Genomic DNA, 57,671 nt, shown 5'->3' with positions numbered 1-57,671 from the left:
AGATTCTCGCTGTACCATAATCAAAGCAAACTGAAACTCTTTTTCATAGTCTAAACCCAGTTCATCAAGAAAATCAGGTCTTATCAATGCCCAAGAAACATAATAATAAGCCAAGAACTGATCCCTATCAAATGTCTTTTCAGGAATGTTATGAAGAGTTAAACCTTTCTCATCATCACCTACTCCTCTCTTTGCTACCATAGCAGTTTCAAATGCAATAGCTTCAAGTTTATTTTGATCCTTTTCTCGAAGATAAAGCAAGGCTCCCGTCATCGCTTCTATCCTATCGTGATTCATTTTATCCAAATCGAGATCATCAATAGATAATTGAGTTCTGGAATCTTCTTTGAGAATAGCTTCCTCTTGCAGTTTAAAATAAATATTAAGGCCAAGATCTTTCCCCCAGTTTTCAATCAACTCGTATTCTTCTCCTGGTTCCTTGTCATTTCTATACTCGTTAAACTCATCCCAAAACTTATCAATCAAATCCTTCTCCTGCCTTGAAAGAGGGTAGTCCTTTTCAGTTTGCATCCCAAAGAGTTCGTCGAATTGTCTTGCAGACAATGCGTTATACACCTTTATCTTACTAATAATTTCAGGTGGTGTGACAGCTAAGATAGAAGAGTCAGTTACAGCTTGTAAAGATAATTTACCCATTGTTGACAAAGACAGGAATTGGTAGGGTTTCAATTCAGGGAGAGAATTGAAAATATGATCCTCTATAAACAAATCTATTGGCGCATTATATATTCTACTGTTGGTGCCATGAAAAACCATCTCAATGAATTTTTCAACTTTATCCTTTGCAAGTCCTTGGTTCAACAACTTCTTTTGGACTGGTTCCATCAATGTCTTAAATCTCTTTTTTTCAAGAAGTCCACTTGTGAACTGCATATTAGAATTTTCTTTACGTGCTTCTTGAATGTATTTTAAGTGGGTCAGCTCGTGTGCTATAAGGTGATCTACAAATACTACATTTTCCTTGTAAAGAATCAAGTGATGATCTCGCTTGTAGTTCTCCGCTAATTCTAATTTGGCCTCTGACTCAATCGTATTTTTTATTTCAATATTGATCAGCTTTTTGGAAAGGTCTTGAACTTCCTTGAAATATCCAGCAAGTGCTTCATTCCCTTTTCTATCTTTCACGTATTCAGAGGCTAAATTAGTCAGGAACCCAATAAAAACTTTTTGGGAATCAGTGTTTTCAGCATTACTCAGAGCTTTGCATCCATAATCAAAAGCTTCAAGCATTCTTCCTTGCTTATGTAGCAATATCCCCATGCCGTGCAAGGCATTGGGGAAATCAGCTTTACTCTCCAACGCCTTATTAAAAAAACGCCCAGCAAGAGTCAATTTATCAGCCTTCAAAAACATTCCACCGATATTTGAGAGCACAAGATGATTCTTGGGATCAACGTCTATCACTTTATCAAAATAAGTTGAAGCCGTATCAAAGTCACTGTAATGTTTGATATAAATATTTCCCATCAGAAGTAATGCCCATTTGTTCTTAGGATCGAACCTCAATGATTCTATAAGCAGGTCAATAGCCTTTTCTGACTCACCTATCTCTTCATATGCTTGCGCATAATTCCTATAGTATTCAGAATCCATTATCATAGCCCCTCTTAAGCTTTCGAAGATCATGATAGCTTCTTTATATCCCCCCTGTCTACACAGCTCAGTGGCTTTAAAAAACTCCTTTTCATTCACCTTTGATAATTGCACCGGTACATCTATTAAAACCTTGTCTTCTCCAAAACTAATTTCGGGAACCAATGGAAAGTATGCATCTAAAATTGCTTTCTCAAGGCCGCTATCATCGTTGATATTAGCAGTCGAAAAAAGGTTAGCTAAAAATTGATCTCTCTTTAAAATTATCTTCATGACACTTGAAACAACTTATATTTAAATACTAAATTATAGAGAATAAATACCCGATCCAAAAAAGTCACATTATGTCTTAATCATTAAACCTTCAATTATTGGCAATTAATTGAAGAATTTTGGGATCAAGATAGGTTTTGATTATGCTGTTTGGCATGTGAAGTTTGAAGTTGATAGGTAAGTTATTTTGAGGTTTAAAATATGTTGTATTGAATTTGAAGTTTGTATTAGTGAGATTGATTAATGAAATGGGTGGTCGACTAAATCCTCCCTTAGGGTCGGATTTGTCTCGTTTTAACAAATACTATAAAAAAATTAGGTTTAAAACCACTAAGAACCAATACTTTGAATTAAGTTATCGATAAAAAAGTGTGCAGTTTTCATAAACTCAATATAATATTATATAGAGATTTCTAAATTTAGCACATTATACTTTTAAAAATCCAAATAAGCATTTGTTTACCAATTTGTTATCTCATTTTTATTTGATCCTTATACTATAATTCCATTTTAATATTCTAATAAAAAAATGTAACGGACTTGTTATATAACTACTAATATGCGAGGCTTGGCGGATCCGGCTGGCGTCGGGGCTTGAGGCCCCTCCTTGCCTGTTGTGCTAACATTAAAATTACTTGGCATACATAAGACGACCGACCCGCCTCAAGCGGGGGAGGGAAGTCGTGAAGCAAATAAGTAATGACTTTAATTCACTTATACCTTAGAACAAACAGTGCTTTCACAATATCAAAACTCACCAATCAAAACATCATAAATTTAAACTCCAAAAACAAAACCAAAAATATCCAAACTCCATAGAGAAAACATTCATAGCTCAAATGATATCTTAATCTTTAAAAAAATATTTTATATTTTAAACAGACTGAACCACATATGCAAAACGCCCCCCTCCTATTACCAAGGTAAAATTAAATTAATATTTGACCCGTGGTGCCCCCCAACCTTTATCATTTCAAAACCTATACCTACAATAACCAAAGAATTTTTCAAAACCACTTGATTCGATCACACTGGTTCTGCCTACACAAACTTATAATTATCATATTATACTCCTTTTATACTCGCCTGCTTTTTTCATTAAATAAATAGTCAAAGCAACTATAGGGTTTGGATGATTTTCAACCATATCAAGTATCCTTTCTCCTACTTAATTAATATCGGTTGTCCACTTCCTATACATAGTACATTTTAGGATATTATAATCAGGTACATCTCTAAAGTGATCGTATTTATATCACTAAACATTTCCTAAAAAAACATGGAAACAAATACATCAGCAAAAGAGAGAACCCACTATCCTAACAAATTAATTGGGCAGGAACCAACAAGATCTCAGAACCAAACAAAGGATATCTTTTCTAATAAACAGATAGGAGAAACAAGAAAGATAGTTATGAACTTGAGTTCTGCCTTGTGCATTGTCTCAGCAATTTTATCATCTATTCTATTCTTGACAATCTGTTTTTGTGATTCTGATTCAATCATCCTAAGGGTAATTGCTGTAATAGGCTTTCTGCTATCATTAAGACTCGCATATCTTAGCTACGTTGAGCTAACTACACCAAAAGGTAACCTTTAAAACAGTTCCATCGGATTTCAGAGGACAAAGTATCTCCCAAGATTCCAGTACAATAAATCAAAATTATATCACTAAGAATTGCCTGAAAAATTTTATGGCACTTTCATCATTTATCACTACCAAACCAGCCGGTATCAGGGGTGTAAGAGTAATTCCAATTACTACCGATCTCGAAGACCTTGCAATGTTTAGATTAATCCCAGGGGAAACTCTAAGCGTGTTTGAATACAAAGGCAGAAAGTATGTAGAATTAATTTCCAAGGTTCCTGCTAATCAATGGGAAGTTAAACTCAGACTTGATGCCATTTCATCTTACCTCAAAGCTCTTTATCAGTAAGGGCTTTTTTATTACATCAATTATCAAATTTCAATTAAACTTTAAAATCAAAACAAATGGAAAACAACGTAGAAAAGTACAAAGCTGAACAAGAAGAAAGAATTCAGAGAAGCAAAATTTATGGAGACGGAACAACTCCTATCCCCCACGGGATTCTTGAAATCCTATTCATAGATTCAGAAACTGGAAAAATCACAAAACACACAGGGAAAGAACAGACGTCTGGAAGGATATTGATTCTATTGCCATTCAGAACACCACGAAATCTGAGTAAATATGCAGCATACACTCAACCTTCTGAGTGGAAACTTAAATTTAATAGAGGGATGATGGTGAACACTGTGATTGAAGATGGGTATATTAAAAAGCTAATTCCTTCATATAAATTCATGCCCGCTTCACAAGTGATCGATCCAGCAAGTTTTGAGGTTCCGAATGAGTTACTTGAGAAAATCTCGGAGGTTTTCAATGAAATTGATCATTCTGTTCAAGAAGTTCCTGTAGGATTTGAAAACCTGGATAAAGTTCCTTTCTAAAATACCTTTGGCCGGACAATGAGTTCCGGCCATTTTTTTTTAAAATTAGTTCTTGAAAAAGTGTTTTCCCTTCTAACAAGATAGTTAACTACATCCTCATTATATTCAAACTTAAGTAATTTTCAATTTAACAGGTTTATAAAATCAATTCATTCAATTTCAACGGGATAGAAACTTTTATTATGTTCTAACTCATTTGGTTCATCAATTTGTACAAATTGCGGAAGCGGAAAATTTGTAAATACATGGACACTCGCATTTTCCTCTCTTAAAGCGCGAGCCCTTCCTATAGCTTGAATTAGCTCTCCTTCAATGAGGTCCAATTCAATATTCATTAGAGTTGGGTTATTCAAGGAATAAAATATAACAGACCTGCCATTTCTTTCAACCAATTTACTACTTGAATTGAGGTTCTCAACTGGAATTCCAAGGACATTAGCTATAAGCTTATATCTTATTGGACTCATTCGAGGAGTTCCTAAAACAACTATATCTTTTCCTTTTAAACCATTATAACCCGAACAGTTAAAAAAATAGAAGTTAATATCTTCTCTTTTTGAATTGAATTCCTCTTTGAAGGGCTTGAAAGTAATCACAAATCTTCCCTTAATCTTTTCTTTAACTAAATAATCCCAAGTTTCCTTTTGACTTTTTGAATATGAAAAATCACTGTTCTGATAGATTTTTCCTTTATGCTTTACATTTGATATATCCAGATAATTGAGCCCAATTTCTTTCCCTAACAAATTTTGATATAGCTCTCTTGACAAAGTTGCCGATAAAATTAGGCAGGTTGCATCTTCCGGAAAAGCTCTTTTCATGATAAAGTTAACTTTTTCAACTCCTTTGGTTTTAATTTTTAGATAACTATGTGAATATAAAAAATGTACAATAGCTTGTAATTTATCATCCTGATTAACTCGCTTTAAAATATTACTTTCCAGTCCCGAAAATATTTCCTGAGGAAATCTTCTAACTTCTTGATAATTAGTTTTATTTAACTCTTCAATTATAAAATTGAACGCATTACGCTCTGGAGAATTATCTTGGAATCGATTCGCAAAACGAATCAACTTCACTAAATCAAATGAATTTTGTTCAAGTAATAAATTATAAGGGTCTTCATCAAAGATTATCAATCTTTTCCCGAATGATGAAAAAAGGCCTTTATGATGGGTTGTAATAATTAAATACTCACCCGGTTCATTGACATGTTCTAAATCTTCTAAATATTTTTTTGCTAAATTTTGATCTTCCTTTGTTCCATTTTCAGTCGTTGGATCCTCAGTCAGATTACTTAAAAAAGTCCGGACAAAAGAGTTTCTGCCTGATTCGAACAAGGATTCTACTCTCATTTTCACTTCTTTTGAAAAATCAGGGATCTCTGGTGAAACTCTAATTTCTTTTTCTGGGAAAAGCTTTCTCAGTCTTTTGGCTGTTTCATCCTTTAAATTATGAGTCGGTACTGCTATAACACTATCTCTCATTTTTATGATAATTTCTGTCTTCCCAATCCCTGCTGCGGCCTTTAAAAAATGTATATCATTATCCCCAACAATTTTCTTATTATCGATGTCAATGAATTTTTTAAGATAATTTCTCATCTCATTCTCTGCTTCTTCCAACCCCATGAGATGAATAGTATCAGTTTGAAAGTACTCAAACTTGTTCATATCCTTTAACAAATCTGAAATGCAGTAAGACTTTTCCATTTTATGATCGTAAAAAAGAATTTCTGGATAAAAGTCATTCCTAAACACTTTCCTTACCGAAATCAATATCTCATCAATTTTCGATTGATCCTTTTTTAAAAACTTTTCAATTATATTATTCGAAATTTTATTTGAATTAATAAGCTTGCTTGTTACAGAAACTAAAGAAATCAAATCTCTGATATTTCCATTTCCACTCGCAAATATTTCATCGAGTCTTGGTATCATCTTTTTAAGATACGCTTCTTTATATTTTAATAGCGAAAAAAAATCTTCCCTTTGATCAAACTGATTAATTAACTTCGATTTTGCACTTTGTTTTGGCACAATCCCATGAATGTATGACCCTCTTCTTTTCTTTTCTCCAGACAGCAATGAAGCACCTGTTCTTCCAGAACATGAATAACCAACTTCTGCAAGCACATGAAATATTATGAATTCAGTATTGACATGATTATGAATTCTAAAATTAGTTCCCTTTTTAAAAACATGACTTTTGAATTGAATATTGGATGTTAATTCGCAATCAAGAAGCTTAGCAAAGCCTTTGGAAACATATTTTCTAACTTCCTTATCACAAATTTTATTATCAAAAAAATAAATTAAAACGGTGTATTTCTCTACTTCATCCAAATCATATGTCACGTTTGGCGGTATGCATAATGACTCCAGCTTTTTCTCAACATATGATTTATACTCTTTATTAAGAATTCGAAATACAAAGGCATCATCCTTAACATCATGAAGATTTTCAGTAAAGCTCCACTCTTTATATTTTTTTTTATTTGAAGTCAGAACCTTATTTAATTCCGTTATTTCAAGGGACTCATTTACGAATTTCCTTTCCTTCCCTTTACCTGAGTTGTAAACATTGAAAATGATATGTTTCTCTTTATTTGTAATGTCTGTCACTGTGTCAAATTATGCTGAAATGTGCGCAATAATCCATCTTTTTAGACGCTTAAACAAATTCAATAATGAAAATTAAACTCAAAATATAATTCAATTTGTATCTATAAGGATCCTATTGACCCTCTTTTTCAATCAGTTAATACTTGAATTCTTTATATCACTAAATTTTGATTGAAAAATTTATGGGAAATGTATCATTATTTGAAATTACAAGAGAGCATGTTGAAATCATGGCACTTATTGAGTCTAATGAAGGGCTAATTGATGAAGAAATATCTCAAGCACTCAAGATCAACAGAGATAGCCTTGAGTCTAAATCACTTAACTATGTAAAAATCATCAAGCATTGTGAAAGTGAAATCCAACGTGCTAAAGAAGCAGAAAAGCAAATACATGAATTTGTTAAAAGGAAGAATAACATCGCTACAAGACTAAAGGAAAACCTTGAGCAAGCCATTGGACGCTTTGGTTCAATTGAAACTGGATTCTATAAATTATCACTTAGAAAATCAGATCAAGTGATCATTGAAAATGAAAGTATAATACCGGAAGAGTATTTGTCGACAAAGACTATTTCGGTACCTGAAAAGCTCAAAATCAAATCTTCTCTGAAGGAGAACAAAGATGTTCCCGGAACTTACTTAATGACAAAATACAACCTTCAAATCAAATAGTTGTGGGCGTTCTAATTTTGAATACCGCTCAATTATATTTCGTTGTTATATTGTTCAAAAAGTATGAAAGTTCAATAGAAGTGAAAAATTATTCATTCTATTCTAAATCTTATTCATCAAATGTGAGAGATTGGCTTTGGTTAACACGGTTCAAAATAACCGGTTTTGTGCATTTATCTGAAAATATTTCTGCTTGCATTTCATTTGATCCAGAAGATTGGGAATCGTGGATTAAAGAAATGGAAAGTCAGTTACAAAATTAAGAACTGTAAGAAAACATCTTTCTTTAAAATGCCAATACGTTAATTGAATGATTAACGAAATATCATAATATTCCACATAAAGGGGGCTTAAAGCTCCCTTTTTCTTTTGAAAGAAACTATGAACAAACAATATATTACACACTGTGACAATAGAAATTCCATTGAATGCAATGAAAACATCAAGCAATATAAAAAGGGGCATATTGGTGGAGCAAAATGCGATAATTGTGATTCAATAGTCATTATTGAGAAAGATAATTCCAAACCCTCAAGAGATGAATATATTCCAAAATTAAGCGCTGAGGATTATGTGGACAAGTGCATGAAAGAGAATAAAACTCTGACAGAGATTTTAACTCAACTCAATGAATTATTCAGTTTGAATAATTCCCATGCAGCTGAACTTTATAAAAAAAGGCTATGGAAAAAGATTAATGAAGATGGAGAAAAGTCAAAAGAATATAGCGTTGTAAATATTGAGTACGAATATCATCCATTTGCTTACAAGTTTACATTGATGAATGATGATGCTATTCTGTTCCGCATTAAAGTTAAGGCTTCACCAGAGAAATTTATTCATTATGTGAATAACCCCAATATTCTAAAAGAGGTAAAATTAATCCTTTCTTTTTCAAAAACAGACTTAACCTCGATACCTATCGATCCAATAGTCAAGGGGATAAAAATGAAAGGTGATAAAAAGTCATAAAATGTGGTACAATAATATTATAATCTGAAATTATATTTATACCTTTGGATTATATTTAAAAAGATTATGAACAAGACAAATGAAATTTACAAGTACGAAGGAGTCAATCTCTTTATACCTGATTTAAGTATCAAATATTTTGATAGAACATTACATGCACATCCTCAGGCAAAATTTTCTTTTCGAAATTATTCACAGTACAAGAAACAATGTATTGACTTAACAATACCTGTTTTTCTTGAATTTAATAGTAGAAAAAAGCTTAATCCATTGCTTTTAACTACACTTGCCGTACTCGATCCTTTAGATATGATAACAAAACCAAATCTGAACGAGGAAGAGATAATTGAAATTAGCAAATTAAACTCAGGTCCAATCAAAAAAAGGATCCCAGATCATTCTCCTATTTACTTGGAATTCAAACAACTTAATAAAAGTTTAATTTGCTCCAACAGTATTATTCTTAAAGCCTATTCAGGTGATTCATGCATTCATAATAATCTTTTCAGTAAACCATTTCTGATAGATTTCGCCGAATCTGAAAACTACAATGAAAAAATTATATCATGAGAATTGAAAGTATTAGTAATCCTCTTAAAGAGAAAGAAGTTTATGTTGGATTAGCAGATATGAATATTGTGGCTTTAAATCCAAACATTGATGAATGCCTTAGACTTGGAATACCCTCAAAAAATGCAGTGGAATCATTTATAACTTTGATGGATAACGGTAGAAAAAAACTACAATTATCATTCTTTTTGGAGCAAACAAGGCCAGCTGGGAGAAAGATCAAAGCTATATTAAATCTATTTTTGATAAATAAGTATTTAGAACGAGAAGTAGATAAGGCAAATGCTTTAATTGATGCCTATGGGAAAATATTTTATGAGGATTTGCATAGCGTTAAAAATTTTCTTGTTGAACCTCCAAAATATTTCAAATTTGATAAATCAGAAAATACTTTCATAAGACAGGCAATTATCGGTGAGCCTGAATTAGTATCCTTAATCCGAGGCCTACTTGATCCCCAAAAAGAAAATATATCATATTTTGAACAGGAAGATTTAGTAAAATTCTTTGAAGGTGATATCACAGAATTGAAAAATTTTATTGAGAACTGTAAGCCTTCAAAAATCCGAGTTCTACTTGGTTCTCGTTTTGATTCTCATAAAAATCAAAAGCAAATTGTCTACAATAAATACTTTGCAAAACCAATTGGAGACTCAAAAAGCTATTTTCAAAAATCGCTTGAGGATAATAAAGAATGGATAATAAAACAGAATCAGTTTTATGGTAATAATCAAGACTTTGATCTTAACAAAATTGTTGCATGCAAAGTCAAGAATTAAAACTAAACACTAATGTAAATTTAAATTTTCCAGATCCCTGGCCCTATCGGTCAGGGATCTTTCATTTTAACCAAAATTCAAAATTTATGAACTTACTAACAATGATCGTTGGAAATCCTTCAACAGGCAAAACAACGTCTCTTAGAAATCTTGATGACAAAACCATCATACTTAACTATGAAAAAAAGGAATTACCATTCTTTTCTAAAGGAGTTGTGAATTTCCCAATGGGTCCCAAAGACGCCATACTACCAAAAGACGGTAAGAGAGGTGTACCTGCCATGTCAGTGAAAGAATATACATCAATGATCATAGACAAGCTACGAGGATCTGAAAAAATCAAGAATGTAATCATCGATTCCTTTAGCGCCTTCACAGATATGCTTCTTGCAGAGTGTAAAGCAAAATACAAAGGATTTGATGTTTTCAACCATTACAATTCTGGAGTATATGAATTCTTCCAACAACTCAAATCACTTGAAAATAAATTTGTTTTTGTGATCTCTCATGTTGAGTACCTGACTGATGCTGATGGGAACACTGTGGTAAGGACTAAAATAAAAGGGCGCGAATGGGAGGGTTTGGTAGAAAAAGAGGCTACATGTGTACTCTATTCGCGCTATGTCAAAAACGAGGCTGGACAAGGTGTGAAATACCAATTTGTGACAAACTCAGATGGCTACCTCCCTGGAAAAACTCCAATGGATATGTTCATACAGAACAAAGAACTCTACATCGAGAATGATCTACATGTAGTAATTGAACGCTACAAGGATTACTACAGACTTGATAGTGAGCTCAAAAAAGTAAATCAAGAAGTTACAGTATAATCAATTTATCAATCTAAACAAGCAAGAACTATGGGCATTATAATCAAGCCAATTTCGTCGGAACTTGACTGGGAAATCCAGACAGAAAGACTATTTAATAAAAACGGACATACATTAAAGAACTACAAAATGCTAACGAGATCTGACAACGGGGCACTTTTAAATGTATGTAAAAGAAGCTATACCCCAACTCCAAATATGAAGTTCAAGGATGTTGTGGAAAGCATGATAAAAATTACCGGAATGGAGTTTCATGGGTTCAGCGAATTTCAAGGAGGTAAGAAAATTATTGCATATCTGAAATCAGATCGAAGAAAGATTGCTGGCTTTGATTTTGACAACTATATGGTAATTGGCAATAGTCACGACTATTCAACAGGCTTCTTTATAGCAAGCAGTCACACTATGTTAAGATGTGAAAATCAATTCTCGAGAATGTATAAAGGTAGGGCATTCTCAATACCCCATACTGCAGCAATTGATGCCAGAATTGACGATTTAATCCTGAGCTTTGAAACATATATGGAGGAACAAAGAAGGCTCGAAAGAAAGCTAACTCTTTGGAAGGAAATTGATGTAGACCCTATTCTTGTTGAAATGATGATCGAACGAGTTCTGAATATAGAATTGGGAAATGAAGATAGTATTGGCACCAGAAAAAAGAATAAGATCGAAAGTTTATCCAATTCTTTGAAAAAAGAAACTGGAGATATTGGTAATAACCTTATGGGCTTATTTCAGGGAGTTACACACTTTACTACCCATGTTTACAGCCAAAAAGAAAAGGTATTTGGTAATATATTCGGAACAGTTGCAGAACTCAATAATAGGGCATTTGGATTTGCTGAAACCATAGAGTATGGTATGGTTGACAACATTGATTTAGGCCTCAATTAATGGATAAAAATAGTCAAAATAATTACCATGGTTCTGCCTTCCCTTATTCGGAAGGTGGAACACTTTATCTTGTTGTCTTTAGGTGTAAGGAAATCCCAGAACCGGCAACTGGGATAACTCTCATGAGTATCTGGATTATAGGGGTCAAAGATCAATCGGGAAATGACTGCTTACCGGAGCTAAATATTGAACAAATCGAAAGGGTATCTTGTGAAATAGCAATCAAAAACATTATTGAAAAAACTTGATCTTGATTAATATTCGCCCAAAACAGGCTTTCTTCCTCTTTTAATTGTTTGCACTTCTTCTTTTGATCTTGAAATATCAAGTTCGCCATTCAAAATCGCTTTGATATCTTTATGTGAGTAGTAAGCAAGACCTCTTCGGGTGATGTGTGGAATATCACATGACTTCCTCCATCTCTGAAGTGTTCTTGTACTCACATTTAACATCTTGGCAGCTTCACCAGCTTTCAAATACTTGACATTATTTTCTTGGAGAATCTCTTCTTCTTGTTTCATTTGCCCCGACTGCTTAATTTTTAAATCTTTAGAAAGTGATCTTTTAAAATCTTCAAACATATTTTTAAGTATACTTTCAATCCTGTTCTCAATAAATTGGAGACTCTTTTGCTCTTGTTCACTCATATCCGAAATGTGTTATGTTTAGACTACAAGATACGAAAAAGATGATAATTATTCTTTTTAGGAATAATTATAATTCGGGGTTTTAACTAAGATTTGATAGAAATTTAACCATATCCTTATTCCTCTCTTTTGATGCATCCTTGGAGAAATTATCAACGTAGTTTTTCTCTGTGGTTTTGACTGAACTGTGACCCAAAAGTGCAGAAGCATGAGACATACCCATCTTTACAGATACAAGATTTCCAAATGTTTTTCTTCCACAATGTGAAGAAATATCAAAATCAAGTTCAAGCTCGTTGTATTCAAACATCCTTTTCAGCTTCTTATTAAACAATGGATCTGCCTGAATCGGGAAAATAGGGTCTTCAATAGTTTTGATCCGAGACTTTTTCTTTGAAAGCTGCAGTGGTTTGTTGTAGTATTTTTTTAATATCTCTTCAGCTTTACCCAATAAAGGAATCTCCATTAGCTTTTGAGTCTTCTTTCTTACATATACAATATGACATTGCCCATCTCTTTCAGCAATCTGCTTATAAGTAAGCCTTTTTGTATCTGAAATAGCAAGACCAGTTAAGCACATAAAAATAAACGCGTCTTTAACTATTTCATAGGAATCATTTTCAAGTTCAAATTCATAAACTTTTAGAAGTTCTTCCTCAGTTAAAAATTCATTATTAGTGCTTGGTTCTGGCAAGGATCTCCAATCATCAACAGGATTTCTTCGCATCCAATCATTTTTTACAGCATAAGTAAATACCTGACTAAGATTTGACATCTTTTTATTTACTGTTACATTACCATTATTAACCTCTGGTGACAAGAGGTAATGAGCAAAACTTGAAATGAATTCAAAATTTATTCTATGCAAATAGGTATCATTTTTATTAAAGCTGCTTTGAAGGTATCCCTGTAATTGAGTTTTAAGAGTTCTGAACTTTTCTGGTAAATCCTTCGAAGATTGGCCGGCTTTTACAGCAAGATTTTTTTGTTCAAGAACTTTATCACACAAAGTCATTAAACCAATTGAATTTTTTTCTTCCCTACTTAAATTTTCAATCACCAAATCAGGATAAGGAACCATTTCCCTTTCTACCAAGTCATCAAAAGATTCCTGAAGTTTATCTTTTATAGATTCAATCTTTTTAATAGCATTTCGAGCAATGTCGGTTCTGCCAATGATCTGACCATTTGAATAATTCTTTTTAGGAATGGTAATTCCAACTGATTTTCTCTTGGTTCCAAGGTCAGTAACTCTAATATTAATATAGATAGTTACTTCGTTGCTATTGGCACCAGTTTCCCTTGATAAAATTGATAAATTTAGCTTCCTGAAAATTGACATAAAACATTGTTTAAAGACCTTTGAAGGCCATTTTTACACCCCTTATTTCTTATCAAGATAGTGAAAAAAAATGACAGTACCGACACTGTACACACTGTATGTTTAACCTATGTACACACTAATATATCCGTAAAAGCATGATACAAAGGAATGACATGGGTAAAAGTGTGTACACTTGTCTGTTGATATAAGTATCACTTATATTATAAAAATAGCTTATAATCTATATTTTATACTGTATATAAAACTTATTAAATATTTTATTCTGAAAAATGATGTTATTAACAGAGTAAATTTTAAGCATAAAAAAAGCCAGAACAGTTACGTTCTGGCACATTGCAGAGGAGGAGGGATTCGAACCCCCGGTACCTCACGGTACAACGGTTTTCAAGACCGCCGCGATCGACCACTCTGCCACTCCTCTATTTTTTCTCAAAGGTTGATAGCAGATAAATCTGCCACTCCTCTATTTTCTTTCAAAGGCTGATAGCAGATAAATCTGCCAGTCCTCTTATTTTAAAGATTAATAACAGATAAATCTACTACATCTTTAAATCCGCTTGTTCAATTGCTTGCTTTACGGATTGCAAAGGTAGCTTGAATACTTAATATTCCAAATAGTCGAGTTCGAAAAAACTTTAACAATTCTTAAATCCCTGATTTTCTGCTAGAAAATTTAGCATAAAAAAAATGCCCAACATTCTCAGTCGGACATTTTTCCACATAAACCAATATAAACCTAAGCAATCTCTCCTTCTTCAGATGACCTTAATGACATCCAATACAGATAAATAAACCCTACCTGCGGAGTCAAAAGGAACAAAGCCTTTACCAATAAGGAAGTTGATGCACTTCCAAATTCAATCCCAAACGTATTACCTAGAGTAAGAAATAGTATTACTGCAAGCATTGCAAATACATTTGCCAAAATCAATTTTTTTGTGTTTTTCATGATATTTAATGTTAGTTATTTTACTTGATTTCCTTGTCTAAAAATTGACTATTCAGCAAGCTAAATCATCAATTCATACACCAATATTGCACATATTTTTTGATTTCCAAACATGCTAAACATCTGTAGTACAAGACAAAAAATGCTTTCAAACTAAATTTATCAAGATGAAAAACTTACACAAAAAAGTAAATGATTATCACTCGAAGAAATTTGTATTTCACCCCAAATTGATGCATTCAGAAGCGCGAAAAAAAATTAAAAAAACTTTACTTTTTTTTTAATTTTTTTTTGACTCTGTCATTTTGAACCTAAAAATGACATAAAAAAGCGGGAATCCTCACTCACCATACCTTGGGTAAAACCCACTACTTTGGCTCTATTGAATTCCTTTTTTGGAAAGAAAATTTTTTATGGATACAGTTATGAAAAAAGTCTACTCTTGAGTGCATGGATATAATTGAGTTTGGCTGCCTCTGAAGTGAATAAAAAGAGGTAAGGCTCGATCAATTCCAACTCCATCAATAAAAACCTATCTCCTCTCCATACACCATCAACTCTAGCATAAAGCGTATCTTTCGCAAAAGCCTCTACTAAAGACTCAAGGTATGCTAATTCACCATTACTTGGCTGAACAATCGTGATTTCACCACCAAAGAAATGTTGAACACGGAAATCTCCTGATTTGGCACTTTTGAGAACAGCATGGGAAAATTTACCATCGAAGAAAATATAGGAATACTCCCCTACTGCTACAATTTCCTCTACAAAAGGCTGCACCATAAAGTCCTCTTGTCTCAGTAAATCATCAATTTGCATTTTCTTCAACTCAAAATCGCGCACGTTGATTTTCAAAGTATGCTTGGCGCCTCCACTGACTGTTGGCTTGATAATCAATTCCTGAACATCATAAAGCGCAAAACAAGCATATACATCAGCTGCACTTTTTCCCTTTTCCAAAAACTTGGTTTTCACAATCGGGAAACCTTTCTCATCAATTTCCTTCAAATACTTCTTATCTGAATTCCAAATAACCGTTTCCAAATCATTGTAAACCGGAATCCCCAAATCTTGGATTTGTTTGCACCAAGCCAAAAACTCTTCATACCGATCAAAATAATCCCAAGGTGATTTGAGTAGCAAGCAAGTATATTGACTCCAATCAACCGCCTTATCTGACCAAATCTCAAATTTGTAGTCAACAGCAATTTCATCTAAAATAGATGCCAAAACCTGATCTTCATCTTCCACATTGTTAGCTGCATAGGAACCTTTTGCTTCATAGGTAATTATTGCTATTTGACTCATTACACTTTCTTGATTGGGTTTATTTTAGTGTCGAAATTATATCATTTTAACTGTTTTTCATTATTTATATGCTGATTTAATCCTACTTTTGAGATTGGTCTTATGGAAAAAGAAAAATTAGTCATCATTCCTACTTTCAACGAACTGGAAAATATCCGGGAGGTTATTCATGCTGTCATGAATCTTGAAGGTAATTTTGAGCTTTTGATCATAGATGATAATTCCCCCGACGGAACTGCTTTGGAGGTCATCAAACTCCAAAATGAATTTACTGGTCGGCTTCATCTGATTCAGAGAAAAGGGAAATTAGGACTTGGCACGGCTTATATCACAGGTTTCAAATACGCCTTGGAAAAAGGCTATTCGTACATTTTTGAAATGGATGCTGATTTTTCACATAATCCTGATGACCTGATCAAACTGCATCATGCTTGTGCAAACGAAGGCTTTGATATGGCCATTGGCTCAAGGTATATCACTGGTGTAAATGTCGTCAACTGGCCTATGGGAAGGGTCTTGATGTCATTTTTCGCAAGCAAATACGTTCAGTTCATTACTGGGATTCCAATCAAAGACACCACCGCAGGGTTCAAATGCTATACAGCCAAAGTGCTCCAAGCGATGGATCTCAACAAAATCAAGTTTGTTGGCTATGCGTTTCAAATAGAGATGAAATTCACTGCTTGGAAACTAGGATTTAAAATTGTCGAGGTGCCTATTATTTTTACAGACCGAACTCGGGGCACATCCAAGATGAGCACGGGGATTTTTAAAGAAGCTGTATTGGGCGTACTTTACATGAAACTCCGAAGTATTTTCAAAACCTATAAACCAATCAATCAAACCTGATTGCTTTGATCGGTTTGATATTGCTGATGAGCATCGCTGGAATGAATAAAACGAGCGTGGTTACAATCAGCACGGTTAGATTTAGGAATAAAAATACAGGCCAATTCCAATCAATGGGAACAAAACTCATGTAGTAATTCTCCGAATCCAAGGGAATAATCCTGAATTGATCCTGAAGCAATCCGAATCCAATACCAATCGCATTTCCAATCAGCAAGCCTCGACTTATTATCCTCACTCCATTCCATACAAAAATTCTTCTGATCTGTGCATTTTTAGCCCCTATAGCCTTGAGCACACCGATCATTTGGGTTCTTTCCATGATCAGGATAAACAGGATCGAAACCATATTAAATGCAGCCACAAACAGAATCAGAGAAAGAAATACATAGACATTGTTATTGAGCAAAAGCAACCAATCAAAGATCTCCATATACTTTTCAGTCACTTTGATCAACTTTAAATCGAAATCCAAGAAGTCATACAAAGGCTCTGCATAGCTATCCAATTGGCTCGGATCATCAACAAAAATCTCAAAGCCTCCAACCTGATCTGGCGTCCAAGCATTGAGATTTCTGATGGTCTGAATATCACCTAAAAGAATTTTATCATCGAAATTCTCCAAGAAAGTCTCATAAATCCCTACAATTTCCAATCGTCTAAATCTTGGTGGCTCCTGCACAAAATACATCGTCACCCGATCTCCCACATCCAAAAGCAATTTATTGGCTATCTTTTTGCTCAAAACGATTTCATTGCTCGCAGCAGAATCTGAAAACTGAATAAATCGACCTTTGATAATAGATGGCTTGAAACTCAAGGAGTCAAAATCCGGCCCAACTCCTTTCATCAAGACACCCTCGACTTCTTCATCACCCTTCAGCAAACCTGGCTTGTGCGCAAAAACTTGAACATGCTTGATAAATTCTAAATTTTGATAATTTTGGAAAAAATCAGCATTCGTAGAAATGGGAGATTCTTCAAAAGCATTGCCTGATACAAATTTCATGCTTTGAAAATGTCCTGTAAAAGAAAATACCTTGTTGGAAATTTCATTTTGAAAACCTCCAAGAATCATAAAAGAAATCATCGTAATTGCTAAGCCTATCGCCACGCTGGCAACTGCAATTCTATGGATCGTTCCTGTGAAACCACCGGTTCTCTTAAAACTGATTCTTTTGGCAATGAAATAGGAAAGGTTCAACGAAGTTTTATAATTTGGTGGAAATCTAGCGCAAAATAACATGAAGCAAATGAAAATCGCATTCCTTCTTACTTTTTTACTTCAAAGCTTGGCATTTTGTCAAAGCCCTCAAACAAAAACTGGGCTAGTCCTGCAAAAGGTAAACTCCCAAATCTTACCTGCTGCGGATAGATTAGAGGAATACTTAGAACAGCTTCAAGGTAAAAAAATAGGACTTGTTGTCAATCAAACCAGTATTCTGAGTACCAAAAATAACATCCACTTGGTTGACTTTCTGATGATGGAAGGAATCGATGTGGTGAAAGTTTTCGTTCCCGAACATGGTTTTCGGGGTGATGCAGATGCTGGAGAAGCTGTAAACAATGAAATTGATTCTAGATCGGGACTTCCGCTTGTTTCTCTTTATGGAAATAATAAAAAGCCCTCCCCTGAATCTCTCAAAGGGCTAGATTTGATCATTTATGATTTGCAGGATGTAGGTTTGCGCTTTTACACCTACATCAGCACGATGCATTATGTAATGGAAAGTGCTGCTGAAAATAAGATTCCAATGCTGATTTTGGATAGACCAAATCCAAATGGAGACTATATTGATGGACCTGTTTTGAAAAAGGGCTTTGAGAGTTTTGTCGGAATGCACCCTATTCCTGTAGTGCATGGACTTACTGTAGGCGAACTTGCAAATATGATCAATGGAGAAGGTTGGTTGAAAAACAAGGTAAAAACCGAGTTGGAAATCATCAAAATTGAAAATTGGTCAAGAGAAATGGCTTACAGTTTACCGGTGAAGCCATCACCCAATTTACCCAATGATCTTTCCATAAGACTATATCCTTCGCTTTGTTTTTTCGAAGGAACTGATATTTCTGTTGGCAGAGGTACCTATTTTCCTTTTCAAGTGTATGGTTTCCCTGATGCAAAATATGGCGAATTTTCCTTCAAACCGGTCAGCATAGATGGCATGTCAAAAAATCCTCCACACCAAAATAAACTTTGCTATGGGAGAGATTTGAGAAGTGTACCCTTGACACATCGATTTACCTTGGAGTATTTGCTGGAAGCCTATCAGACTTCTGGAAAAAAGGAAAAATTCTTCAACAATTTCTTCGACAAACTAGCCGGCACCGACCAACTCCGAAAAGACATCCTAGCCGGCAAAACCGAACTAGAAATCCGAGCTACTTGGCAAGCTGATTTGGAGAAATTCAAAGAGCTGAGTAAGGCTTATTTGCTTTATTGATTGATTTGCTTGAATGATAAAAAAGGATTAGTTTTAATAGAAATAACATTTGTAGTACAAGGCTTTCCAATTTAGCAGGCTTTGTATTGTAGATACGTTAACATGTTGGGGTTAGCTACTAGGCAAAATAGACGATGAACTCTATCTTACACCAATAAATATTATTTATGTTTGAGATTTCTCCCGATGGTCGAAATGACCAATAGCAAGATTAAACCACCAAGCATGGCTTAAAATTTTTTAAGTTTGTAGAACTAGAGGTCTCAATTTAATACTCAGACATTCTTGATAAGTTTGATCCAAAAAACTCAAACCTGTTTTACAAGGCAAAACGATATGAAACACCTTCTGATTATAATTTTTTTGACTTTATCCTTCAATTGTCTAGGACAAAAGGAATCTCGAGAATTGGTTGAAGAAACTGCTCAAAAAGTTGGAATTAAAAACTCAGCTATATTTTTTCAACTGGCAGTTTCACAAGAATTTGAGAATGATATATTGATTGTAATTCCTGAAATCGCCGAAGAAGGGGAAGGATATATGATTTTAAATAATAATCTCATTCTTACCGACAAAAAATCTGGTACAATTAAGGCAAAATTCAGAGGTGAAAAAGAATGGTTCAGCGATGCTGTTAGAATTGATCAGATCGAAATCGAACCATCGATTTATAAATTGAATAAAACAAATGTGGCTTTTGGACTGAAGGTATTTTATGCAAATCAAAGTCGACCAAATCCATCATCGATTACTGAATTATCCCTTTATACTTCCGATGGGGAAAAACTGAATGTGGTTTTAAAAGAATTCCCAATCTCACATTACGTTGGAGAAACAGACACAACATGTCTAGGGACATTTGAAGTACACACAAAAGAACTGAAAATTTCAAATACTTATACCAACCAATATGCTGATCTTGAATTTGTCAATTCGATAGAACTTTATGAACAGAATGAAAATTGCGAAAAAATTATAAAGGACGCCAAAAAAGAAGTTGAAATCCTTAAATATGAGAGCGGTAGATATAAAAAGTTTGAGATTTCTCCCGATGGTCGAAATGACTAAAAGCAAAATTAATTCGAATAAGTAAAAATTTATACACCCACCTTTTCATCCCTCTCCCCTCCTACTTTATCTTTCCTTTTTTCTTTCCAGACCTTTTGCATTGACAAAAGCAACACCGGGAGGAGCATCAGGTCAGCTAGGACTGCAAATACTAAAGCTAAGCTGATCAGTAAACCGGAATAAAAGGTAACTCCAAAATCACTGAGCGTAAGATTTGCAAACCCTGAAACTAGGATAATTGTTGTGAGGATAATCGCTTTTCCTGTTTCAAAGTATGTTCTTTTGATTGCATAAAGCATGCTTTTCCCGAGCTTGAGTTCTGATTGAAGTTTGGTCATAAAGTGGATACTGTCATCTACAGCAATCCCGAAAGCCACTGTGAAAATCACAGCAGTCGTTAATTTCAAATCTATATCCAAGAGCCACATCACGCCACACATCCATAAGAGTGGAATAAGATTGGGCAACAAAATCATAAAGGAAATCCGCCATGACCGAAATAAAAAACCAGCTATCAGGCCAACCAAAATAATCGCCACACCCAATCCTTTTGCCATTTGCTGTGAGATGGTTCGGTGACTTTTATCGATCAAATTGGAGGTTCCTGTCAGTCTGACTTCGAGTAGATTTGGATTAATTTCAGTTTCTATAAATTCAAAAAATTCTTTGTTGATGGCATCACTCTTCAAACTCCCAATATCTGCCGTCCGGGAAGACATCCGTCCTTGTTTGCGATCAGAAGAAATCAATTGATAATCCGATTGCTCCAAAGCTTGATTGATATACGGTTGCATTCTTTGGAATTGACCTTGAGAAGGAAGTGCAAAAGCTTTGATATTTCCGGAATTTTGGGCTTGATTAAGGACTTTCACCAGAGATAGGGGTGAAATCACCGCCCCTGCCTGATATTTTTCTTGGACGAATTGCTCAAGTTTATCCAATTCTCTCAACACATCCAATTCCAACAAACTCTCTGCTGAATCGCCTGCTTGAATAAAAATCTCCAAAGGCTTGGAACCTCCAAATTCCTGATCAAAAAACTCAAACTCTTGCACCAATTCATGCTCTCTAGGTAGATTATCTAAGAGGTAACCATTGATTTTCAAATCTGTCGCTGCAAGGATGGAAAGTATAGAAATGATACCAAACCCTGCAATAATCAAAGCTTTATGACCGAAAGTCCAAAGCAAAGATTTTCTCAATGCCCTTTGCCAAAATTCTTTGAATTTGTTGCGTTCAACGACTTTGAGCGGGCTGAAAAGGTAAAGTAAACCCGGCGTAATCAACACAACTGCCATAAACATCACCATCACACCCAAGGCTGTATAAATTCCAAACAACTTTAAGCTAATGGCGCTGGTGAAATACAGCGTGGTGAAACCCAAGGCTGTAGTCAAGCATGTAAGGAAAACAGCCAAAAACAAGCCTTTGAAAGTGGCTTTGATGGCTTGATCTTTTGGCAATCCGAGACGGAGTTTTTGGAGATACAGTGTAAGGTAATGCACCAAGGCACTTAGCCCAATGACCAACAAAATCGTCGGCTGCATTACTGACATGACATCGAGCGCTTTTCCTGTCAATAAAATAATGGCAATCGTCCATCCAATTCCAAAAAGTAAAACCACAAGAGGCAATACTACACCCCACCAGGTTCTGAAAATCAAATACAACAAAACCAAAATCAAGACAATGGAAATAGAAAGAAAAAAGGCAAATTCTTCCTGAAGTAAATCCACAAATTCTCCTTGGGCTTTGATTTTTCCAGCCGTGTGGTACTCAGGAATATCGGATTCCAAAAGGATATCTTTGACTTCCTGATTGAGCTGATCTCCATCTTCTTTAGAGATCATTTGCTGATTTTTCAACATCAGCAGAAGAAATTTCTGATCCTTACTGATCAAATTTTCTGAATATTGTGGGTGAGAGTCCAACTTTTCTTTTGATCTGGATAGTTTCTCTTCATCATCCCAATTCAAGATTCGACTGTAACGAATTCCAAATGCATTGATGATTGGCTCTTCCAAAGTCAATAGGGAAACAATTTCTTCACTAAACTGAAGTTCTTCAAACTTATTTTGAACAGCTAGCGCTTCAGCTAAAAATGCAGAATCAAAAACACCCTCTTCCCTACCCAAAGCGATCAGAAGGTAGTCATTGTCATTTTCGAATGTTTCTCTGAAATTCTGATAAAAAATCAAGTCCTCGTCATTCTGAGGAAAAAACTGCTCGAAATCGTAATCAAAGACAACTTTCGGTTGGAGAAAAATCAAGATCAAACTGATCAATCCTGCAAGCCCTAATCCATATAAAGAAGATTTTTTATCAAACATATTTTTAAATAAATGTCGGGTTCAAAGATATAAACCATAAATTGACCTTTCTGATTATTTATAATCTTTTTATCTTGCTGACCTATTAAAATTCAAGACTGAAAATGAAGCAATACCACGATTTGATGAGACATATTTTGGAGCATGGCGTCCAAAAAGGAGACAGAACTGGCACGGGAACAATCAGCGTATTTGGATATCAAATGCGATTCAACCTCAAAGATGGTTTTCCTTTGGTCACGACTAAGAAATGTCACCTTCGCTCCATCATCATCGAATTGCTTTGGTTTCTCAATGGTGACTCCAACATCAAATACTTGAATGACAACAAAGTGAGTATTTGGGATGAATGGGCTGATGAAAATGGAGATTTGGGGCCTGTATATGGTTACCAATGGAGACATTGGCCGGATGGAAAAGGTGGAGAAATCGATCAGATCAAAAACCTAATTCACCAAATCAAAACCAAACCGGATAGCAGAAGACACATCGTAAGTGCATGGAATGTGGCCGATGTGGACAACATGGCTCTACCACCTTGTCACAGCATTTTTCAGTTTTATGTTGCTGATGGAAAACTTTCCTGTCAGCTTTACCAGCGAAGTGCGGATGTATTTTTGGGTGTTCCTTTCAATATAGCTTCTTATGCCCTATTTACGATGATGGTAGCCCAAGTCTGCGATCTTGAAGTGGGCGATTTCATCCATACTTTTGGAGATGCGCATTTATACAGCAACCATTTGGAGCAGACACAACTTCAATTGTCTAGAGAATGTAGACCACTTCCAACGATGAAGATCAATCCTGAAGTCAAAGATATTTTCTCCTTTAAGTATGAAGATTTTGAATTGATCGGCTATGATCCGCATCCACATATTAAAGCTGCGGTAGCGATATAGGGCATCTGATATTTTGAATTTAATTGAGAATTAAAAATTGATTCAATTTAGATTTTGATATTGGTGGATACTTGTTACTGATTGATATTGTGTGAAGTCAGACCTCCTGAGATAATATTTAAAACCATCTGATCCACTGATAACTAGTCGCCTAATAACTATTATCCAACTCAAACAACTGTTCTATCATTCCAAATCTCTCTTGGCCTAAGGTTTTGCCTTCCAGCGTAAGCAAATAGCTGATACCAGTAACATTGCTCGTAAATACAGACGAGGCTTCGTAAATATCATCTAATCTAAAATATCCCTCCTGCACTTCAAATCCCTTGGATTTCAACATGTCCATAATTACGGTTCTCCCAATCCCTTCGATGCAACCTGTCCCGAGTGATGGAGTATAAAAAACTCCAGATTTGACCCAAAATAAATTTGCAGCTCCAGCTTCTGAGACAAAACTTCCCTGACCCAACAAAATTACTTCTTCCATGCCCAATTTAACACGGTCGCGATTAGCTATGACATAAGGAAGTGCATTCAAAGTTTTGCAGCTACTCCAAGGTGAACTACTCAAGTATATTTCAGGATGAACAAATGCAGACTGTTTGGTCAAAGGAGCGGCATGAAAATCCTCAATTTGCAAGGATTCCTCTATTTCATCTGTCAAGGGTGTATACTTCCCTTTTCCTGACCTATAAATAGTCCATCGCACACGAAGCATTTTATCTTCACCAAATCCCAACTTTAGCGCCCGTTCAATTTCTTCAATCGTACTCAATTGCTCGGAGTTCATTCCTAAAACTTCGCAGCCTGTAACCAATCGCTTCAAATGCAGCTCAGAGAAGCGGATCTTTCCATTTTGAAACACCATTGTTTCAAACAGTCCATCCCCAAATAAAAAAGCGCGGTTAACATTTTGTGATTTTTGTTCTATCCAATTCGATAGATTTATTTTTTTCCAAAAAATTGTATCGTTACCGTTCATTATTTTGTGCATTTTCGGACAGTTTTGGTTTTTGAAAAAACTGACCTCTGTTAAATTTAATTAAATATTAAAATATACTAGTCTATTTAAGGGCGCTAAACTTAATTTGCACAAATTACTAGTATTAAAATATTAATTTAGCACAATAATTGAAAATTTGGTAACCCATGAGTGGTAAAAGTAGTGTTTTTGATATGATCGGGCCTGTAATGATTGGACCTTCTTCATCCCATACTGCGGGTGTGGTACGAATTGCCCGAGCTGCGATTAGAATTCTCGGTGAGAAACCTGACCATGTAGATATCACTTTTTACAATTCTTTTGCAAGAACTTACGAAGGACATGGAAGTGACAAAGCGATATTAGGAGGCTTGATGGATTTCAAAACAGATGATCCTAAAATCAAACAAGCATTTGAATTGGCTGAGGAAGCTGGTCTTTCATACAAATTCAAATCAATAGGAAATGCTTCTGTCTATCATCCAAATACGATCAAATTAAATCTCACCAAAGGTGAAAAGAAAGTAGAAGTGATTGGAGAAAGTCTTGGCGGCGGCTTGATCAACATTGCTTTTGTGGATGGATTCACAGCCGATTTCACTGCACAGATGCATACATTGATTATCAAAGCGCATGATGTGTCAGGTGCTATTGCATTTATTTCAAGTGTAATCGCACAGGAAAAGGCAAATATTGCCACCATGTCAGTTTCTAGAAAAGGGAAAAATGATCAAGCTTGTCACGTCATTGAAATGGATTCGGGACTACAACCTATTACAATCGAATACATGAAAAGCTTACCATGGATAAAGGAAATAATTTACATACCAGATATTGACTTATAAAAGAATGAAACACAATTACATTTTAGGCTTATTATTTCTCGTATTTTTTTCCAGTTCGGAATTAAAAGCGCAGAGTAGTGAAAGTCTTACTTTAGACTTAGAATCCTGTATCGAAATTGCGTTAGAAAATAACCTAACGCTGAAAAGAAGCCAAATCAATCAAGCATTGAGTGAGGCAACACTGCTACAAAGTCAAGGCCAAAGGCTTCCATCTTTGTCAGCAGGAGCAAGTTCAGGATACAGATGGGGACGTTCTATCAACCCTGTTACCAACCTCTTTGAAACCGATAGAATTGGAAACGTCAATGTATCTGCAAATTCGAATTTAACATTATTTGCAGGGCAACAGATCACTAACACAATCAAACAGGCTAAAACTGATATTGAGGTTAGCCAATTGAATGTCAAAACCACTGAGAATAACATCACATTAAATGTGATCAATCTATTTATCAATGTGATTTTCGCAGAGGAGCAATTGAAAATTTCAAAAAATCAAATGGCTTCAACCAAACAACAACTTGGAAACACCACCAAATTGGTTGATGCTGGATCTTTACCTTTAGCGAATAAACTTGATCTACAGGCTCAGAATGCGACAAACGAATTAGAAGTTTTAAATGCTGAAAACAGTTTGAGAGGTGCAAAACTGAATTTGCTACAGGCGATGCAATTACCATTTGATCCTAACTTCGAAGTAATTGCACCTGACTTATCGGTAGATGACATCTACATCTCAGGCCAAAGTGTAGACGAAATTTACAATTACTCTAAAGACATTTTGCCTCAAATCAAAGCTGCAGAGCTTGGTATTGAAAGTGCTGAATATGGTGTAAGAGCTGCTAAAGGAGCATTTTATCCAACTTTAGGGATTGGTGCAAATATATTTTCCAACTATATAGACCGAACAGTTCCTGGCTTTGATAGACCTACTTTTATCACGCAATTAGAAAATAACCTTTCCCAGGCAGCAAACGTGAGTTTGAGTATCCCGATTTTTTCTAATTTCAGAAACAAAACAGGAGTACAAAGAGCAAGACTTCAAAAAAATCTGAGTGAAATCAACTCCTTTGAAGTTAAAAACCAATTGAGACAAGACATTGAAGTGGCCTTTACTAATGCTATCGCTTCAGATCAGGCATACAGATCTTCCTTGACAAGAGTAGCTGCATTAGAAGAGTCATTTAGAATTGCTGAACAACGATTTGATGCGGGCGCCATTAATTTTGCAGATTACCAATTGGCACAAAACAATCTCTTCAACGCACAAGCAGATCTTATAACAGCAAAATACACTTATATCTTTAGAGTAAAAGTTTTAGATTTTTATCTCGGTAACCCGCTTAACATATAATCAAAATCATGGCAAAGAAAAAGTCAAACAAAGTCCTTTACATCTTACTAGCCATAGTAGGTGCTATCATCCTTTTCGCAATTATTGGTAAATCAGCCGGTTGGATTGGTGGAGAAAAAGAAGTTGCAGTAGAAACTAGCAACGCTAAAAAAACTAGCATTGTTGAAAAAGTATCAGCTTCGGGAGTAATCGAACCAGAAATCGAAGTAAAATTAAGTCCAGATGTAGCGGGTGAAATCATCGAGCTGAATGTCATGGAAGGTGATTCTGTTAAGATCGGTGATCTTTTGGTAAAAATCCGCCCTGACAATTTTGTATCTGCATTGGATCGTGCTAGAGCTAACTTAAATCAACAAATGGCAAACCTTGCTCAAGCAAAAGCAAATTTGCAGCGCTCTGAAGCACAGTTTACACGTGCAAAGTTAGACTATGAAAGAAACGAAAAATTGTACGCAGATAAAGTTATTTCTGATTCAGATTGGGAATTGGCTCAATCCAATTATCTGACTTCCAAAAATGACCTTGAAGCAGCAAAACAATCTGTACTTGGAGCCGAATTCATTATTAAAAGTTCTCAAGCTACCGTCAATGAAGCTGCAGAAAATCTAAGATTAACCAATGTGTACTCTCCTGTAAATGGAACAGTTTCTCAGCTTTTGGTTGAAAAAGGTGAACGTGTAGTAGGTACACAGCAAATGGCAGGTACTGAAATGTTGCGTTTGGCTGACTTGAGCAAAATGGAAGTGAGAGTCAATGTCAATGAAAATGACATCATTCGAATTAGCTTGGGAGATACTACTTTAATCGACGTAGATTCTTATGCTTCAGTGGGTAAAAGATTCAAGGGGATTGTAACTTCAATTGCAAACTCCGCAAATACTAAAGCAAGTATTGATGCAGTGACTGAGTTTGAAGTAAAGATCAGAATCATCAACGAATCTTACGCTGAACTCGTGACAGAAAAAAATAGATTTCCTTTCAGACCAGGAATGACCGCTAGTGTTGATATCATTACCAAAAAGAAGGATAATGTTTTGTCTGTTCCTTTGGCAGCTGTAACGACACGAGAAGATCAAACCAATGACAATCCTGATGGAACCACAAAGTTGAAAGAATTGATCTATGTTGTAGAAAATGGAAAAGCAGTTCAGAAAGAAATAAAAACAGGTATCTCTGACTTTGACAACATTGAAATTATTGAAGGTGTCAATGAAGGAGAAGAAATAGTTTCAGGTCCTTATTTTATTGTGAGTAAGCAATTGAAAGATGGTGATTTACTTAAAATCACTAAAAAGGATAAGTAAAATCTAGATTTATAGATTTCAAAAAGAGGGTCAGCCAATACTGATCCTCTTTTTTTATTCAAGATTTTGATTTTCTACAGAATAAAAATAGATTGCGTACTTAAAACCTAAGTTATGAAAAGAGTATTCTCCACATTCATTCTTACAATCATTTGCAACTTCATTTTTGGACAAGAAATCAAGATGTATGACGAAAATTTCTTTCTTCTTGAAAAAAAGAAAAAAAGCAACCCTGTATATTTTGTAAAAAATGAAATTTCAGAAAAAAGTTTGAAGGAAAAATTCTACACTTTAAAAGATTCTTTGTTGGTAAAAGAAATCAACACAGAAAATAATAAAGATGGTGAAATTTTAACTCAGGTTATTTTAAAATATCGCCCTGATGGAGAAATATTTCAGGAACTAATTAAAGATAATAATTCCGGAAGTTTTGTGTTCAAAAACTATGATACAAAAGGTCAACTCTTCTATATTTCTGAATATTCAAGACATTCGAAAATGAAGTCAAAATATTTTGATGAGGAAAATAAAGAGATCTTAATTTCATCGGAGCAATTGCCAGAACCAAAAGATGGAATTATGGGATGGCAAAAATATCTTTCTAAAAATTTAAATTATCCACCACAAGCAAGAAATAAAAGATTGGAAGGAGAAGCACTAATTTCTTTTACAATTTCTGAAAAGGGGGATATAGAAAACATTGAAATACTTAATGCTGAAGAAATCCATCCTTCTATTGTAAAGGAAGCTTATAGAATCGCAAATGAATACCCTTATAATTGGTCACCTTATATTCTAAATGACCAAGCTAGAGTAAGTGTAATGGTTTTACCACTAAGATTCAAATTGGGAAGTTAAAAGAGTTATTTTTTTTAACTCTTCATACACAAGATGCACCGGCAAACCCATCACTGTATAAAAAGACCCCTCTATCCTGTCCACAGCTACATAACCTATCCATTCTTGGATTCCATAAGCTCCTGCTTTGTCAAAAGGCTGAAATGCTTCAATGTAATAATTGATCTCTTCAGATGATAGCGTTTTAAAGTGAACTTTCACCGTATCCTGCAAGGTGACATGATTTGAACCCGAACCGATAGTAATGCCTGTAACGACATGGTGCGTCTTCCCAGAAAGCGAGGCAATCATTTCAAAAGCCTCACTTTTATCTGCAGGTTTATTGAGAATTTCCTCATCCAAAATCACTACCGTATCAGCAGTGATTAGAATTTCATCAACTGCCAATTCATCAAAAAATGCATCTGCTTTTTTCTTGGAAAGAAATCCAGCCACCTCAAATGGATCCATATGGCCAGGGAAACTTTCATCTGTATCCTTGGTTCTGACCGTGAACTCTACCCCCAAACCCTTCAATAATTCATTTCTTCTTGGTGATTTGGATGCGAGAACTAGTTTGTGTTTGCCGAGTGTAATCATGACTGAAACATATGATATGGAAATTCAAAATCTATTTCATCTATGGAAGCAAAGAGTAAGCCTGACAATGTTTTAGGATAGAAATACGTTGATTTCTGAGGCATTGTATGCCCTGACTTGCAGACTTCAAGCACTTGATTCATGGAAATATCTTTGGTGATGACACTGAAAGAAGCCTTCCCAGAAATCGTCCTACTGATACACCTTCTAAGATTTCTTTCGTACTCTATTTGATCAGAAAAGCGCTGATCTGCTAATGGAATACCTAAAACCCGATCTACAAGAAAATAATGTAAAACCATCAAATCAAGATTTTTGATCACATCAGGAATGTCTGATGGCATCTGATCCAACATTTCAGGATACAAGCGGATTTTATAGGGATGATCCCCAATTACCAATCCAAATGCCCACTTTTTCTGTAAGATCAGCTCTTCGATTTCTTCTACATCATTGAGCTTTTTGACAAAAAAGAACTCACTAATTTTTTCAAGTAGCACTTCTTCTTCTATCTGAAATCCAGAAAAAATCCTGTGTGTGGGAAGAATGCGAAGGTTTTTTGATAGCGCATTGGTAAAGTACATCATGTGGAAATTATAAGCTTCATTTCCAGTATGATCAGGGTTAGCATTACGCATGGCTTTCCTATATTCAATAGCACCTTCATAGCGATGATGACCATCAGCCAAAATAATCTGCTTTTCTTGAATTACTTTGACAAATTCCTTGATGATTTTCGCATCTTGAATCACCGCCATCACTTCTCTGACACCCTGATAGTCCTCCAAATCATAAATTGGGTCTTCTATGGCCTTATCCATGTATGGTTCTAAGAGATGAAGTGAGTCCTCGTATAACCCATGCGTAGCACTTGGCTGAAATTTAGTTTCTTTTAACAAGTCTACCCTGTCATTCACCGCTTTAGCGATGGTATTTTCATGTCTGAGAACCATACCCTCTTCCCAATCATATGCTTTAATTTGGGCTACAAAACCCTTTCTGCATGATTCTTCATCTTGTCCCGGAAGTCGAAAATATTGATAATAAACATATATCCCAGGAATCACATCTTGTACAAGGACTTCTTCCTTTTTCCACTTTTTTAAGGTCTCTGTAGCATTCGTACTAGGCGCATCCCCAAGAGGAACGGAAAGGTGAATACTATTCAAAGGGTTGGCGTAAAGAACCTCCCTCTGCTTAGAAGAAACTACGTCAAAAAGAGGAGAGGTCAAATCTTCAATTTGACCTCTTAGTTTTTCATGGTATCTCCAAGCTTTTATGGGTAGAATTTCTGCCATTAGTGTAACCTGTTTTTCCAATTTGTCCGAGGTAAAGCTCCATTTTGCATGGATTTAACTTTTCTCAGATTTTTCTTTTCCTTCTCTATCAATTCTACTGATGCCGCAGCTAGTAATTTCAGTTCTTCCTCAGTCCACTGAATATCCAACTTATCAGGTGTAAAATATTTCTCTACAAACTTGGTATCAAAATTACCCGATCTGAAGGCTTCATGTTCCATCACAAACTTGCAGAAATTCAAAGTTGTCTCGATCCCCGTGATGTAATATTCCTCAATGGCTCTAATCATCCTATCCATTGCCAACTCTCTTGTATCAGCATGTGTGATCAATTTGGCAATCATCGGATCATAATAAATAGGAATATCCATACCTTGTTCGAAACCATCGTCCACACGAACACCAGCACCTTGAGGTCTGATATAGGTTTGTAAATTTCCAATGTCAGGGAGAAAATTGTTTCTCGGATCTTCGGCGTAAACTCTCACCTCTACTGCATGTCCGTGAATTTTAAGATCTTCTTGGGCAAAACTCAAAGGATGACCTTCTGCAATCAAAATCTGCTCTTTCACAAGGTCTTTTCCTGTAATCATCTCAGTCACCGGGTGCTCCACCTGAAGTCTGGTATTCATCTCTAAAAAGTAAAAATCAAGATTTTCATCTACAATAAACTCTACCGTGCCAGCACCATAATAATCACAAGCCTTAGCTACTTTGACTGCTGCCTCTCCCATGGCATTTCGCATCTTTTCTGACACAACAGCTGAGGGAGCTTCTTCAATTACTTTTTGATGTCTTCTTTGTACAGAGCATTCGCGCTCGAATAAATGAACCACATTTCCATGCGTATCGCCCAAAACTTGGATTTCGATATGTCTTGGCGAAGTGATGTATTTCTCTATAAAAACAGCTCCATCTCCAAATGCAGATTGCGCTTCGGAAATTGCTCTATTCATTTGCTCTTCAAACTCTTCTTCATTTTCAACGATCCTCATTCCTTTACCTCCACCACCTGCACTGGCTTTGATCAGAATAGGATAGCCAATTTCTGCTGCTTTTACTTTTGCCGCAGGAATATCAGAAATAGCATCCTCTGTACCAGGAACCATAGGGATATCATACTTTGAAACTGCATGTTTTGCGGCAAGCTTGGACCCCATTACTTCAATAGCAGCTGGAGATGGGCCGACAAAAATGATTCCCGCTTTCTTTACTTTTTCTGCAAAAACAGCATTCTCGGAAAGAAAACCGTATCCAGGATGTATCGCATCAACATTTAATTGCTTAGACACCTCAATAATCTTATCCATCAAAAGGTATGATTGATTCGATGGAGGCGGCCCAAGGCACACAGCCTCGTCAGCAAATTTGACATGAGGTGCATTTCTATCTGCCTCACTATACACAGCTACAGTACTGATTCCCATCTCTTTGGCAGTCCTCATGATTCGTAGACTAATCTCTCCTCTATTGGCTACCAAAAGTTTTTGAATTTTTTTCATATTTGGGTTATTTCTTTATCATAAAAAGCTTAACCCACGAAGTAAATAAAATAAAACGAAGAAGTGAAAGATTATTTGAATTGAGGGTTAAATTTTGCAGGGGTGGACAAAAAGTATTACTTTTGGCTGGTTTAGTAGTTTGTTCTACTATCAAAAAAATGTAAAACTTAAACGTTTTAAACTTTGGATTTATTCGAAAAATTAAATACAAATCTTGGCCCTTTGGGCAAGCACTCAGAGTTATCAGAAGGATACTTCACTTTTCCCAAATTAGAAGGGGAAATTGCTCCAAGAATGAAATTTAAAGGGAAAGATGTCTTGACTTGGAGTTTAAATAACTACTTAGGATTGGCAAATCATCCTGATATTAGAAAAGCTGATGCAGATGCAGCAGCAAAGTGGGGAGCTGCCTATCCTATGGGCGCTAGAATGATGTCTGGTCAAACAGATCTTCACGAGCAGTTGGAAAGAGAATTAGCAGAATTCGTAGGCAAGGAAAGCGCGTACCTTTTAAACTATGGCTATCAAGGTATCATGTCAGTGATCGATTCCTTGTTAGACAGAAAAGATGTGGTTGTATATGACAGCGAATGCCATGCATGTATTATAGATGCACTCCGCATGCATTTAGGGAAAAGGTATGTATTCCCTCATAACGATATCGAAAACTGTGAGACGCAACTGAAAAGAGCTACAAAATTGGCAGCTGAAACTGGTGGCGGTATATTAGTGATTACAGAAGGCGTGTTCGGTATGACAGGTGATCAGGGTCATCTTGCTGAAATCGTGAAGCTAAAAGAAAAATATGATTTCAGGCTTTTGGTAGATGATGCCCATGGTTTTGGTACGATGGGAAAAACTGGAGCTGGTACCGGCGAAGAACAAGATGTTCAAGATCAAATTGATCTCTACTTCTCTACCTTTGCAAAATCTATGGCTTCTATAGGAGCATTTATCGCTGGTGATGCCAATGTAATTCATTTTCTGAAGTACAATATGCGTTCTCAAATCTATGCAAAGTCCCTTCCAATGTTATTGGTAGAAGGAGCTTTGAAAAGACTAGAAATGCTTAGAACAATGCCTGAATTGAAGGAAAATCTCTGGAAAATCGTCAATGCATTGAAGTCTGGACTGATAGAAAAAGGATTTAGTATTGGAAAATCAAATTCACCTGTTACTCCTGTAGTTTTGAACGGTACAGTGGGTGAAGCTGCAACTTTGAGCAAAGACCTTAGAGAAAATTATAACATCTTCTGTTCGGTCGTAATCTACCCTGTAGTGCCTAAAGGCATGATTATCTTAAGATTAATCCCTACAGCGGTGCATACATTAGAAGATGTAGCTGAAACAATTGCTGCTTTTGAAGCAGTAAAAGAGAAGCTTACAAACGGGATTTATAAAAGCTCTGCCCTAGCAATTTCCTTTGGGGAATAAAAAAAAACCTCAAAAAATGGCTTTAGGCTGTTGTTTTATAAACATTTTGCATATATTGAACAAAAAATAAACTTATCATCAACCTTAAAATTAACTTTTACTATGAGCAGATTTAGCGAAATAAGAGATCTTGTAATGGGTCTAGAAGGTGACTTCGAAAAATTCTACGACAAAGGCAACCAAGCTGCTGGAACTAGAGTAAGAAAAGGAATGCAAGATCTTAAAAATTTAGCACAGGACATCCGTAAGGAAGTTCAGGACAAAAAGAATGAAGGATAAACATTCAAAAAATAATGAAATAAAAAGAGGGTAAGTTAACTTACCCTCTTTTTTTATTTTGAATTTTTAATAACTATGAAACTCTATCCCCTCCAAAAAAGATTTTACTTCCGCATTTACTTCTTCTGGCTCTATTGCAGAATCCCAAAAACCCTCTAAACTTTTGTTAATAAATGGTTGAAAATAAAAAAACCGTCAAAGTTGGTTCTTTGACGGCTTCAATTAAATCTGTTTGAATTTACTTTTTCTGCATTTCAACAGACACTTCCATTTTATTGTTTTCACGATTCACATCTGCCATACGCATGCTTGGATCGATCTCTACACTCTTGATCTCTGAAATTGGTCTTCCTAAACTGACTTCAGTTGTATAATTTGTCCAAGGCCATTTTTGAGTAGCTACACGCTTAGGTATTCCAGCTTCCTCAGGCTTACTTCCTCTCTGAATGACCAAAGGCATATAGATCAGCTCTTGGCTTCCATCTTGGTACGTCACTACCACGTCAAGAGGCATTGGCATCATCCCTACTCTTTCGAGTGTGATCTTCGTATTGTTTCCATCAGCCTCTACAGCTTTTACACCATAGTCAATCTTCTTGGTAGAAGCGATAAAATAATCATAATACCAGTCCAACTCTAGGCCACTGACTTTTTCAAAAACCCTGATCACATCATTTCCATTTGGATGCTTGTACTGAAAATCATTCCAAAGTTTCAATAAAGCTTTGTCGAAATTTTCTTTCCCGACCACATAAGACATTTGCTCAACGAACACAGCACCTTTGTTATATGTACCAGGTCCATAAGCAGAATTCAAATTATAATGATCTCCATGGGTGGTCAAAGGCTCTTCATAACCAGCATTTGCAAGTCTAAAATAGGATCTATAGCTTCCATTATGTGTGAAGTTAGGATCTTTTTCAAATACAGCATCCATCACCACGCTTGTTCCCCAAGTTGTAAACCCTTCGTCTAACCAAGGCTCAGAAGATTCATTGAAACCTAAAACACCATAGTACCAGCTATGAATTAATTCATGCACAGTCACCCCTACCAAACTTCTCAAGTTTCTATGACCAGTAATCAAAGTAGCCATTGGATATTCCATACCACCATCACCACCTTGGATTACAGAATATTGCTTATACGGATATTCCCCAAAATTCTCACTGCAATACGCAATCGCATCGATCGTATATTGCATCAACTTACTCCAATTCTCCTCTGTCTTTTCATTTTTCACATATAGCAAATGGACCATAGGACCATTTGGAATTTGTTTTTTCTCTAAAGTATAATTAGGATCAGCAGCCCACATAAAATCGTGTACATTAGGAGCAGTAAAATGCCAAGTTAAAGTCTTTCCAGATGATTTTGGCACTTTTACACCAGCATCTTCATAGCCTTTACCAATTTGATTGGCATTTTCAAGATAACCAGTACCTCCTAATAGATAATCTTTATCTATTGTGATTTTTACATCGAAATCTCCGAAATTACCATAAAATTCTCTTCCGACATATGGATTAGCATGCCAGCCTCTCACATCATAAGCAGCCATTTTTGGATACCACTGTGACATAGAATAGCGAATTCCTTCTGAATTATCCCTTCCTGCACGTCTGACTTGAAGTGGTACTTGACCAAAAAACTCCATATCAAATACAGCTGTCTCTCCTGGAGCTATTGGTTCTAAAAGATCTACTTCAAGAATGGTCTCTTCATGAGCGAAATTAACTGCTTTTCCATTCATCTTTAGAGATTTCACTTCTAGAATCCCGATTTCGTTTGGCTGAAGGTTTTGAATTCTATCCATAACTCTTCTATCAGGATCAGCGATTGTTCTAGATCTTACATCCATCATACTATTAGGACGGAATGCATTATAATAGAGGTGATAAAATGCCCTATATAATGTATCAGGTGAATTGTTTGTGTAGTGAAGTTTTTGTGTTCCAGTATATTGATTGGAGACCACATCCATCTTTACATCCATTTCATATTTAACTTTCTGCTGAAAGCGGTCTTTTTGTGCTTGTGCAGATATAGAGACACCCAAAAGGGTAAACATACCTAAAGCTAACCATAATCTTTTGATCATATTATTGAGGTTTTTTTTGCTAAAATAACCTAAAATCATACCAGCTTACAAGCCGTTGGTAAAATTAATATCCTTCAATTTCTAATCTTTTATAAAAATTGGAAGTTTTTCTCCATTTGAAAAATATTTAAATTCTTGACTTTTAAATACATTTTTTAAAACCTTTTATCAAGACAAATTCCCCTCTATATCAAATTATTATTATCCTTCCTCAATATCTATTTAATTGAAGAGTAAATCATCAACTTAAATACTAAATGAAAAACTTTACTAAAACGCTTCATGAATTGAAGTTACTAGGATTGGTCATGGTACTCGCATTGATCATTCCTGAATTTGCTACTGCACAGCAAGTAGACATGGATATGTTCAAATCCATGAAAGCAAGAAATGTTGGCCCTGCGGCTATGAGTGGAAGAATCACAGCAATTGATGCCATTCATGATGATCCAAATACAATCTATGCCGGTGCGGCCTCGGGAGGTGTATGGAAATCTACCTCAGGTGGGATTACTTGGGCACCTATTTTCGATGAAGAAAAAGAGCACTCTATCGGAGCCATCGCCATCAATCAGAAAAACCCAAGTATTGTTTGGGTTGGTACTGGAGAAGGTAATCCAAGAAATTCACTTAATCTAGGGAATGGAATTTACAGAACTTTGGATGCTGGGAAAACTTGGGAATTGATGGGTCTAGAAAAAACAAAAGCTATTCATAGAATCATCATTCATCCTGACGATCCTAATACAGTTTTTGTTGGAGCTATCGGTTCTCCGTGGGGAGAGCAAGAAGATCGCGGAGTTTACAAAACCACAGATGGTGGAAAAACTTGGAAAAAGATCCTTTACATAGATGCCAAAACCGGTGTAGGTGAAATGGTCATGGATCCAAATAACCCAAACAAAATATTTGTCAACATGTGGGAACACAGAAGACACCCTTGGTTTTTTAGCTCAGGAGGATCATCATCAGGACTTTTTGTAACCCATGATGGTGGTGACAACTGGAAAAAACTAGATGAAAAAAATGGGCTTCCAAAAGGTCCATATGGCAGAATGGGAATTGCCATTTCGAAAGCCAATAGTCAAAAAATTTATGCTTTAGTGGAGTCAAGCAAAAATGGACTTTATGTTTCTGAAAATGGTGGAATTGATTTTAAACTTGTTAATAATAAAGGTGAAATCGGTGATAGACCATTCTACTACTACGAAATTTATGCAGACCCTAAAAATGCTGATCGCATCTACACTTTATATTCAAGAGTAGGGATGAGTGAAGATGGAGGTAAGTCATTTACTCAAATCTTACAATACGCAGGTGTTCACCCTGATCATCATGCTTGGTACATCAATCCAAATGATCCAAAATTGATCATAGACGGAAACGATGGTGGTTTGAATATCACTAGAGATGGTGGCAAGACTTGGTATTTTGCTGAAAACATTCCAGTTGGACAGTGGTACCATATCAATGTAGACAATGAAGTTCCATACAACATCTATGGAGGGTTACAAGATAATGGAAGTTGGGTTGGTCCAGCTTATGTCTGGAGAAGAGATGGAATTAGAAATACTTATTGGCAAGAATTACAATTTGGAGATGGCTTTGATGCTGTTTCTGATCCTGAGGATTCAAGATATGGCTATTCTATGTCTCAAGGAGGAAATATCACTCGTTTTGACAAAGAAACAGGTCATAAAAGAAATATCAAGCCAACGCATCCTGATAAAGATGTTTTCTTGAGATTCAACTGGAACGCTGCTTTGGCACAAGATCCGCATGATGCAGGGACAATCTACTTTGGTAGCCAATTTGTCCACAAAAGTACTGACAAAGGTGAAACATGGGAAATCATTTCCCCAGACTTGACCACCAATGACCCTGAAAAACAAAAGCAACAAGAAACTGGTGGGTTAACTTTTGACATCACAGGTGCTGAAAATCATACAACCATTATTACAATCGCCCCAAGTCCAGTTGACAAAAATGTGATATGGGTTGGTACCGATGATGGAAATGTACAGGTAACCAGAGATGGAGGAAAAACTTGGACAAACACAGCAGCAAAGCTGACAGGACTTCCAAAGGCAAGTTGGATTCCACAAATTCAAGCTTCTCGTTATGATGCTGGTGAAGCGTGGATCGTAGCTAACAATTATAGAAACAATGATTTTAGCGCTTATGCTTATAGAACAAAGAACTATGGTGGAAGCTACGAAAGAATTGCTGATGACAACAAAGTTTCGGGTTATGCACTTTCGATCATACAAGATCCAGTAGAACCTAATTTAGTTTTCTTAGGTACTGAATACGGATTGTACGCTTCATTTGACAATGCAAAAACTTGGAATAAATGGAGACATGGCTATCCAAATGCTGTTTCGACCTACGATATGGTTATTCAAGAAAGAGAAGCTGACTTAGTTATTGGTACTTTCGGCAGATCTTTATTTGTATTGGATGACATTCGCCCATTGAGAGTATATGCTAAAAATGGTGGGAAAGCGCCTACCGCAAAAATCACTGCAGTAGAACCTTCAGATGCTTATCAAGCGGAAATTCATCAGCCACATGGGGAGAGATTCCCAGCTGATGGTAAATATGCAGGTGAAAACAGAACTTTTGGAGGCAGGTTGAATTTCATTTTGAATGATCCTGGAAAAGAAAAATTAGACACTGTCACAGTTGCTATTTTCAACGAATCCGGTGAACAAATCAGAACATTGAAAACAGTGCCATCTCAAGGAGTAAATCAACTGATTTGGGGGCTTGACAGAAAATCATCAGTAGAAACCCCAGGTGGATTTGGTCGTGGTGGCAGAGGTGGAAATAGATTCTACGAACCTAGCGGTGGTGATGCGCTTCCTGGTAAATATAAATTAGTATTCACTTATGGTGGAGAAAGTTCTGAAACTTCCATCAATGTATATTCTGATCCAAGAATAAAAACAAACTTGGCTGATTTGAAGGCAAGAGAAGAATTTATCAAGAAAACCGAAGTTCTAGGCGCTGAAATGGGCAAAGCCATCAGACAAATTCAGGAAGCTAGAGGAACTGTAGATAAAATTTCTAATTACATCAAAGATGTGGATTCTGAAGAGTCAAAAGCTCTAGGTAAAGAAGTTACTGCTATTAAGAAAAAACTTGATGCTGTCAATGAAGCATTCTATGGCCCATCTAGAGAAGGACAAGGTATCGTAAGAAACCTCTTCCCAACCAACATGAGTCGTCAAGGTGCTCCAAGAAGCTATGCAAACTCATCTTATGGAGCTCCAGGAGCCACGGAAGACCGTCTATATAACCATGCGAAAGAAAGTGCTGAAGATGCACTGAAAGTATGGAAAGAGTTCTTTGAAGGAGATTGGAAAGCTTTCGAAGAAAAGGTGAAAAGCACAAAAATCGATATTTTCAAAGAATTTGAAAGTGTTGAAATAAAATAATTAAACAAGAAGTTGTTTGATTCACACCATAAAAAAGCCATCCTTTCGGATGGCTTTTTTTATTAATCTTGAGTATTGAATCCTATTTTTTTGTAGCTATGAGCAAGATTGGTCTCTTTTTTCAGTAATACTATATATTCAACCCTTCATAGAGTTGTGGATTTTGTTGATCTTTCTATTATACAAGGATCAAAACCCTTGGCTATTGATCCATTTTGCAAATAGTATTCGAAGAAAATTTTTTGTTCATTAATACCTATAGCTCCACCTCGGTATAAACAGAATTAAGATAATACATCCCTAATCCCATATGTCTCATATCTGATATCTATTGTCTCATCCGCCACGGCAGACAAGTCACCTCTCCCCTACCTATCCTGATAATGTTCGGAATAGTATTTCTGATAGTTTCCAGAGGTGACATTATTGAGCCATGTTTCATTTTCCAAATACCAATCAATCGTTTTAGAAATCCCTTCTTCGAATTGAAGACTCGGCTCCCAACCCAATTCATTTTTGATTTTGTTGGCATCAATGGCATAGCGCAAGTCATGCCCAGCACGATCCTTTACATAAGTAATGAGTTTCTCTGAAGTTCCCGTAGGTCTATTGAGTTTTTCATCCATCTTTTTACAAAGTAGCTTCACAATATCAATGTTTTTCCATTCATTAAAACCTCCGATATTATAGGTTTCACCTACTTTCCCTTCATGAAATATAAGATCTATCGCTCTCGCATGATCGACTACATAGAGCCAATCTCTGATATTTTCACCCTTTCCATACACTGGAAGCGGCTTATTGTTTCTGATATTATGGATGCACAGTGGAATCAATTTCTCGGGAAACTGATTAGGCCCATAATTATTAGAACAATTCGTAATCACTGTTTTCAAACCATAAGTATTCGTATAAGCTCTTACAAAATGATCTGATGCAGCTTTGGAAGCAGAATAAGGAGATTGTGGATCATAGGGAGTTTCCTCAGTGAAAAACCCTCCATCATCTAAAGAACCATAAACTTCATCAGTAGAAACATGATAAAATAAATGTTTATCTAAATCAGTCCACTTAGACTTTGCTACATTGAGTAGGTTAACCGTGCCAATTACATTGGTATTCACAAAAGCTAAGGGGTCAGAAATGGATCTGTCCACATGAGATTCTGCTGCTAGGTGAATGACATCTGTAATGTTATGCTCGTCAAAAACCCGCTCCAATTCAGCAACATCTAAAAGGTTTACTTTTTCAAAAAAATAGTTGGAAGCTCCCTCCACTGCTTTTAGGTTTTCTAGATTTCCTGCATAAGTCAAGCAATCGAGGTTGATAATTTTGTATGATTTGTACTTTTCTACTAAAAGTTGAACCAAATGACTGCCAATAAAGCCAGCTCCTCCTGTGATCAATAAATTTTTAGACATTTTCAGAAAATTTTAAAATGAAATAAATGGACTTACGCACCAGTAATTATTTTTGATAAAAAGCTCTATACCACTCCACAAACTTGGCAACACCTTCTTCTACAGAAGTCTGTGGCTGATAGCCTGTGTCACGCTTCAAATCACTTACATCTGCGAATGTAGCAGGAACATCTCCTGCTTGTAGTGGTAGCATTTCCTTTTGAGCTTCTTTACCTAATGCTTTTTCTAAAGCTTTGATGTAGTCCATCAATTCCACAGGATTACTGTTTCCAATATTATAAACTTTGTAGGGTGCTTTAGAACTTCCTGGATCGGGTTGATTTCCTTCCCAAGCTGTATTTGGACTTGCAGGCTTGTCGGACACCCTGATGATTCCTTCTACGATATCAGCAACATAAGTAAAATCTCTTTTCATTTTACCATGATTGAACACCTTGATTGGCTCGTCTTTCCCCATTGCGTCAGCAAAAAGAAATAATGCCATATCAGGTCTCCCCCAAGGTCCATAAACTGTGAAGAATCTAAGTCCTGTTGTAGGGATATTAAATAAATGGCTATAAGTATGCGCCATCAATTCATTTGACTTTTTGGTCGCCGCATACAAACTTACAGGATGATCTACATTATCTGAAGTTGAAAAAGGCATTTTGGTATTAGAACCATAAACAGAACTAGAAGAGGCATAAACTAAGTGTTTTACGGGATAATTTCTACAAGCTTCCAAGATATTCATAAATCCCTGAATGTTTGCCTGAAGGTACGCATCAGGGTTTTCCAAAGAATACCTCACTCCTGCCTGAGCAGCTAGATTTACTACTACATCAATATTTTCTTCTTTGAAAATTTCAAAAATCTTGGCTTTGTCTGCAATATCTAATTGCATAAAAGTATAGCCTTTCAATGTTTCTGATTTCACAGCCTTTCCAAATGCTACTTCTTCTCGTTTGATACCAGTAGCTTCTAGACGGGCATATTTCAGATTCACATCATAATAATCATTGATATTATCAACACCATAAACCTCGTCACCTCTTTCGATAAGTGCTTTAGTAAGATGAAAACCGATAAAGCCTGCTGTTCCTGTTATAAAATATTTCATAATCAAATAATATAGAATGTATGATGAAACCTTGCTAAGTTGCTGATTTCATCGAAAATAAAGTCTAATCAATTCTCTGACAATAGTTTGTTGTAATTTTCTAAAATTAGAGCATGCATTACTTTCCTATCGTATTTAGAGATAATCTCTTGATGAAGGTTTTCGGCCAATTGCTGCATGTATTCTCTTTTTACATAAGCAAACTCGAGTGCATCTTTCAATACATCTACCTTCTTCACAGGAAACATCAACCCAGTTTTTCGATCTGTCACGACGTCTTTATTGCCAATGATATTGGAACAGATGATTGGAAGCTGCATAGCTCCTGCTTCCAAGAGCACATTTGGGAAACCCTCACGATGTGAAGGATGCACCAGAATATCCGAAATCGCCATATAGTGTGAAACATGGTCTGTCCATTCAACCTGAACGATTTTTGGATGATCTTCTATTTGCCTCAAAATCTGATCATCTATGGGGTTAAGTTCTTGCTCAAAAGAACCCAAAAGAACCAATTTGGCCCGATTGACAATCTTAGAATCCAAAAAGGCCTTGACTAATTCCTCAATTCCCTTATCCTTTACCAGCCTACCCACTGCCAAGACGATGAATTCATTTTCACCGGGCATGACACGCATTGTCGCCGCAACAAGGTGATTTTCTTTGAGGGAAGACCTATTGTATATGTCTAGATCCACACCATTGCTGGAACCTGACCCTAAAACTTCTACTTTACTTTCATCAATTAACTTTTCGGAGAGTATAAAATCCTTTAATGACTGAGAGTTTGGCCAAATATGGGTTGCGTATTTGTAGGTCCACTTTTCTGCTTTTATGAGTAGATTCTTTTTATTTTTTTCAGCAGCCATATAAGGCAAGCCTGCTACTGTATGAATTCTCACTTTAACACCCGCAAATTTGGCTGCTATCATTCCAAGCAAACCAGCCTTTGGAGTATGGGTGTGAACTACATCTGGCTTCTCTTTTCTAAAAAGCCTGAACAACAACCATAAGCAATATAAATCCCAAAAAGGTGTAATCTGTCTCGTAAAAGGAATAATGTGGTGTGGGGAGTTTTCTCTTTTGACTACGTTATTGATTTCTCTTCCATCTGCACTTACCATGAGCACATCCCAGCCGGAATCTTTCATAAATTTCATCTGTCCAGAGAGCAAAAGTTTGAGCGAAAGCGGAACAGTTGTGATTCGAATTAATTTTGGCATTCAATATTTTGGTTAAAACATCAAAGATAGGACAATATTCCTATAGCTCGAGTATAATGAAGTGTGAAATTGTATTGAATTTTATACCTAAAAAACAGCCTTTCACATCTTTTACCAACACAACAATTATCAAGCCTTTCTACTTTTCATCATTTATAATCTATCGTTTTAATCATAAAATGGTCAGCTTAAGAGAAAAATCTGAGAGACTTATTTTCCGTAGATTTCAAAAAATCTATTTTCAGACTCTACTGTGCCAATCAATATGATTTCTGAATTTTTCGCCAAAATGGTATGCGGATCAGGATTGATGTTCACTTCTTCATTTGCTCTAATGGCAATCACTGTACAACCTGTTTCCTTTCTTATAGAAGACTCCATAATCGATCTACCTTCCAGTTTTTGTGGAACCTTCACTTTGATCAAATCCAATCCTTCCGCTACCATCAAAATATCTGATCTCTGCAAGAGATTTAAAATTGTATTTGCCCCCATAGAGGCATAGGACATCACAAAGTCTGCTCCTGCACGATGCATTGTCCCAAGGTTGCGCTCCAATGAAGACCTTGTAATCACTTGAATGTCTGACCGAAGCATTCTGCAATAAATCGTCAAATAAACATTCACATCATCATCGTGGGTCGTGATAATGACACAAGGAGAATCTTTGATACCGGCCATTTGGAGAATTTCCAATTCTGCCGCATCTCCAAAAATCGTCTTCTCTCTATCGTAAATCCGAGTGACATCCTTTTCAATGATTCTGTAATCAATTTGTCTATTAGCTAAAGCTCTTCCAGTTGCCCGACCTACTCTGCCTCCACCTATGATGATTACAGGTGAATTGATTTCAGATTTTACTCCATATTTATTATTGTATAGGTCTATTTGAACTTGTGATCCTGCCAAAACCAATACCGTGGTTTCTGAAATCAGTGTTTCAGGTTGTGGAGATTTGAACTTTCCTCTTTCCCATAAACCGACAACACTCACACCTATTTCTTGACGAAGGTTTGTTTCTTTGAGCATTTTCCCTATCAAAGAGGACCCAGTGACCATTGCCTCTGCAATTTGTAATTCATCAAATTTTCCAATCACATGTGCACTAGCGTCACCTCCATTCGCCCTACGAGAAAGAAATACACCCAAGATCTCGCCTAATTGCAAGACTTGATTACTCCCTGCTAACTTGAGAATGTCAACCGAATGTTCTGAACTACATGTTGCTATAATTGGGACATTTTTCGAAACACCTCTAACAGTAAATGCCACATTAGTATTCAAAACATCTGATTCTGTAGTTGCTACCAATGCGGCATTTTCTACTCTAGCTGCCTTGTAAGCTTCTGGATCTACCAAATTCCCTAGCATCACTTTGACACCAAGCTCTCTGAGACGCAAACCCTCTGGAAAATCAGAAACAAGCACTACATAATTGTAATTGAAACGATCAAGTTTTTTAATCAAAGCTTCTGTTACCGTACCATATCTAGTCAAGATAACATGCCCACTTGTATTTTTTGGTAATTCACTTGGTACTTTGGTTTGCTCTTGGGCTTTCATCCAAGGGGAATAAAAAAAGTTGATAAATGTAAATGGGAATAATACCAATAGAAAAAGCATCCCTGATAATAAGACGACAATTGAAAATAAGCGACCTGCGTCACTATGAAAAGTGATATCACCAAAACCTAGGGTAGACATAACTGTCAAAGTCCAGTAAAAGCCTGTTACGTAAGAAAAATTTTGCCCCTCGCGCATCATCAAAAAATGAAATATAATTGAGAAAACAGTAATCATCACAAGTAAAATCATAATAAACCTAAACAGAATCTTAAGATTACGTCTATCAGGTCTGTTATTTAAAAGAAGTGTGATTTGGGCAGATAGAAATTTCATTTTAAAAATTATTTAAAAGTTTCAGAGGACAATGAATGAAATATAATGATTAACTCTCTAAACAGAAAAAAAATAACTTAAAGTAAATTTTATCTGAATTGAGAAAACCTATTTTGAATTCTTAAAAACATTATCTTACTCGACCAAATCATCAAAAGGAAATTTATGAAAAAGGTAACAGGAATTGGAGGGATTTTCTTCAAATGTAAAAATCCCAAGGAAATGAAAAATTGGTATAAAACACATCTTGGTTTTGATACGGATGCTTATGAGACAAATTTTGAATGGAGACAAGCTGATCATCCTGACCAAAAAGGTTTCACTCAGTGGAGTCCCGCGGCCGAGCAGAGTGAAATTTTTAAGGATTCAAAAAGAGATTTTATCATCAACTATAGAGTAGAAAATCTCGAATCACTAGTCAATCAATTGGCACAGGAAGGAGTTGACATCATAGACAAAATTACCAGTTTTGAATACGGGAAGTTTGTTCATATTCTTGATATGGAAGGAAATAAAGTAGAATTATGGGAAGCAAATGACATCGAATACGATAAAATCGTTGAGGGGCGTACCAAATAAAAATGGCTGTGGAATACTCCCCACAGCCATTTATACAATTCTGAATATCTTCAGATTTACATAGGTTTATTAATTCTTTTCAAATACTCTCACATAATCCACCGCCAACTGCTGTGGAAATATAGTAGAATCATCTGGATTCCCTGGCCAGTTCCCACCAACAGCGAGATTGATCAAAAGAAAGAATGGCTCTCTGAATTCACTCATCGCAGATGATCTAATGTCCTCTTCATGATAAACTTCGTCATCAAGGAGCCATGTAATTTTATTTTCATCCCATATGATGGAATAAACATGAAAATTATCAGCTAGGATCGATCCACTTGACAGAGATTTTTTGCCTCCTTGGTATTTATAAGCCCCATTATTATCCCAATGGATTGTACCGTGAACAGTGTTATCTCGACCAGCTTGATTTCCTCCGATCATTTCCATGATGTCTATTTCACCACATGCGGGCCAACTGATATCAGTGATACTTTCGCCTAGCATCCAAAATGCTGGCCATATCCCCTGACCTTTTGGTAAAGCTGCACGGATATCTATCCTGCCAAATTTGAATACCTTTTTACCTTGAGTTTTGACTCTGGAAGAAGTAAAATTCTTACCTCCTACATTTTCTCGCTTTGCAGTGATAACCAAGTAACCATCTTTGACCTCAGTATTTTCTCGGCGATAAAATTGAAGTTCATTATTACCCCAACCACAAAGGTTAGGACAACCATCTCCAGTTTCAAAAACCCAATCGCTTGAAAGTGAAGTTGAATTAAATTCATCATTCCACGACATGGTATAGCCTGCATACTGCAAAGGAGATTCAAATCCAGAATTTGGAAAACCAATCCCGAGCATTTGCTCGGAAATGGTCACCTTTTGATCCTTTTTTATAAAGTCCCCTTCTGTAGCATGTGCTTGGACAACGATGGTGTATTCACCTGGGCTGTTGTATCTGTGTGTAACTTCATTTCCTGTCACGATGGCAGGCAGTTCATTACTATCTCCAAAACCTACTCTGAAGAAATTCACTTGTTGAGCAGAGAAAATAACTCTTACCTGACCATTCTCCATCTCCTCTATTGAGACTTCTAAGTTACTTGGTAATAATACCTTATCATCTACCTCATCTTGACTACATGAATTGGCAGCCATCATGGTGATGCAGATAAAGCAAAATTGAAGCACTTTCATCATAATTATCATTTTTTAACCGTTATCTGGGATTAGAACGAATGTCCAGAACACACTTCCATTGTCCGAGATATCAATAGTAATCGTTAACTCTTTGGTATTGTTATTATAACTTAATACATCATAGGTTACCGTTTCGTTCGTTCTAGGAGGGCCAGCTGAATACTCACCACCATTGAACGCTTTCGGAAGGGCTATAAATGCTCCCGTTCCTGTCACTGAGATTTTTGCTGGTGTATTGCCAGAAGCTTGCGTGAAGGTAAACTGATGTTCGCCTGCACCCCATGCCTCTCCAGAAGTTCCAGTCAAATTACTCGCTGGCTGACATCCATCAGATCCAGTTCCCATGTATCCTTCTCCGAAAATATCACCTTGTGGATTGTAGCTATAAACTCCATTTGTATTGAAAATAAATAAATCGTTAAACAAACAAGGTCTGTCACCTGAAATATCATTCCCATTAGGAAAGAACGCATCACTACCCGCAGTTGGACCGACACCAAATGCTCCTGCAGCAGATTTTAATTTCCATGCCCTTTCACCATTACCAACAAGGTCTTCTCTAGTAAATTCAGCTAAGCCAATAGATTGATCTGGGGCCGGTATTAAAGTGAAGTTCCAAAACACATCACCAGTACCAGATATATCAATTGAAATAGACATTTCTTGTGTTGCCGCATCATATGCAATTACTTCATAGGTTACAGACTCATTATTTCTAGGAGGAGCAGCGCTGTACTCTCCGCCATTGAATGCTTTAGGTAAGGCAATAAATGCTCCTGTTCCTGTAACTGTGATCTTCGGGAACTCCGTAGCTGTACCCGGTGTAAAACTAAAATCATGTACACCTGAGACCCAAGCCGCAGCTGCTGTTCCAATCAAGTTTGACTCTGGCTGACACCCATCAGAGACACCTAAATAAGCTTCTCCATAAATATCTCCTTGGGCATTGTACTCATAACTTCCATTAGAATTGAAGATGAAAAGATCATTGAATAGACATGGTCTATCACCTGAAATATCAGTTCCATTAGGGAAGAAAGCATCACTTCCTTTACTAGGACCTACGCCAAATGCTCCAGCAGCAGGCTTTAGCGTCCATACTTTCCTACCATTTCCTATCAAATCACTCAATACAAAACTTACGTCTGGATTTTCTGGCTCTGGCTCTGGCTCTGGCTCTGGTTCAGGACTTGGTTCAAATCCTTCAGGAATCAATCTGATGTACCATGCTAAATCTGCATTAGCGGCGTCTTCAAATTTCAAGAACATTTCATTCTCCTCAAGATTTACTATTTGATATGTTCTCACACCAGTAAAGTATCCTAGGAACCCTCCTTGTGTAACAGAAAGCTCTGGAAGTTGACCTTCAGGCTCTACCAATGACCATCTTAAATCATTTGGAGCTTCATAAGGAGCAGAAAGGTCTCCAACACCTGGGTCAAAAGCGCCTGAAAAATTAGAACCTTGTGCTGCATTTAAATATACAAAACCATTGGTTTCCATATTAAACCTAAATCCATCCAAGAGGAAAGTATATCTATCGGTATACATTCCCGATCCAGTTTTTTCATTCGCTTGAGCTTGGTAAAATTCAGGGAAATTACTTGTAGGTGAGTTAGGCCCCACTCCAAAATGTGCAGCCCTTGTAGCATCGATTTTCCAAGTTTTCCCTTCAGCCGCATCAACACCGCCTGTAAGTATATTGAATATCGGATTGTCTAACAAAAGTGGATCTGTCTGCTCTATCACTATATCTCTTGAGTAGGTAACACTTCCACCAGAATTAAATACTGTCAAAGAAACGGTGTAAGTTCCCGCTAAGGGATATGTTCCTGTAGCTGTTTTTCCTTTAGCTGTTTGACCATTTCCAAGATCCCAACTCATGATGAAGAATTCATTATCAGCTGTAAACTGGAGAATATTATCACTTTCCGCAGTAGACTGAAAGCTGAAATTCGCTTCCGCTTCTGTTGGAGGATTCCCATCTAAGGAGTATTCCTCAACACATGCCGCCAAAGCAATGATTGGCAGCAATAACCATATATATTTTAAATATTTTTTCATTTGAGTTCTTATTTAATACCCTGGGTTTTGACTCCAAACACCACCAGCAAGATCAATCTCTACCTGTGGAATCGGAAATACTTCATGCTTTCCTGTAACAAATCCTGAAATCTTTGAAGCTGCTTGACCTGTTCTTACTAGGTCAAAGAATCTGTATCCTTCACCCGATAACTCGAATCTTCTTTCTTCTAGAATTGCCTGTAATAAAGCATCACCTGAACTATTGATAGCTGGCATGCTTACTCTACTTCTTACCTTGTTCAACTCAGTTCGAGCACGACCATCATTTCCTGTTCTTTGGAATGCTTCTGCTGCCATCAATAGTACATCAGCCCAACGAATCACCCTGTAGTTCAATGGACTCGTCAAGTCATCATCTGGAAGACCTCTTTCATCAAGTCTCTTGATATATTTGTTATTGAAGAAACCTGTATGACCACCTCCTCCAATTGCATAAGTGATATCTTCAGAATTTGGCTGTGCAGCGATAAATTCATCTAAATTCAAAGCTGTAGCATCTCTTCGAATATCTCCATCAGCAAAGGAATCATATAAATCTTGAGTTGGTAGATTGTAACTATTGCCATCTGCATAAAGAGGACCATTGTATAGTCTGATTCCATGGAAACCAACAGCTGCGTTTCCATTTAAGCAAATCAAGCATCCGTAATCTCCACCTTGAAGTCCGCTAAACTGAATCGTAAACACATCTTCTGCTACATTTTGATTGTTGGCGTAAAACAGTGTGCTGTAATCTGAGAAAAGTGCATAGCCTCCTTGGTTATTGTCAATCAGTTCTCCTAGTACAGTTGCTGCTTCAGGATACTTCCCTTGATACAACAAAACCTTACCTAGCAAAGCTTTACCCGCACCACTTGTCAGTCTTCCTGTTACACTAACTGTTGGAGGGAGTCCAGCAATAGCACTTCTCAAATCTGTTTCTATCTGTGCATAAACTTGTGCTTTTGGAGTCCTTGGCGTTGAGGCAATTTCATTAATTGAGATTCTTCTATCAACAATCAAAGGCATGTCACCAAAATATTTAACCAGATTGAAATAGAAGTAGGCTCGTAGAAACCTTGCTTCAGCCAAGATTAATTCCTTCCCGTCAAAATCTAATTTATCTTGATTTTCGAAAATGTAATTTGCTCTTGCAATACCCGTGTAGTTTACACGCATCACAGCTCTCAATTCTTCATTGACACCACCGTGTGTCATACTTCCTATTTCATGAAGACCTCGTGTATCATTTACACTTTCGCCACCTGCTATGGAATTATCCGATGCTATTTCTCCTATCCAAATATTGAGATAGGCTGGCTGCATCATATCATACACCCCAATAATCGCTCTATCAAAATCTTCTTCTGTATTAAAGAAGTTTTCTGCATCCTGAGTGAACTCAGGATCTATATCTAATAAACTGTCACAAGCGGTAAATATCCATAGAGACATGAATAGAAACCATTTATAAGTATTTTTCATGATTCTTAAAATTTAATATTTAAACCTGCCATAAATGTGCGCGCTTGTGGATAAATACCATTATCAACTCCTGCAAAAAGTGGATTTCCAGATCCCACATCTGGATCAAATCCTTGATATCTTGTTAAAGTCACAAGGTTATTGGCTGCTAAATAAAATCTAAAGTATTGGATTCCGATTTTTTGAGAAATGGTAGAAGGAATAGTATAACCCAACTGAACATTTCTCAACCTTACAAATGAACCATCTTCAACGTAGAAATCAGAGAATACTGTATTTCTCGTTGCTCCAGTTGTCAATCTTGGTACTTCGTTGGAAGTTCCTGGACCAGTCCATCTATCAATATTGTAGGCCAACTGATTGGCAAATGGCTGCTGTCTTTCATAATTTCGGATGATATCCTGTCCTAAGGCAGCATAAACATTCGCCCCTAAATCGAAGCCTTTGAAATCAACATTAAAGTTGAAGCCCATGATCATATTTGGTATCGGAGAACCAATCATTGTTCTGTCGGAATCGTCACCAAAATTGATCACGCCATCACCGTTTTGATCTACAAATCTCAAATCTCCTGGTTCTGCGCCTGGCTGACTTACAGAACTAGATGCGATTTCTTCTGCTGTTTGGAATATACCGTCAGTTTGATATCCGACAAAATAACCAATAGGGAAGCCTTTCTGGAATCTGGTAGCTACATTTCCCCCTACTCCAAAACCTGCACCTGGGATAAACTCAAAACCTTCAGGAACAGCAGTTACTTCATTTTTCAAGAAAGTAATGTTGTAATCAAATCTGAAGTTTACTCCCGTTTTTCTATTCGAACCATAGCCTAGTTCCAACTCAAGTCCTCTGTTTAAAACATCCCCAGCGTTGATAACTGGCGGAGAACCGCCTGGACCATAAGAACCTAATAATGCCGAAACATCAGGTTGGAAAAGTAAGTCTTTGGTATTTTTGATAAAGTAGTTTGCTGTGAAGTCTATGTTTTGAAATAAAGAGAAGTCTAAACCAATATTTGTCTGGAAAGTAGTTTCCCATTTCAAATCTGGATTACTTGTGTTTCCGATGGCAGCTCCATTGACAATCAGATCATTGAAAACATACGTTGCAGATCCATTCAACAAGCCTCTATATCTAAATAAGCCAATTTGGTCATTTCCTGATACTCCAAAACTTGTTCTCAATTTCATAAAATCAATAGCTTTCACATTGAAAAATGATTCGTCTGAAATTAACCAAGCACCAGAAATTGCTGGGAAGTAACCTATTCTATTGTTTGGTCCAAAGTTAGTAGAACCATCTCTTCTCAAAATTGCAGAAACAAAGTAGCGTTGCTTAAAGTCATATTCACCTCTAATGAAAGCAGAAGTCAGCCTTTGTCTACTTTGAAAGGAGCCAGCATTATTTAAAAATCCGCCTGGAGCTTGATTTGCGGAGATATCTGCAAAATTCAAGTCATTGTTTGGGATATTGAAACCAGTACCATTGAGCCCCTCACTTCTATTTCCTACAAGTGAAAGTCCAAACATCCCTTTCACTCTATGATCCTCGCCAAATTTGCTGTCATAGTTTAGAAATGTCTCCAAATTGTAATCTAGGAATGTGTTTCTAGCTTCAAAAACATTAGCTCCTCTCTCAATTTCAAGTCCTCCGACATCCACCAAAACAGGGTCTAAATTGGCATTTCGAGCAGAATTTGCAAATTTACCAGGACCATACCACACTAAAGGATTAAATACTTTAGTATCTACCATGGCAAAGTTGTAACCTGCACGTCCTGTCCATGTAAAGTTGCTGTTGATTTTATATTCGATCTCTTCTTTACCTACAAATTTGTTAACAAAAGTATTGTTGTAAGTATTCTCCATTTGAGCCAATGGATTGATGATATCATTCACATTATCCAAATAAGAGAATCTATCACCAACTCTGATGGTCTCTGTTGGGTATGCATTGATCGTATTGTAAAGAACCGAACCGATACCGCCTTGAGCTAATCCACTACTCTCTTCTCTCGTGTAAAGTAGAACATTGGTAAACTTGACACGAGGAGCTATTTCAGTGATGAAATTGATTCTCGCATTGTACCTTTCAAAATTAGCTTTAGGGCCACCTACAATTCCTTGTTGACCAAAATAAGACCCACCTATGGAATAAGAAGTTTTTTCAGTTCCACCTGTCATCGTCAGGTTATACTCTTGTATTGGAGCTTCTTGAAAAACTGCATCTTGCCAGTTTGTTCCTTCTCCAAGATTCACATTGTTAAACGGTAGTGCCTGTCCACCAGCAGCGAAAGCTTCATTTTTTAGAATCGCATATTCTCTAGCGTTCAAAAGATCTAGTTTTCTGGCTGTTTCTTGAACACCGTAATAAGCATTAAAATCTAATCTAGGTTTAGCACCTAAACTACCTTTTTTAGTCTCTATTAAAATAACACCATTAGCTGCTCTTACTCCATATATCCCTGCGGTACCATCCTTGAGGACGTTGACAGATTCGATATCATTTGGATTCAAAGCATTTAAACCCGCTGCATCATAAATTACACCATCTACCAAGATAAGAGGGTCGTTGTCACCAAATGTACCAATCCCCCTAATTCTTATGTTAGAAGTACCTCCTGGTGCCCCCGAATTAGTTGAAATATTGACACCAGCAATTTTCCCTTGAAGAGCCTGATCCACTCTAGGCATATTCATAGCCTCAATTGCTTCACCTTTGACCTGAGAAGTAGCTCCTGTCAATTCTCTTTTGGTAGCAGAACCGTAACCAATTACTACGACCTCGTTGAGGTTGGTTAAATCCTCTTCCAATACCACATTAATTTCTGAAGAACTTCCAACTGGGATAACCTGTGGTTTGAATCCAATAAAAGTAAACTGAAGCTCATCTCCAGTCGATGCATTTATTGAATACTTACCATCAAGGTCAGTCACAGTTCCAACCGTAGATCGCAGCTTCAAAATGCTGACGCCCGGTATCGGAAATCCTGAATCATCAGTAACCGTTCCAGTTACACTCGATTGCGCCCACACTCCATATTGGAGCGCAAAGGCAAAACACAGTAATAAAATTTTTTTCATTTGCTTTGGATTTATTGATGTTTGAAATTGATGAATTACCAGTGTAATTCAAAAAATAACAATACATCATAAATACATCACATGCTGATTTTCATTTTCACAAAAACTCAACAAATACAGTAAATATCATTGATACGAGTGAATTGGAGTATAATTAAACTTTTTACATTAACTTATAATTATCAATATTCTATTACATCAAGTTGAAAAAGTTTATATTGCTTTAGCGTAAACCCAAAGTCTGATTATGAAAACACTTCTACTGCTGTTGATTTCTTTTCTGAGTCCGTTCATATTATTTTCTCAAGGCATCGGATTGCCATTTTCGAGGTATTATTCGAGTCAAGAATACCAAGGGGGAATACAAAACTATGCAATTACCCAGGATCAATCGGGTATGTTGTTTGTTGCAAATAATTATGGAATATTAGAACATGATGGTACATCATGGAGAAGATATGCACTTCCCAACGGTGCTAAAACTAGACATGTACAAGTTGATCACAATGGGCTTGTCTATGTTTCTGGACAAGGTGATTTTGGTGTATTTATACCAGATGATCTAGGACAATTAATTTTCACATCTTTCAAAAATAAACTTCCCGAAGTAGATCGTGACCTTGGAGAAGTATGGAAAGTATATGTTGGCAATAGTGAAATCTATTTTTGTACCTCTAATACACTTTTTGTTTTTGATAAAACCCAACAATTTATAGGCAAAATTGAGAGTGAAAGTGCTTTTGAAAGCTTCCATTACAATAACAGTTTACTTTTCGTCAATGAATTGGGTAATGGCTTAAAAAAGCTTCAAAATGGAAGGCTCATCCCTCTCTCTGCAGAAAAATTCTTTGGAAATAAATTAGTTACTACCATATTCCAAACTACGCAAGATAAATACCTCGTCTTCACTAGAGATGAAGGGATATTTACAATAAATGGTGATTTGATAAGCCCATGGACATCTGAAAATTCACTCACAATCAATACTGCATTGATGCTACGAAATGGTCACATTGCTATTGGTACTCAATTGAATGGTTTAATGATAGTGGATTCATTTGGTGAAACAATTTTAAAATTTGATAAAAATAATGGGCTCAATAATAATTCAATAGTCTCATTATTCGAAGACTTATCAGGAAACCTTTGGATGGGTCATAACAATGGACTTACGATGGTTCAATTGAGTCTCCCTTTCCGAAAAATCAATCAGTATTCTGGCTTAACTGGTACTGGATACAGTGCATATCTCAATAATGACAAACTATATTATGGAACTAACAATGGTGTTTATTTTCAAGAACAAAATAAAGAGAGTTGGTCCCCAATAAGCATGATTCCAAATTCAACAGGTCAAGTGTATCAGATCAAATCTGTGCATAACGAACTACTAGTAGCACATAATGACGGAGCGTATGCCATAAAAAACAACAAAGCAGAAAGAATCGAAGGGCCAAGCGGAATATGGAATTTTCAAAGTTTGCGTGGGAGTTCTACCCTGATCTTAGTCGGAAGCTATACTGGATTGCATCTGTATGAAAAAACACCGACAGGCGTCAAATATCTACGGGAAATAAATGGATTTAATGAATCCAGTAGAATCATAGAACAAGATGATCGAGGCTATATTTGGGTAGCACATGGATATAAAGGACTCTATAGGCTAGAATTAGATAGCAGAAAAGAAAATGTTACTGTTGAATATTTTGGTCCTGAATCAGGCCTTCCGACGAGTATCTTAAACAATGTTTGGAAGATTAATAATAGGCTTGTCTTTACAACGCAAGCTGGAATTTTCAAATTCAACGAGCTTACATCAAAATTTGAAAGAGATGAGTTTTTCTACCCATACTTTGACGGTGGTTTTTTAGCTCACTTTCTAGTAGAGGACCAAATGGGCAATATTCACTTTATTGGAGAATCAGAAATCGGCGTTCTTGAAAGAAAGGTTGACGGGAGCTTCAAAAAAATCTATAAAGTATTTAATCAACTTCTCCCACTTCTCAATGATGACCTTCAAAACATATCCAGTATCCAAGGAAATCAAATTCTCTTTGGAGCCAATGAGGGTTTTATTACTTTTAACTTAAATGAAAACAACTATCAAGCATCAAATTTCCCCACCTTGATTAGGGCAGTCTATCTCACGGGACCATCTGATTCTTTACTTTTTCACGGAAGCTCTATTACTGAAAATAATTTGCATCACCATCAATCGGCCTCTCAGGTACCAAGGATAGCGTACAATAAAGCAAACATCAGGTTTGAAAGTAGTAATCCGATTCCGAATAATGAAAAAGAATTAAGATTTCAGTATTGGCTAGAAGGATTAGAAGACAGTTATGGCGACTGGGTAGATAAAAGCGAAAAGGCCTATACAAACCTTAGAGAAGGCAAGTATACATTTCACGTCAAAAGCAGAAATCTATATGGTGAGGTAAGCCCAGCGGCCAGTTATACTTTCCGGATTTTACCTCCTTGGTATAGAAGTGGACTGGCTTATTTTATCTATTTCATTCTTTTAGTAGTAGGTATATATTTAATATATCGGTTGATTGAAAAAAGATATCAACAAAAAGCACAGCGTCTCAAAACTGCGTCTAGAAAAGTAATTGAAGAGAAAGATTCTGAATTGAAAATTACTCAAGCAGAGATAGAGAAATTGAAAACTGAGAAACTCAAGCAAGAAATTTCTCTGAAAGACAAAGAATTAGCGACTGCTACGATGCATTTAATCACCAAAAATGGTTTCATAGACCATATGCGAAACAATCTAAATAGCATAACCAAAAAAAGTAAAAATCAAGAAGTGAAAAATGAAATTCAGAAAGTGATTAAAAACATTGAAAAAAACATAGCAGAAGACCAAGATTGGGAGCAATTTGAAATACATTTTGATCAAGTTCACGGAGATTTCATGTCTAGATTCAAAAAAGAATATTCAAGCTTAAGTCCTCAAGAAATAAAACTTAGTGCCTATTTGAGAATGAATCTCTCCACAAAGGAAATTGCTTATCTAATGAATATCTCGATCCGTGGTGTTGAAATCGCTCGCTATAGACTTAGAAAAAAACTGAATTTAGAACGATCAGAAAACCTACAAGAATATATTTTGAAATTTTAAGGAACAGTAATCCGATATTTTTAAACAAAATACGCTAGAACAATAACAATTATAGGTTTGAAATAACAGGTCTATTTACAATGGCTTCGTTTTTGAAATTGGTTTCGATAATTAAAACAAACCAACTTATGAAAAGACTAATTTTAATAACAATTGTGTCGGGAGCTTTGATGGCTTCCTGTGTGTCAAAAAAGAAATATGTGGCCTTAGAAAATGATTTCAATACTACATCATTCCATCTAGCTGAAACAACGTCCGAAAAAGAAAAATTAGAAGAAGAAAATAAAATTCTTCAGGAAAGATTTGCTAGAATTGAGCAAAGAGTAGAAGAATATAATGCGAAAATCAACTCTCTACGCGAAACAAGTGATGCCAAATTCAGCTTAGATGGAGCTGTTCCAATGTCGAACAATAGTAGAGAAGGATTAAAAGCTACGTTAGCTAATGTAGATCCTGAGGATCTTAAAAATGCTAAGACTATGGAAGATTCTGTAAATCTTGCTATTTCATATAATTTGAAAAAATCAATTACAGATGGATCTGCAGAAGAAAATGAAGATATCCAAATCGACATTGATAAAACCGTTGTGATGATTTCTGTATCTGATAGATTACTTTTTAACACAGGGAGTTATGTAGTAAGTAGAAATGCTGATGGATTACTCAAAAAATTAGCTGAAGTAATCAATTCCGAACCAAGTATGGAAGTGATGATCGAAGGTCATACCGACCCAAGAACTATTTCTACAGCAATCTTACAAGATAACTGGGACTTAAGTGTAAAACGTGCAACATCCATTGTCAGAGCATTAGAAACAAAGTACAACGTCGCTCCCGAGAAGCTGATCGCTGCTGGAAGAAGCAGTCATATGCCTCTTGTAGAAAATGATAGCCCAGAAAATATGGCTAAAAACAGGAGAACTCGAATCGTAATCATACCTGATTTAGACAAATTCTTTGCTTTGATGGGATCAGAGTAAAT

Annotated in this window: 44 protein-coding genes and 1 tRNA gene (1 of these 45 only partly in view); 23 read left to right on the top strand and 22 right to left on the bottom strand. The window is 36.2% G+C overall.

Features of this window, described 5'->3' with window-relative positions; genetic code table 11:
- Nucleotides 1-1,887, bottom strand: the 5' portion of a protein-coding gene (locus IEV57_RS06650) for a tetratricopeptide repeat protein (protein ID WP_188440877.1). It extends 9 nt beyond the left edge of the window; the window shows 1,887 of its 1,896 coding nt (coding positions 1-1,887); it begins with the start codon at nt 1,885-1,887; its stop codon lies beyond the left edge, outside the window.
- 1,694 nt (nt 1,888-3,581) lie between these two features.
- Between IEV57_RS06650 and IEV57_RS06645 the strand changes: the two genes are divergently transcribed.
- Both IEV57_RS06645 and IEV57_RS06640 read left to right on the top strand, forming a co-directional pair.
- A complete protein-coding gene (locus tag IEV57_RS06645) occupies nt 3,582-3,824 on the top strand; it encodes a hypothetical protein (RefSeq protein WP_188440875.1) in 243 nt (80 codons plus the stop codon).
- A 56-nt stretch (nt 3,825-3,880) separates the two neighbouring features.
- Nucleotides 3,881-4,360, top strand: a complete 480-nt coding sequence (locus tag IEV57_RS06640) for a hypothetical protein (protein ID WP_188440873.1) — start codon at nt 3,881-3,883, stop codon at nt 4,358-4,360.
- Nucleotides 4,361-4,509: 149 nt separating this feature from the next.
- Here the strand turns inward: IEV57_RS06640 and IEV57_RS06635 are convergent, their stop codons facing one another.
- The gene (locus IEV57_RS06635) at nt 4,510-6,984 is read right to left on the bottom strand and encodes a hypothetical protein (protein WP_188440871.1); all 2,475 of its coding nucleotides are present in this window, start codon (nt 6,982-6,984) and stop codon (nt 4,510-4,512) included.
- A 182-nt stretch (nt 6,985-7,166) separates the two neighbouring features.
- On the opposite strand from IEV57_RS06635, the gene IEV57_RS06630 reads away from it, so the two are divergent.
- From IEV57_RS06630 to IEV57_RS06600, 7 genes are all read left to right on the top strand, one after another.
- Entirely contained in the window at nt 7,167-7,658 is a 492-nt protein-coding gene (locus IEV57_RS06630) for a siphovirus Gp157 family protein (protein ID WP_188440869.1), read from the top strand.
- Between the two features lie 381 nt (nt 7,659-8,039).
- A complete protein-coding gene (locus IEV57_RS06625) occupies nt 8,040-8,630 on the top strand; it encodes a hypothetical protein (protein WP_188440868.1) in 591 nt (196 codons plus the stop codon).
- 66 nt (nt 8,631-8,696) lie between these two features.
- Nucleotides 8,697-9,200 (top strand): hypothetical protein, encoded by a 504-nt coding sequence (locus tag IEV57_RS06620; RefSeq protein WP_188440865.1) that lies wholly within the window; start codon nt 8,697-8,699, stop codon nt 9,198-9,200.
- Nucleotides 9,197-9,979: a hypothetical protein gene (locus IEV57_RS06615; RefSeq protein WP_188440864.1), complete on the top strand. Its 783-nt coding sequence runs from the start codon at nt 9,197-9,199 to the stop codon at nt 9,977-9,979. Before IEV57_RS06620 ends, IEV57_RS06615 begins: the two co-directional genes overlap by 4 nt.
- Before the next feature lie 86 nt (nt 9,980-10,065).
- A complete protein-coding gene (locus tag IEV57_RS06610; protein WP_188440861.1) occupies nt 10,066-10,809 on the top strand; it encodes an AAA family ATPase in 744 nt (247 codons plus the stop codon).
- Between the two features lie 30 nt (nt 10,810-10,839).
- Entirely contained in the window at nt 10,840-11,706 is an 867-nt protein-coding gene (locus IEV57_RS06605) for a DUF932 domain-containing protein (protein WP_188440859.1), read from the top strand.
- Nucleotides 11,706-11,954: a hypothetical protein gene (locus IEV57_RS06600; protein ID WP_188440857.1), complete on the top strand. Its 249-nt coding sequence runs from the start codon at nt 11,706-11,708 to the stop codon at nt 11,952-11,954. The genes IEV57_RS06605 and IEV57_RS06600 overlap by 1 nt, the downstream gene beginning before the upstream one ends.
- Before the next feature lie 6 nt (nt 11,955-11,960).
- On the opposite strand, the gene IEV57_RS06595 is transcribed toward IEV57_RS06600, so the two are convergent.
- The 5 genes from IEV57_RS06595 to IEV57_RS06575 form a co-directional block, all read right to left on the bottom strand.
- Nucleotides 11,961-12,227, bottom strand: coding sequence for a helix-turn-helix domain-containing protein (locus IEV57_RS06595; protein WP_194383018.1), 267 nt, complete (start codon nt 12,225-12,227; stop codon nt 11,961-11,963).
- Nucleotides 12,228-12,435: 208 nt separating this feature from the next.
- Complete coding sequence (locus IEV57_RS06590; RefSeq protein ID WP_188440853.1) at nt 12,436-13,695, bottom strand: site-specific integrase; 1,260 nt, start codon at nt 13,693-13,695, stop codon at nt 12,436-12,438.
- A 339-nt stretch (nt 13,696-14,034) separates the two neighbouring features.
- Nucleotides 14,035-14,119 (bottom strand) — tRNA-Ser (locus IEV57_RS06585).
- A 315-nt stretch (nt 14,120-14,434) separates the two neighbouring features.
- A complete protein-coding gene (locus IEV57_RS06580) occupies nt 14,435-14,647 on the bottom strand; it encodes a hypothetical protein (protein WP_188440851.1) in 213 nt (70 codons plus the stop codon).
- Nucleotides 14,648-15,070: 423 nt separating this feature from the next.
- Nucleotides 15,071-15,955 carry an ATP-grasp domain-containing protein gene (locus IEV57_RS06575; protein ID WP_188440849.1) on the bottom strand — a complete coding sequence of 295 codons (885 nt, stop codon included), beginning with the start codon at nt 15,953-15,955 and terminating at the stop codon, nt 15,071-15,073.
- A gap of 102 nt (nt 15,956-16,057) precedes the next feature.
- Between IEV57_RS06575 and IEV57_RS06570 the strand changes: the two genes are divergently transcribed.
- Nucleotides 16,058-16,804 (top strand): polyprenol monophosphomannose synthase, encoded by a 747-nt coding sequence (locus IEV57_RS06570; RefSeq protein WP_188440847.1) that lies wholly within the window; start codon nt 16,058-16,060, stop codon nt 16,802-16,804.
- Here the strand turns inward: IEV57_RS06570 and IEV57_RS06565 are convergent.
- A complete protein-coding gene (locus IEV57_RS06565) occupies nt 16,791-18,008 on the bottom strand; it encodes an ABC transporter permease (RefSeq protein WP_188440846.1) in 1,218 nt (405 codons plus the stop codon). The genes IEV57_RS06570 and IEV57_RS06565 overlap by 14 nt on opposite strands.
- 40 nt (nt 18,009-18,048) lie before the next feature.
- Here IEV57_RS06565 and IEV57_RS06560 point away from each other — a divergent pair, with 40 nt between their 5' ends.
- Together IEV57_RS06560 and IEV57_RS06555 are read left to right on the top strand one after the other, a co-directional pair.
- On the top strand, nt 18,049-19,248 hold the full coding sequence (locus IEV57_RS06560) for an exo-beta-N-acetylmuramidase NamZ family protein (RefSeq protein ID WP_188440844.1): 1,200 nt from the start codon (nt 18,049-18,051) through the stop codon (nt 19,246-19,248).
- 336 nt (nt 19,249-19,584) lie between these two features.
- Nucleotides 19,585-20,316, top strand: coding sequence for a PA3715 family protein (locus tag IEV57_RS06555; protein ID WP_188440842.1), 732 nt, complete (start codon nt 19,585-19,587; stop codon nt 20,314-20,316).
- A 29-nt stretch (nt 20,317-20,345) separates the two neighbouring features.
- Here IEV57_RS06555 and IEV57_RS06550 read toward each other — a convergent pair whose 3' ends face one another.
- Entirely contained in the window at nt 20,346-22,646 is a 2,301-nt protein-coding gene (locus IEV57_RS06550; RefSeq protein WP_188440840.1) for an efflux RND transporter permease subunit, read from the bottom strand.
- Nucleotides 22,647-22,750: 104 nt separating this feature from the next.
- Between IEV57_RS06550 and IEV57_RS06545 the strand changes: the two genes are divergently transcribed.
- Nucleotides 22,751-23,545 carry a thymidylate synthase gene (locus tag IEV57_RS06545; protein ID WP_188440838.1) on the top strand — a complete coding sequence of 265 codons (795 nt, stop codon included), beginning with the start codon at nt 22,751-22,753 and terminating at the stop codon, nt 23,543-23,545.
- Nucleotides 23,546-23,696: 151 nt separating this feature from the next.
- On the opposite strand, the gene IEV57_RS06540 is transcribed toward IEV57_RS06545, so the two are convergent.
- A complete protein-coding gene (locus tag IEV57_RS06540; protein ID WP_188440931.1) occupies nt 23,697-24,527 on the bottom strand; it encodes an aminotransferase class IV in 831 nt (276 codons plus the stop codon).
- 167 nt (nt 24,528-24,694) lie between these two features.
- On the opposite strand from IEV57_RS06540, the gene sdaAB reads away from it, so the two are divergent.
- From sdaAB to IEV57_RS06520, 4 genes are all read left to right on the top strand, one after another.
- Nucleotides 24,695-25,372 (top strand): L-serine ammonia-lyase, iron-sulfur-dependent subunit beta, encoded by a 678-nt coding sequence (gene sdaAB / locus IEV57_RS06535; RefSeq protein ID WP_188440836.1) that lies wholly within the window; start codon nt 24,695-24,697, stop codon nt 25,370-25,372.
- 4 nt (nt 25,373-25,376) lie between these two features.
- The gene (locus IEV57_RS06530; protein WP_188440833.1) at nt 25,377-26,726 is read left to right on the top strand and encodes a TolC family protein; all 1,350 of its coding nucleotides are present in this window, start codon (nt 25,377-25,379) and stop codon (nt 26,724-26,726) included.
- 8 nt (nt 26,727-26,734) lie between these two features.
- Nucleotides 26,735-28,030 carry an efflux RND transporter periplasmic adaptor subunit gene (locus IEV57_RS06525; protein ID WP_188440832.1) on the top strand — a complete coding sequence of 432 codons (1,296 nt, stop codon included), beginning with the start codon at nt 26,735-26,737 and terminating at the stop codon, nt 28,028-28,030.
- 183 nt (nt 28,031-28,213) lie between these two features.
- Entirely contained in the window at nt 28,214-28,888 is a 675-nt protein-coding gene (locus IEV57_RS06520) for an energy transducer TonB (protein WP_188440830.1), read from the top strand.
- Here the strand turns inward: IEV57_RS06520 and IEV57_RS06515 are convergent.
- The 3 genes from IEV57_RS06515 to accC are packed head-to-tail and all read right to left on the bottom strand — an operon-like array spanning nt 28,865 to nt 32,267.
- Nucleotides 28,865-29,467: a Maf family nucleotide pyrophosphatase gene (locus tag IEV57_RS06515; protein WP_188440828.1), complete on the bottom strand. Its 603-nt coding sequence runs from the start codon at nt 29,465-29,467 to the stop codon at nt 28,865-28,867. The two genes, IEV57_RS06520 and IEV57_RS06515, sit on opposite strands and share 24 nt — an antisense overlap.
- Entirely contained in the window at nt 29,464-30,765 is a 1,302-nt protein-coding gene (locus IEV57_RS06510; protein ID WP_188440826.1) for a DUF1015 domain-containing protein, read from the bottom strand. The genes IEV57_RS06515 and IEV57_RS06510 overlap by 4 nt, the downstream gene beginning before the upstream one ends.
- Nucleotides 30,765-32,267, bottom strand: a complete 1,503-nt coding sequence (gene accC / locus IEV57_RS06505) for an acetyl-CoA carboxylase biotin carboxylase subunit (RefSeq protein WP_188440824.1) — start codon at nt 32,265-32,267, stop codon at nt 30,765-30,767. The genes IEV57_RS06510 and accC overlap by 1 nt, the downstream gene beginning before the upstream one ends.
- Before the next feature lie 183 nt (nt 32,268-32,450).
- On the opposite strand from accC, the gene IEV57_RS06500 reads away from it, so the two are divergent.
- The gene (locus IEV57_RS06500) at nt 32,451-33,701 is read left to right on the top strand and encodes an aminotransferase class I/II-fold pyridoxal phosphate-dependent enzyme (RefSeq protein WP_188440822.1); all 1,251 of its coding nucleotides are present in this window, start codon (nt 32,451-32,453) and stop codon (nt 33,699-33,701) included.
- Between the two features lie 102 nt (nt 33,702-33,803).
- Nucleotides 33,804-33,980 carry a BF3379 family histone-like protein gene (locus tag IEV57_RS06495; RefSeq protein WP_188440819.1) on the top strand — a complete coding sequence of 59 codons (177 nt, stop codon included), beginning with the start codon at nt 33,804-33,806 and terminating at the stop codon, nt 33,978-33,980.
- Nucleotides 33,981-34,218: 238 nt separating this feature from the next.
- Here IEV57_RS06495 and IEV57_RS06490 read toward each other — a convergent pair whose 3' ends face one another.
- Nucleotides 34,219-36,081: a M1 family metallopeptidase gene (locus tag IEV57_RS06490; RefSeq protein ID WP_188440817.1), complete on the bottom strand. Its 1,863-nt coding sequence runs from the start codon at nt 36,079-36,081 to the stop codon at nt 34,219-34,221.
- Between the two features lie 257 nt (nt 36,082-36,338).
- On the opposite strand from IEV57_RS06490, the gene IEV57_RS06485 reads away from it, so the two are divergent.
- Nucleotides 36,339-39,521: a VPS10 domain-containing protein gene (locus tag IEV57_RS06485; RefSeq protein ID WP_188440814.1), complete on the top strand. Its 3,183-nt coding sequence runs from the start codon at nt 36,339-36,341 to the stop codon at nt 39,519-39,521.
- Nucleotides 39,522-39,889: 368 nt separating this feature from the next.
- Here the strand turns inward: IEV57_RS06485 and rfbB are convergent, their stop codons facing one another.
- The 4 genes from rfbB to IEV57_RS06465 all read right to left on the bottom strand — a co-directional run bounded on the left by rfbB (nt 39,890) and on the right by IEV57_RS06465 (nt 45,163).
- Complete coding sequence (gene rfbB / locus IEV57_RS06480) at nt 39,890-40,942, bottom strand: dTDP-glucose 4,6-dehydratase (protein ID WP_188440812.1); 1,053 nt, start codon at nt 40,940-40,942, stop codon at nt 39,890-39,892.
- A gap of 46 nt (nt 40,943-40,988) precedes the next feature.
- Complete coding sequence (locus IEV57_RS06475) at nt 40,989-42,041, bottom strand: NAD-dependent epimerase (protein WP_188440810.1); 1,053 nt, start codon at nt 42,039-42,041, stop codon at nt 40,989-40,991.
- Between the two features lie 68 nt (nt 42,042-42,109).
- A complete protein-coding gene (locus tag IEV57_RS06470; RefSeq protein WP_188440808.1) occupies nt 42,110-43,264 on the bottom strand; it encodes a glycosyltransferase family 4 protein in 1,155 nt (384 codons plus the stop codon).
- 210 nt (nt 43,265-43,474) lie between these two features.
- A complete protein-coding gene (locus IEV57_RS06465) occupies nt 43,475-45,163 on the bottom strand; it encodes a potassium channel family protein (protein ID WP_188440806.1) in 1,689 nt (562 codons plus the stop codon).
- Between the two features lie 165 nt (nt 45,164-45,328).
- Here IEV57_RS06465 and IEV57_RS06460 point away from each other — a divergent pair, with 165 nt between their 5' ends.
- Nucleotides 45,329-45,742, top strand: coding sequence for a VOC family protein (locus IEV57_RS06460; RefSeq protein ID WP_188440804.1), 414 nt, complete (start codon nt 45,329-45,331; stop codon nt 45,740-45,742).
- A 69-nt stretch (nt 45,743-45,811) separates the two neighbouring features.
- Here the strand turns inward: IEV57_RS06460 and IEV57_RS06455 are convergent, their stop codons facing one another.
- The 4 genes from IEV57_RS06455 to IEV57_RS06440 are packed head-to-tail and all read right to left on the bottom strand — an operon-like array spanning nt 45,812 to nt 53,565.
- Nucleotides 45,812-46,933 carry a family 16 glycosylhydrolase gene (locus tag IEV57_RS06455; protein WP_229744251.1) on the bottom strand — a complete coding sequence of 374 codons (1,122 nt, stop codon included), beginning with the start codon at nt 46,931-46,933 and terminating at the stop codon, nt 45,812-45,814.
- A gap of 12 nt (nt 46,934-46,945) precedes the next feature.
- Nucleotides 46,946-48,997 (bottom strand): PKD domain-containing protein, encoded by a 2,052-nt coding sequence (locus IEV57_RS06450; protein WP_188440800.1) that lies wholly within the window; start codon nt 48,995-48,997, stop codon nt 46,946-46,948.
- A 12-nt stretch (nt 48,998-49,009) separates the two neighbouring features.
- On the bottom strand, nt 49,010-50,482 hold the full coding sequence (locus IEV57_RS06445) for a RagB/SusD family nutrient uptake outer membrane protein (protein WP_188440798.1): 1,473 nt from the start codon (nt 50,480-50,482) through the stop codon (nt 49,010-49,012).
- A 5-nt stretch (nt 50,483-50,487) separates the two neighbouring features.
- Nucleotides 50,488-53,565 carry a SusC/RagA family TonB-linked outer membrane protein gene (locus IEV57_RS06440; RefSeq protein WP_188440795.1) on the bottom strand — a complete coding sequence of 1,026 codons (3,078 nt, stop codon included), beginning with the start codon at nt 53,563-53,565 and terminating at the stop codon, nt 50,488-50,490.
- Between the two features lie 247 nt (nt 53,566-53,812).
- On the opposite strand from IEV57_RS06440, the gene IEV57_RS06435 reads away from it, so the two are divergent.
- Both IEV57_RS06435 and IEV57_RS06430 read left to right on the top strand, forming a co-directional pair.
- Nucleotides 53,813-56,689: a triple tyrosine motif-containing protein gene (locus tag IEV57_RS06435; RefSeq protein WP_229744250.1), complete on the top strand. Its 2,877-nt coding sequence runs from the start codon at nt 53,813-53,815 to the stop codon at nt 56,687-56,689.
- Nucleotides 56,690-56,817: 128 nt separating this feature from the next.
- Nucleotides 56,818-57,669 (top strand): OmpA/MotB family protein, encoded by an 852-nt coding sequence (locus tag IEV57_RS06430; RefSeq protein ID WP_188440793.1) that lies wholly within the window; start codon nt 56,818-56,820, stop codon nt 57,667-57,669.
- Nucleotides 57,670-57,671 lie beyond the last annotated feature (2 nt).

This window comes from Belliella aquatica, assembly GCF_014637795.1.
GTDB lineage: Bacteria > Bacteroidota > Bacteroidia > Cytophagales > Cyclobacteriaceae > Belliella > Belliella aquatica.
Note: the sequence above shows the minus strand (reverse complement) of the source record. Positions and strands in the feature narration are given on the sequence as shown.

Bases quoted from the DNA above. Each gene is read 5' to 3' on its own strand.
- IEV57_RS06640 (WP_188440873.1), top strand. From the start codon at position 3,881: ATGGAAAACAACGTAGAAAAGTACAAAGCTGAACAAGAAGAAAGAATT.
- IEV57_RS06450 (WP_188440800.1), bottom strand. From the start codon at position 48,997: ATGAAAAAATATTTAAAATATATATGGTTATTGCTGCCAATCATTGCT.
- IEV57_RS06460 (WP_188440804.1), top strand. From the start codon at position 45,329: ATGAAAAAGGTAACAGGAATTGGAGGGATTTTCTTCAAATGTAAAAAT.
- IEV57_RS06515 (WP_188440828.1), bottom strand. From the start codon at position 29,467: ATGATTACACTCGGCAAACACAAACTAGTTCTCGCATCCAAATCACCA.
- IEV57_RS06580 (WP_188440851.1), bottom strand. From the start codon at position 14,647: ATGAAAAACACAAAAAAATTGATTTTGGCAAATGTATTTGCAATGCTT.
- IEV57_RS06495 (WP_188440819.1), top strand. From the start codon at position 33,804: ATGAGCAGATTTAGCGAAATAAGAGATCTTGTAATGGGTCTAGAAGGT.
- accC (WP_188440824.1), bottom strand. From the start codon at position 32,267: ATGAAAAAAATTCAAAAACTTTTGGTAGCCAATAGAGGAGAGATTAGT.
- IEV57_RS06475 (WP_188440810.1), bottom strand. From the start codon at position 42,041: ATGAAATATTTTATAACAGGAACAGCAGGCTTTATCGGTTTTCATCTT.
- IEV57_RS06575 (WP_188440849.1), bottom strand. From the start codon at position 15,955: ATGAGTCAAATAGCAATAATTACCTATGAAGCAAAAGGTTCCTATGCA.
- IEV57_RS06485 (WP_188440814.1), top strand. From the start codon at position 36,339: ATGAAAAACTTTACTAAAACGCTTCATGAATTGAAGTTACTAGGATTG.
- IEV57_RS06430 (WP_188440793.1), top strand. From the start codon at position 56,818: ATGAAAAGACTAATTTTAATAACAATTGTGTCGGGAGCTTTGATGGCT.
- IEV57_RS06590 (WP_188440853.1), bottom strand. From the start codon at position 13,695: ATGTCAATTTTCAGGAAGCTAAATTTATCAATTTTATCAAGGGAAACT.
- IEV57_RS06465 (WP_188440806.1), bottom strand. From the start codon at position 45,163: ATGAAATTTCTATCTGCCCAAATCACACTTCTTTTAAATAACAGACCT.
- IEV57_RS06520 (WP_188440830.1), top strand. From the start codon at position 28,214: ATGTATGACGAAAATTTCTTTCTTCTTGAAAAAAAGAAAAAAAGCAAC.
- IEV57_RS06605 (WP_188440859.1), top strand. From the start codon at position 10,840: ATGGGCATTATAATCAAGCCAATTTCGTCGGAACTTGACTGGGAAATC.
- rfbB (WP_188440812.1), bottom strand. From the start codon at position 40,942: ATGTCTAAAAATTTATTGATCACAGGAGGAGCTGGCTTTATTGGCAGT.
- IEV57_RS06560 (WP_188440844.1), top strand. From the start codon at position 18,049: ATGAAGCAAATGAAAATCGCATTCCTTCTTACTTTTTTACTTCAAAGC.
- IEV57_RS06540 (WP_188440931.1), bottom strand. From the start codon at position 24,527: ATGAACGGTAACGATACAATTTTTTGGAAAAAAATAAATCTATCGAAT.
- IEV57_RS06615 (WP_188440864.1), top strand. From the start codon at position 9,197: ATGAGAATTGAAAGTATTAGTAATCCTCTTAAAGAGAAAGAAGTTTAT.
- IEV57_RS06630 (WP_188440869.1), top strand. From the start codon at position 7,167: ATGGGAAATGTATCATTATTTGAAATTACAAGAGAGCATGTTGAAATC.
- IEV57_RS06525 (WP_188440832.1), top strand. From the start codon at position 26,735: ATGGCAAAGAAAAAGTCAAACAAAGTCCTTTACATCTTACTAGCCATA.
- IEV57_RS06595 (WP_194383018.1), bottom strand. From the start codon at position 12,227: ATGAAACAAGAAGAAGAGATTCTCCAAGAAAATAATGTCAAGTATTTG.
- IEV57_RS06455 (WP_229744251.1), bottom strand. From the start codon at position 46,933: ATGATGAAAGTGCTTCAATTTTGCTTTATCTGCATCACCATGATGGCT.
- IEV57_RS06545 (WP_188440838.1), top strand. From the start codon at position 22,751: ATGAAGCAATACCACGATTTGATGAGACATATTTTGGAGCATGGCGTC.
- IEV57_RS06445 (WP_188440798.1), bottom strand. From the start codon at position 50,482: ATGAAAAATACTTATAAATGGTTTCTATTCATGTCTCTATGGATATTT.
- IEV57_RS06570 (WP_188440847.1), top strand. From the start codon at position 16,058: ATGGAAAAAGAAAAATTAGTCATCATTCCTACTTTCAACGAACTGGAA.
- IEV57_RS06435 (WP_229744250.1), top strand. From the start codon at position 53,813: ATGAAAACACTTCTACTGCTGTTGATTTCTTTTCTGAGTCCGTTCATA.
- IEV57_RS06530 (WP_188440833.1), top strand. From the start codon at position 25,377: ATGAAACACAATTACATTTTAGGCTTATTATTTCTCGTATTTTTTTCC.
- IEV57_RS06610 (WP_188440861.1), top strand. From the start codon at position 10,066: ATGAACTTACTAACAATGATCGTTGGAAATCCTTCAACAGGCAAAACA.
- IEV57_RS06470 (WP_188440808.1), bottom strand. From the start codon at position 43,264: ATGCCAAAATTAATTCGAATCACAACTGTTCCGCTTTCGCTCAAACTT.
- IEV57_RS06440 (WP_188440795.1), bottom strand. From the start codon at position 53,565: ATGAAAAAAATTTTATTACTGTGTTTTGCCTTTGCGCTCCAATATGGA.
- IEV57_RS06620 (WP_188440865.1), top strand. From the start codon at position 8,697: ATGAACAAGACAAATGAAATTTACAAGTACGAAGGAGTCAATCTCTTT.
- IEV57_RS06645 (WP_188440875.1), top strand. From the start codon at position 3,582: ATGGCACTTTCATCATTTATCACTACCAAACCAGCCGGTATCAGGGGT.
- IEV57_RS06550 (WP_188440840.1), bottom strand. From the start codon at position 22,646: ATGTTTGATAAAAAATCTTCTTTATATGGATTAGGGCTTGCAGGATTG.
- IEV57_RS06510 (WP_188440826.1), bottom strand. From the start codon at position 30,765: ATGGCAGAAATTCTACCCATAAAAGCTTGGAGATACCATGAAAAACTA.
- IEV57_RS06600 (WP_188440857.1), top strand. From the start codon at position 11,706: ATGGATAAAAATAGTCAAAATAATTACCATGGTTCTGCCTTCCCTTAT.
- IEV57_RS06625 (WP_188440868.1), top strand. From the start codon at position 8,040: ATGAACAAACAATATATTACACACTGTGACAATAGAAATTCCATTGAA.
- sdaAB (WP_188440836.1), top strand. From the start codon at position 24,695: ATGAGTGGTAAAAGTAGTGTTTTTGATATGATCGGGCCTGTAATGATT.
- IEV57_RS06490 (WP_188440817.1), bottom strand. From the start codon at position 36,081: ATGATCAAAAGATTATGGTTAGCTTTAGGTATGTTTACCCTTTTGGGT.
- IEV57_RS06555 (WP_188440842.1), top strand. From the start codon at position 19,585: ATGAAACACCTTCTGATTATAATTTTTTTGACTTTATCCTTCAATTGT.